General features: G+C 62.6%; 52 protein-coding genes (2 of these 52 cut by a window edge). 34 read left to right on the forward strand and 18 right to left on the reverse strand.

Annotation, left to right across the window (positions count from 1 at the left end):
- Positions 1-883, forward strand: partial view of a SurA N-terminal domain-containing protein gene (locus NCT04_RS07860; RefSeq protein ID WP_250464826.1) — the 3' end only. The gene continues 1,043 nt to the left of window position 1, outside the view; 883 of the gene's 1,926 nt are visible here — the last part of the coding sequence; its start codon lies off the left edge, out of view; it ends in the stop codon at positions 881-883.
- A 94-nt stretch (positions 884-977) separates the two neighbouring features.
- Here the strand turns inward: NCT04_RS07860 and NCT04_RS07865 are convergent, their stop codons facing one another.
- Positions 978-1,319 (reverse strand): hypothetical protein, encoded by a 342-nt coding sequence (locus tag NCT04_RS07865; protein ID WP_244827921.1) that lies wholly within the window; start codon positions 1,317-1,319, stop codon positions 978-980.
- Positions 1,320-1,445: 126 nt separating this feature from the next.
- Positions 1,446-2,105, reverse strand: coding sequence for an arylesterase (locus tag NCT04_RS07870; RefSeq protein WP_250464828.1), 660 nt, complete (start codon positions 2,103-2,105; stop codon positions 1,446-1,448).
- On the opposite strand from NCT04_RS07870, the gene NCT04_RS07875 reads away from it, so the two are divergent.
- Positions 2,104-2,805 carry an ABC transporter ATP-binding protein gene (locus tag NCT04_RS07875; protein ID WP_244827920.1) on the forward strand — a complete coding sequence of 234 codons (702 nt, stop codon included), beginning with the start codon at positions 2,104-2,106 and terminating at the stop codon, positions 2,803-2,805. The two genes, NCT04_RS07870 and NCT04_RS07875, sit on opposite strands and share 2 nt — an antisense overlap.
- 56 nt (positions 2,806-2,861) lie before the next feature.
- Here NCT04_RS07875 and pgi read toward each other — a convergent pair whose 3' ends face one another.
- From pgi to NCT04_RS07890, 3 genes are all read right to left on the reverse strand, one after another.
- Complete coding sequence (gene pgi, locus NCT04_RS07880; RefSeq protein WP_244827919.1) at positions 2,862-4,484, reverse strand: glucose-6-phosphate isomerase; 1,623 nt, start codon at positions 4,482-4,484, stop codon at positions 2,862-2,864.
- 194 nt (positions 4,485-4,678) lie between these two features.
- Positions 4,679-6,247: an NAD(P)H-hydrate dehydratase gene (locus NCT04_RS07885; RefSeq protein ID WP_250464830.1), complete on the reverse strand. Its 1,569-nt coding sequence runs from the start codon at positions 6,245-6,247 to the stop codon at positions 4,679-4,681.
- Between the two features lie 191 nt (positions 6,248-6,438).
- Positions 6,439-7,728 (reverse strand): FAD-dependent oxidoreductase, encoded by a 1,290-nt coding sequence (locus tag NCT04_RS07890; protein ID WP_250464831.1) that lies wholly within the window; start codon positions 7,726-7,728, stop codon positions 6,439-6,441.
- Between NCT04_RS07890 and NCT04_RS07895 the strand changes: the two genes are divergently transcribed.
- Together NCT04_RS07895 and purL are read left to right on the forward strand one after the other, a co-directional pair.
- Positions 7,727-7,867: a hypothetical protein gene (locus tag NCT04_RS07895; protein WP_250464833.1), complete on the forward strand. Its 141-nt coding sequence runs from the start codon at positions 7,727-7,729 to the stop codon at positions 7,865-7,867. The two genes, NCT04_RS07890 and NCT04_RS07895, sit on opposite strands and share 2 nt — an antisense overlap.
- A gap of 287 nt (positions 7,868-8,154) precedes the next feature.
- Positions 8,155-12,192: a phosphoribosylformylglycinamidine synthase gene (purL, locus tag NCT04_RS07900; protein ID WP_250464835.1), complete on the forward strand. Its 4,038-nt coding sequence runs from the start codon at positions 8,155-8,157 to the stop codon at positions 12,190-12,192.
- Positions 12,193-12,333: 141 nt separating this feature from the next.
- On the opposite strand, the gene NCT04_RS07905 is transcribed toward purL, so the two are convergent.
- The 5 genes from NCT04_RS07905 to NCT04_RS07925 form a co-directional block, all read right to left on the reverse strand.
- Entirely contained in the window at positions 12,334-13,116 is a 783-nt protein-coding gene (locus NCT04_RS07905) for a peptidylprolyl isomerase (protein WP_244827914.1), read from the reverse strand.
- 138 nt (positions 13,117-13,254) lie between these two features.
- Positions 13,255-13,569: a BolA family protein gene (locus tag NCT04_RS07910; RefSeq protein WP_244827913.1), complete on the reverse strand. Its 315-nt coding sequence runs from the start codon at positions 13,567-13,569 to the stop codon at positions 13,255-13,257.
- Positions 13,566-14,102: a septation protein A gene (locus NCT04_RS07915; protein WP_244827912.1), complete on the reverse strand. Its 537-nt coding sequence runs from the start codon at positions 14,100-14,102 to the stop codon at positions 13,566-13,568. The genes NCT04_RS07910 and NCT04_RS07915 overlap by 4 nt, the downstream gene beginning before the upstream one ends.
- A 134-nt stretch (positions 14,103-14,236) precedes the next feature.
- Positions 14,237-14,668, reverse strand: a complete 432-nt coding sequence (gene msrB, locus NCT04_RS07920) for a peptide-methionine (R)-S-oxide reductase MsrB (RefSeq protein WP_250464837.1) — start codon at positions 14,666-14,668, stop codon at positions 14,237-14,239.
- Positions 14,669-14,730: 62 nt separating this feature from the next.
- Entirely contained in the window at positions 14,731-16,341 is a 1,611-nt protein-coding gene (locus NCT04_RS07925) for a protein adenylyltransferase SelO (RefSeq protein ID WP_502800657.1), read from the reverse strand.
- A 150-nt stretch (positions 16,342-16,491) separates the two neighbouring features.
- On the opposite strand from NCT04_RS07925, the gene NCT04_RS07930 reads away from it, so the two are divergent.
- The 8 genes from NCT04_RS07930 to NCT04_RS07965 all read left to right on the forward strand — a co-directional run bounded on the left by NCT04_RS07930 (position 16,492) and on the right by NCT04_RS07965 (position 24,768).
- On the forward strand, positions 16,492-18,150 hold the full coding sequence (locus NCT04_RS07930) for a 3-(methylthio)propionyl-CoA ligase (RefSeq protein WP_250464839.1): 1,659 nt from the start codon (positions 16,492-16,494) through the stop codon (positions 18,148-18,150).
- A gap of 153 nt (positions 18,151-18,303) precedes the next feature.
- Positions 18,304-20,388, forward strand: coding sequence for a 3-hydroxyacyl-CoA dehydrogenase NAD-binding domain-containing protein (locus NCT04_RS07935; RefSeq protein WP_250464841.1), 2,085 nt, complete (start codon positions 18,304-18,306; stop codon positions 20,386-20,388).
- 11 nt (positions 20,389-20,399) lie between these two features.
- The gene (gene pncA, locus NCT04_RS07940; RefSeq protein WP_250464894.1) at positions 20,400-21,026 is read left to right on the forward strand and encodes a bifunctional nicotinamidase/pyrazinamidase; all 627 of its coding nucleotides are present in this window, start codon (positions 20,400-20,402) and stop codon (positions 21,024-21,026) included.
- A gap of 68 nt (positions 21,027-21,094) precedes the next feature.
- Positions 21,095-21,397: a Dabb family protein gene (locus NCT04_RS07945; protein ID WP_244827908.1), complete on the forward strand. Its 303-nt coding sequence runs from the start codon at positions 21,095-21,097 to the stop codon at positions 21,395-21,397.
- Between the two features lie 5 nt (positions 21,398-21,402).
- Entirely contained in the window at positions 21,403-21,873 is a 471-nt protein-coding gene (locus NCT04_RS07950) for a PaaI family thioesterase (RefSeq protein ID WP_250464844.1), read from the forward strand.
- A gap of 25 nt (positions 21,874-21,898) precedes the next feature.
- Entirely contained in the window at positions 21,899-22,903 is a 1,005-nt protein-coding gene (locus tag NCT04_RS07955) for an NADP-dependent oxidoreductase (RefSeq protein WP_250464846.1), read from the forward strand.
- Between the two features lie 37 nt (positions 22,904-22,940).
- Positions 22,941-23,795: an SDR family oxidoreductase gene (locus tag NCT04_RS07960; RefSeq protein ID WP_250464848.1), complete on the forward strand. Its 855-nt coding sequence runs from the start codon at positions 22,941-22,943 to the stop codon at positions 23,793-23,795.
- A 19-nt stretch (positions 23,796-23,814) separates the two neighbouring features.
- Positions 23,815-24,768 carry an alpha/beta hydrolase gene (locus tag NCT04_RS07965; protein ID WP_250464850.1) on the forward strand — a complete coding sequence of 318 codons (954 nt, stop codon included), beginning with the start codon at positions 23,815-23,817 and terminating at the stop codon, positions 24,766-24,768.
- Between the two features lie 101 nt (positions 24,769-24,869).
- Here the strand turns inward: NCT04_RS07965 and NCT04_RS07970 are convergent, their stop codons facing one another.
- Both NCT04_RS07970 and ygfZ read right to left on the reverse strand, forming a co-directional pair.
- The gene (locus NCT04_RS07970) at positions 24,870-25,688 is read right to left on the reverse strand and encodes an NRDE family protein (protein WP_250464852.1); all 819 of its coding nucleotides are present in this window, start codon (positions 25,686-25,688) and stop codon (positions 24,870-24,872) included.
- A 5-nt stretch (positions 25,689-25,693) separates the two neighbouring features.
- Complete coding sequence (ygfZ, locus tag NCT04_RS07975) at positions 25,694-26,704, reverse strand: CAF17-like 4Fe-4S cluster assembly/insertion protein YgfZ (RefSeq protein ID WP_250464854.1); 1,011 nt, start codon at positions 26,702-26,704, stop codon at positions 25,694-25,696.
- A 103-nt stretch (positions 26,705-26,807) separates the two neighbouring features.
- On the opposite strand from ygfZ, the gene mltG reads away from it, so the two are divergent.
- The 10 genes from mltG (at position 26,808) to NCT04_RS08025 (ending at position 36,392) form a co-directional block, all read left to right on the forward strand.
- Positions 26,808-27,818, forward strand: a complete 1,011-nt coding sequence (gene mltG / locus NCT04_RS07980; RefSeq protein WP_250464856.1) for an endolytic transglycosylase MltG — start codon at positions 26,808-26,810, stop codon at positions 27,816-27,818.
- Entirely contained in the window at positions 27,819-28,439 is a 621-nt protein-coding gene (gene tmk / locus NCT04_RS07985) for a dTMP kinase (RefSeq protein WP_244827898.1), read from the forward strand. It abuts the gene before it with no gap.
- 37 nt (positions 28,440-28,476) lie between these two features.
- Positions 28,477-29,517 (forward strand): DNA polymerase III subunit delta', encoded by a 1,041-nt coding sequence (locus tag NCT04_RS07990; protein WP_250464858.1) that lies wholly within the window; start codon positions 28,477-28,479, stop codon positions 29,515-29,517.
- A gap of 19 nt (positions 29,518-29,536) precedes the next feature.
- Entirely contained in the window at positions 29,537-30,049 is a 513-nt protein-coding gene (locus tag NCT04_RS07995; RefSeq protein WP_244827896.1) for a GNAT family N-acetyltransferase, read from the forward strand.
- Between the two features lie 3 nt (positions 30,050-30,052).
- A complete protein-coding gene (locus NCT04_RS08000; RefSeq protein ID WP_250464860.1) occupies positions 30,053-30,847 on the forward strand; it encodes a TatD family hydrolase in 795 nt (264 codons plus the stop codon).
- A gap of 51 nt (positions 30,848-30,898) precedes the next feature.
- Positions 30,899-31,651: an ankyrin repeat domain-containing protein gene (locus NCT04_RS08005; RefSeq protein WP_502800658.1), complete on the forward strand. Its 753-nt coding sequence runs from the start codon at positions 30,899-30,901 to the stop codon at positions 31,649-31,651.
- A gap of 76 nt (positions 31,652-31,727) precedes the next feature.
- Positions 31,728-32,084: a Rap1a/Tai family immunity protein gene (locus NCT04_RS08010; protein WP_244827894.1), complete on the forward strand. Its 357-nt coding sequence runs from the start codon at positions 31,728-31,730 to the stop codon at positions 32,082-32,084.
- Positions 32,085-32,296: 212 nt separating this feature from the next.
- On the forward strand, positions 32,297-33,529 hold the full coding sequence (locus NCT04_RS08015; RefSeq protein ID WP_244827893.1) for a mechanosensitive ion channel family protein: 1,233 nt from the start codon (positions 32,297-32,299) through the stop codon (positions 33,527-33,529).
- 70 nt (positions 33,530-33,599) lie between these two features.
- Positions 33,600-35,015, forward strand: a complete 1,416-nt coding sequence (gene otsA / locus NCT04_RS08020) for an alpha,alpha-trehalose-phosphate synthase (UDP-forming) (RefSeq protein ID WP_250464862.1) — start codon at positions 33,600-33,602, stop codon at positions 35,013-35,015.
- Positions 35,016-35,324: 309 nt separating this feature from the next.
- Entirely contained in the window at positions 35,325-36,392 is a 1,068-nt protein-coding gene (locus NCT04_RS08025) for a glycosyltransferase family 4 protein (protein ID WP_244827891.1), read from the forward strand.
- Between the two features lie 125 nt (positions 36,393-36,517).
- On the opposite strand, the gene NCT04_RS08030 is transcribed toward NCT04_RS08025, so the two are convergent.
- The 3 genes from NCT04_RS08030 to NCT04_RS08040 all read right to left on the reverse strand — a co-directional run bounded on the left by NCT04_RS08030 (position 36,518) and on the right by NCT04_RS08040 (position 38,531).
- Positions 36,518-37,108: a BPSL1445 family SYLF domain-containing lipoprotein gene (locus NCT04_RS08030; RefSeq protein ID WP_244827890.1), complete on the reverse strand. Its 591-nt coding sequence runs from the start codon at positions 37,106-37,108 to the stop codon at positions 36,518-36,520.
- A 401-nt stretch (positions 37,109-37,509) separates the two neighbouring features.
- Complete coding sequence (locus tag NCT04_RS08035; protein ID WP_250464863.1) at positions 37,510-37,992, reverse strand: hypothetical protein; 483 nt, start codon at positions 37,990-37,992, stop codon at positions 37,510-37,512.
- Positions 37,993-38,228: 236 nt separating this feature from the next.
- Positions 38,229-38,531, reverse strand: coding sequence for a PsiF family protein (locus NCT04_RS08040; protein ID WP_244827888.1), 303 nt, complete (start codon positions 38,529-38,531; stop codon positions 38,229-38,231).
- A gap of 309 nt (positions 38,532-38,840) precedes the next feature.
- On the opposite strand from NCT04_RS08040, the gene NCT04_RS08045 reads away from it, so the two are divergent.
- The 11 genes from NCT04_RS08045 to NCT04_RS08095 all read left to right on the forward strand — a co-directional run bounded on the left by NCT04_RS08045 (position 38,841) and on the right by NCT04_RS08095 (position 53,803).
- The gene (locus NCT04_RS08045) at positions 38,841-39,122 is read left to right on the forward strand and encodes a hypothetical protein (RefSeq protein ID WP_244827887.1); all 282 of its coding nucleotides are present in this window, start codon (positions 38,841-38,843) and stop codon (positions 39,120-39,122) included.
- Between the two features lie 285 nt (positions 39,123-39,407).
- Positions 39,408-40,370, forward strand: a complete 963-nt coding sequence (locus NCT04_RS08050; RefSeq protein ID WP_244827886.1) for a sugar ABC transporter substrate-binding protein — start codon at positions 39,408-39,410, stop codon at positions 40,368-40,370.
- A 289-nt stretch (positions 40,371-40,659) separates the two neighbouring features.
- On the forward strand, positions 40,660-42,249 hold the full coding sequence (locus NCT04_RS08055) for a sugar ABC transporter ATP-binding protein (RefSeq protein WP_244827885.1): 1,590 nt from the start codon (positions 40,660-40,662) through the stop codon (positions 42,247-42,249).
- Entirely contained in the window at positions 42,250-43,248 is a 999-nt protein-coding gene (locus tag NCT04_RS08060) for an ABC transporter permease (RefSeq protein ID WP_244827884.1), read from the forward strand. It abuts the gene before it with no gap.
- 235 nt (positions 43,249-43,483) lie between these two features.
- A complete protein-coding gene (locus NCT04_RS08065; RefSeq protein WP_244827883.1) occupies positions 43,484-44,503 on the forward strand; it encodes a LacI family DNA-binding transcriptional regulator in 1,020 nt (339 codons plus the stop codon).
- A gap of 26 nt (positions 44,504-44,529) precedes the next feature.
- Positions 44,530-45,477 carry a ribokinase gene (rbsK, locus tag NCT04_RS08070; protein ID WP_250464865.1) on the forward strand — a complete coding sequence of 316 codons (948 nt, stop codon included), beginning with the start codon at positions 44,530-44,532 and terminating at the stop codon, positions 45,475-45,477.
- Between the two features lie 207 nt (positions 45,478-45,684).
- A complete protein-coding gene (locus tag NCT04_RS08075) occupies positions 45,685-47,409 on the forward strand; it encodes a methyl-accepting chemotaxis protein (protein ID WP_250464867.1) in 1,725 nt (574 codons plus the stop codon).
- 152 nt (positions 47,410-47,561) lie between these two features.
- Positions 47,562-48,323, forward strand: coding sequence for a hydratase (locus tag NCT04_RS08080; RefSeq protein WP_250464869.1), 762 nt, complete (start codon positions 47,562-47,564; stop codon positions 48,321-48,323).
- 428 nt (positions 48,324-48,751) lie between these two features.
- Complete coding sequence (locus NCT04_RS08085; RefSeq protein ID WP_244827879.1) at positions 48,752-50,674, forward strand: PrkA family serine protein kinase; 1,923 nt, start codon at positions 48,752-48,754, stop codon at positions 50,672-50,674.
- 184 nt (positions 50,675-50,858) lie between these two features.
- Positions 50,859-52,124 (forward strand): YeaH/YhbH family protein, encoded by a 1,266-nt coding sequence (locus tag NCT04_RS08090; RefSeq protein ID WP_250464872.1) that lies wholly within the window; start codon positions 50,859-50,861, stop codon positions 52,122-52,124.
- Positions 52,125-52,279: 155 nt separating this feature from the next.
- Complete coding sequence (locus NCT04_RS08095) at positions 52,280-53,803, forward strand: SpoVR family protein (protein WP_250492406.1); 1,524 nt, start codon at positions 52,280-52,282, stop codon at positions 53,801-53,803.
- Between the two features lie 62 nt (positions 53,804-53,865).
- Here the strand turns inward: NCT04_RS08095 and NCT04_RS08100 are convergent, their stop codons facing one another.
- Complete coding sequence (locus NCT04_RS08100; RefSeq protein ID WP_244827876.1) at positions 53,866-54,924, reverse strand: AI-2E family transporter; 1,059 nt, start codon at positions 54,922-54,924, stop codon at positions 53,866-53,868.
- 258 nt (positions 54,925-55,182) lie between these two features.
- On the opposite strand from NCT04_RS08100, the gene rarD reads away from it, so the two are divergent.
- Positions 55,183-56,058 carry an EamA family transporter RarD gene (rarD, locus tag NCT04_RS08105; RefSeq protein ID WP_250464898.1) on the forward strand — a complete coding sequence of 292 codons (876 nt, stop codon included), beginning with the start codon at positions 55,183-55,185 and terminating at the stop codon, positions 56,056-56,058.
- On the opposite strand, the gene NCT04_RS08110 is transcribed toward rarD, so the two are convergent.
- Together NCT04_RS08110 and NCT04_RS08115 are read right to left on the reverse strand one after the other, a co-directional pair.
- Entirely contained in the window at positions 56,059-57,054 is a 996-nt protein-coding gene (locus NCT04_RS08110; protein WP_250464876.1) for an aldo/keto reductase, read from the reverse strand.
- An 86-nt stretch (positions 57,055-57,140) separates the two neighbouring features.
- Positions 57,141-57,671, reverse strand: partial view of a DHA2 family efflux MFS transporter permease subunit gene (locus NCT04_RS08115; protein ID WP_350030005.1) — the 3' end only. The gene runs 900 nt beyond the window's last position; the window shows 531 of its 1,431 coding nt (coding positions 901-1,431); its start codon lies off the right edge, out of view; the stop codon is at positions 57,141-57,143.

Here is a 57,671-nt window from a genome sequence, read left to right on the forward strand (position 1 = left end):
CGCGTTCAACCTGAAAAAGGGCGAAGTGAGCGATATCGTCGAGTCGGACTTCGGTTACCACATCATTCAGGCAACGGACGTCAAGCCGTCGGTTACGCAGTCGTTCGACGAAGTGAAGGAAGCGCTCGCGAAGGACTACGCCGCGCAACAGGGCAGCAAGGGCTTTGCAGAAGCAGCGCAAGGCTTCACCGACACCGTCTACGAACAGGCGAAGTCGCTGCAGCCCGCGGCCGACAAATACAAGCTCACGGTTCAGACCGCTACGGTCGGTCCGAAGCCCAACACGCAATTGCCGCAGGACAATCCGCTCAACAATGCGAAGTTTCTGGCGGCCGTGTTCTCACCGGACTCGGTGAAAGATCACAACAACACCCAAGCCGTCGATGCAGGCAACAACACGCTGATCGCCGCGCGCGTGACCGACTACAAGGCTTCGACCGTTCCCGCGTTCGACGCCGTGAAGGACGCGGTACGCACGAAGGTCGTCGCGCAAGACGCAGCTGCGATGGCGCTCAAGGAAGGCCAGACGAAGCTTGCCGATCTGCAGAAATCGAAGTCGACCGATGGCTTCACGTCACCGATCATCGTCTCGCGCAACGACGCGCAGGGCTTGCCGCCTGCCGCGTTGAGCGCGATCTTCAAGGCGGATGCCTCGAAGTTGCCCGCGTACGTCGGCGTCGACCTCGGCACGGACGGCTATGCGATCTATCGCGTCAACGGTATCGAGAAAGCCAACGCGGTGGCCGCGGATCGTCTCGCCGGCGCGCAGCAGCAGATCGCGCAGGTCTATGCTCAAGCCGAGATGGAAGCGTATATCGACTCGTTGAAGGCGCGCTCGAAGGTCAAGCTAAGTCAGGCGCCGGTGCCTGCGGCCAATCAATAAGAAGCAGTAAAACGTCAGTCGCACAAAAAAGCCCCGCGTCCGAAAGGACGCGGGGCTTTTTCATTGCTGCCCGATGTAACCAGCAACAGTGTCCTTACAGGCAAGCCTGAATGTCGCCCGTCGCCTGGCTGCCAGCGGCACCCGATGCGCGGAAACCCACCCACGAGCCCGGACCCGACCACTTCGGGCGCACCACGGCGGCCGCGCCATTCGGCGGCTGCTGACCCGGCACATAGACATCGACGGCCTGATCGTTGGCAAGCGTATCTTGCGACACGACTTGCTGTTGCGTCTTGTCAGCCCATGCATGCGAGACGCATTCGGCGACCGCCTTGACCGGCTTGTCACTCATGCCGACTTGCTGCACGCCTGCGGGCGGTTGAGCGGCGCATGCCGAAATCGCGATGGTCAATGCAACCAGAGGGAAGTATTTCACGTGACCTCCTTGTAGAGCGCTCTCTTGCGAGCGGGGTTATAAGAGTTACGCGAAAGTCTCAGATAACTGAATCTTGGCCGTGTTCCGCGTTTGTTGGAAAAGCTGTCGCGGCTGGCGTCTTCGTTGTTACGACGCACTTGCGCCCAGCAAGGGTTTCAAGCTTGGCCAGACGTTTTCTAATAGCAATGGCTGGGCCTGCACCGTCGGATGAATCTGGTCCGACTGGAACATCGTCGGCTTGTTTTCGATCCCGGCAAGCAGGAAAGGGACGAGCGCCACGTTCTTGTCCTTGGCGATGCGTTCATAGATGGCGTGGAACTTTTGCGAATAGTCGGGGCCGTAATTGGGCGGAACGTACATGCCGATGAGTAAAACCTTCGCATGCGCCGCCTGCGATGCCTCGACTATTCCACGCAGATTCGTTTCGGTGGTGGCAAGCGGCACGCCGCGCAAGGCATCGTTCGCGCCGAGTTCCACGACTACCACCGCCGGCTTGATACGCGCGAGCACGGCGGTCAATCGCGCGCGTCCGCCGCTCGTGGTGTCGCCGCTGATGCTCGAATTGGCGACGCTATAATCGAGACGCTCTTTCGCAAGCCTTTGGCGCAGCAGATTGACCCAGCCGGTATCGCGAGGCAAGCCGTATTCGGCGGAGAGGCTATCGCCAAGCACGACGATTGCAGGCTTGTTCGTCGCTGCGTCTTGTGCATGCAGCGCGGAACTTGTCGCAAGCATTGTCAAGGCGACGCAAGCACGCGCGCTCCAGTTCTTTTTCAGGGTGTCCATGCAAAACAATATCGAGCCGGTCATCGAAGTTCGGGGTTTAAGCAAGCGGGTGAAGGACGCAACGGGCGAGCTCACGATACTCGATCAGATCGATCTGTCCATCGCGAAGGGCAGCAGCGTGGCGATCGTCGGGGCATCGGGCTCGGGCAAGTCGACACTGCTCGGCCTGCTCGCGGGTTTGGACAGCGCGAGCGCGGGCTCGGTTCGTTTATTGGGCAAGGAGCTTTCCACGCTCGATGAAGACCAGCGCGCCGCGCTCAGAAGCGGCGCGGTCGGTTTCGTGTTCCAGTCGTTCCAGTTGATGCCGCATCTCACCGCGCTCGAGAACGTCATGCTGCCGCTCGAACTGCGCGCGGAGTTGCCGCACGATCAGATTGCCGCGCGCGCGCGCTCGCTGCTCGATCAGGTCGGTCTCGCGCAACGCACGGCGCATTATCCCAAGCTGCTGTCCGGCGGCGAACAGCAACGCGTGGCGTTGGCGCGCGCCTTTGTCACGCATCCCGCGGTGCTGTTCGCCGATGAACCCACCGGCAGCCTCGACGCCGCCACAGGCTATGCCATCATCGATCTCATGTTCGCGATGAACGAACGCAACGGCGCGACGCTCGTGCTCGTCACGCACGACGTCGAACTCGCCGAACGTTGCGATGCCACCGTGACGATCGAAGCAGGGCGGCTCGTCAATGGCCTGAGCGTATAAAAAAGCCCGCATCGACCGATGCGGGCCGATGCGGGCTTTAACGACGCAACCAGCCGTCAATACTTCAAGGCCTTGCGTGCGCGCTCGATCAACGCGGAGGTCGAGGCATCGTGTTTCTTCGGATCGGCGCTCGCGGCGGTGATATCCGCCTCGACCACCTTGCCGAGAATCTTGCCGAGTTCCACGCCCCACTGATCGAACGAGTTCACGTCCCACACCGCGCCCTGCACGAGCACCTTGTGTTCGTACAGCGCGATAAGCGCGCCGAGCGCCTCGGGCGTGAGCGCATCGAGAATGATGGTCGTGGTCGGCCGATTCCCCGGAAAGCTCAAATGCGTGGCAAGTTCTTCCTTGCCCGGGCCCGCGACCTTCTTCGCCTCTTCGAGCGTGCGGCCGAGCATCAGCGCTTCGCTTTGCGCGAAGCAGTTGGCGAGCAGCTTCGCATGGTGATCGACGAGCGGATGCTCAGGCGTGAGCACGGCGATGAAATCGATCGGGATGATGGTCGGCCCTTGATGCAGCATCTGGAAAAACGCGTGCTGGCCGTTCGTGCCGGGCTCGCCCCAGATCACGGCAGCGGTCGGGTAATCGACCATGCCGCCTGCCAGCGTCGCCGACTTGCCGTTGCTTTCCATCTCCAGTTGCTGAAGATACGAAGGCAGATAGTGCAGCGCCTGCGAATAAGGCGCGATCAGATCGCTCTGCGAGCCGAAAAAGTTGCGATACCAGATGCCGATCATGCCCATCAGCACGGGCAGATTCTTGTCGAGCGGCGCTTCGCGGAAGTGTTGATCCATCGCGTACGCGCCTTCCAGCAGCGCGTCGAAATTCTTCGGTCCGACCGAGATCACGATGGACAGGCCCACCGCCGACCACAGCGAATAGCGCCCGCCGACCCAGTCCCACATCTCGAAGACGTTTTCTTTCGCGATGCCGAACTTGACCACTTCCGCCGGGTTCGCCGAGACGCCGACGAAGTGCTTCGAAAGCTCGCTTTCCGGGCAGCCCTGCTTCAAGAACCAATCGCGCATGGAGTGCGCGTTGGTCATGGTTTCGAGCGTCGTGAAGGTCTTGGAGACGATGATCGCGAGCGTCTCTTCGGCATCGACTTGCTGGAGCACGTTCCAGAGATCGGCGCCATCGACATTGGAGACGAAATGCGTGTCGAGTTCTTTCGATGCCAGATGATGCAGCGCGTGCACGACCATCTTCGGCCCGAGGTCCGAGCCGCCGATACCGATGTTTACCACATGGCGGATACGCTTGCCGGTATAGCCGGTCCACGAGCCGTCGCGGACCTTGTCGGCGAACGCGGCCATTTTCGCGCGCTCGGCGCGGACCTGTTCGGCGAAGGGCGCGTCGTCGGTTTGCGCGCGCAGCGCCGTATGCAGCACCGCGCGATGTTCCGTGATATTGACGATATCGCCCGCGAACATGGCATCGCGGCGCTCGGTTACCTTCGCCTCTTCGGCGAGTTGAATGAGCAGCTTGAGCGTGGCGTCGGTGATGCGGTTCTTGGAGAAGTCGATGCTGATACCGCCGCCGTCGAACGTGAAGCGCTCGGCGCGCGTGGGCGCGGTGTCGTTTTGCGGCGCGAACCAGTCGCGCAGGCGCTCGCCGGAGATGGCATCGTAGTGCGATTGGAGCGCCGACCAGGCGGGTAGCGATTTGAGCGTCATAACGGTTCGATAGTCCTGAGTGACAAAGGAAACGTTCGTGCAACGGCGGCTTGGCGGGAGGCGTCAGTCAGTTCGTGAACGCGACCAGCGGTGCCGCGGATGCTCGAATGTAAGAAGCAAGAGGCAGTATAGCGACGATGCATGAACGAATGCTTGCAAGGCGTCATCGCGGCGCCGTGCAAGCCTCGGACAAATCAGGCGCGCTGCTGCCGTTTATAGAAGCGCCGATTGATGAGACTGCGCACGGCAGGCGCAAGTTCGCCCGCCGTCAGTCCCGCAGGCCCGGTGCCTTCGCTCGCCAGATGCTCGGCGGCCTGGCCGTGGAAGTACACGCCTGCCAGCGCCGCCTCATACGCAGGCAACTTTTGGGCGAGCAATGCTCCGATCAATCCGCCGAGCACGTCGCCGGTGCCGCCGGTGGCGAGTCCTGCGTTTCCGGTCGGATTGATGGCGACGCGGCCATCCGGCGACGCGATGACCGTGCCCGAGCCTTTCAGCACGATGACCGCCGAATAACGCGCTGCCAACTGACGCGCGGCCGCGATGCGGTCGGCCTGCACCGCGTTTGCATCGCTTTGCAAGAGCCGCGCGGCTTCTAGCGGATGCGGCGTGAGCACGCACGGATTGCCCTTGGCGCCACGTCCCGCGACTTCTGCGGCGAGGGCGTCGTCCTTCGAGACGAGATTGAGCGCATCGGCGTCGAGCAGCTTGGCGGCGTCGAGCTTCAGGACATCGGCGAGCACTTTTCTCGCGCGGTCGCTCTTGCCCATGCCGCAGCCGATCGAAAGCGCGTCCATTTTTTCGAGCGCGAAGTCGTCGACGTGATGCAGCATCAGTTCGGGATGCGGCGGATCGTAGGACGGCGCACCTTCGCCTAGAAACGCCACGTTGACCTTGCCCGCGCCACCGTAGAGCGCCATGCGCGCGGCGAGGATGGGCGCGCCGCACATGCCGGTATCGCCGCCGATCACGGCAAGCGTGCCGAATGTGCCCTTGTTGGTCGCGTTGTCGCGCGGCGGCATGTGGGCTGCGAAAAGGGCCGGCACGTTGAGCACGATGGAAGGTGCGGCGGGCGGCTCGATGTCGAGCGTGGCGACATGCAGCGTGCCGCACAGATCGCGGCCTTCCGCCGTGAAGTGGCCCGGCTTCGCGCCGATGAACGTGATCGTCTCGTTTGCGCGCACACTTGCGCCACCCGCGACGGGTGCGCCGGTGTCGCTGTCGAGACCGCTCGGGACATCGAGCGCGAGCACTCGGCCATGGTCGCGGCTGTCGGCATCGCGCGCGCTTTGCGACAGACGTGTCGCGATGCCGGCGAACACGCCGTCCAGCACCCGTGTCAGGCCGATGCCGAACATGCCGTCGACCAGCCAGCCGAATTCATCGAACGATGCGGGGACTGCGGTGTCGATCGTCACGCCTGCGGCACGCGCCGCTTCGAGCGCCCAGCGGGCGTCGTCGGGCTTGACCTCGACCGGCATGCAAACGCGCACCGTCACGCCCGCGCGGTGAAGCCGCTCGGCCATCACGAGCGCATCGCCGCCGTTGTTGCCGGGGCCGGCGACGATCCAGACGGGCTTCTTCGTATGAAAGTCGCGCGTATGGAGCAGAAGCTGTGCGGCGGCGGCGCCTGCGCGGGCCATCAGCGTGTGAGGCGGCAGCGCGGCAGCGGCGCGCGCTTCGAGCGAACGCAGCTCCGTGAGCGTCAGGAGCGCAAGGGCATCGTCGCGGGGCGTGAAGTAGGGCGGTCGGGGATCGGTCATGTCGACGATGATAGGCGTGCAGCGAACATTGCGCCGATTCGCACCGTTCGTGCCTGAAGCGGGTGGCGATTCGGCTCGACCAGGATCGCAAGTTTCGTGAGTCGCTCAAAGACGCGCGCGGCTCGCACAAACCGAATGCCAAGCCGACGCAGCCACGAGCACCGCGCCACGCGAGCACGGACACTCACCCTTCAAAACCGCTCGATACTTAACGCCGCAAGCGTCTGTTCCGGAACCTCGGACGTCACATCGGACAGGAGGTCCGCCACCACCTTCGCCGACCCGCACGCGAGCCCCCAGCCCGCCGGACCATGCGCCGCGTTCACGAACACACGCGGATGCCGTGTCGCGCCGACTGCCGGCAGGCCATCGGCGGAGAAGAGGCGCAGGCCTTCCCACGGACGCGCGGCCGAGACGCGTCCCGCGCCCGGAATCCAGTCGTGCGTGCCCTGACCGAGCACGTCGAGGGCACGACGGGCGAGGCTCGCATCGAGCGGCTTGTCGGCCTTGGATGCGCTCTGGAATACGCCCGCGCCCGCCACGCGCAGACGCTGGTTCACACGTGTCATCGTGATGCGCTTCATCGAATCGACGACCGTCAGATGCGGCGCGCGCTCTTCGTAGGCAATCGGCGCGGTGAGCGTATGCATGCGCAGCGGATAGAGCCACGGCGTGGACTTCCTGACGAGCGCGGGCGTCTCGGCTCCCGCCGCGACCACGACGGCATCCGCCGTAATCAACTCGACATTCTCGTTGCGCTTGGTGCGGCTCGCTTCCGGATCGGCGAGTTCGACGGCCGCGCGCTTATCGTCCAGACGCAGCGCCGTCACCGTGCGATTCATGCGGAACTGCACGCCGCCGTCTTCGAGCACCTGCTTCAGTTGCTTGGTGAAGAGCGGGCAATTGGCCGTGCGCTCCTCGGGCAGCAAAACGCCGCCCGCGAATTCGGGATATTCGGGCACCGAATGCTCCGCCGCGACGCATTCCTCAGGCGTCAGCACGCGATGCGGCACCTTGAACTGCCGCAACAGATCGATGGCCGGTTGCGCTTCCTCCAGCTCGCGCGCGTGACGAAACACGTGCAACATGCCGCGCCGCTGTTCGAATTCGAGTTGCAGTGCGCTCTCGATTTCCGCGACGGTACGGCGCGACAACGCGACGAGCGGTTCCAGCAACGCATATTGCGCCGCGAACGCGTCCGGCTCGCGCAGCATGGCGAGTTGTTTCAGAAAATCGCGCACGGCGCTATGAAAGCCGGTCTTCACGACCATGCCGTTTTGCTTCGCGCGGTTCGACGACATGAAGGTCGGTCCGAACCAGACGTCGAGCGGAGAGGGGAGAAGCGCGCCGCCCTGGCCATAAGTGGCGCCTTGGGCGACGGTCGCGTAGCGCTCGACCACGCAGACGCGATGCCCGGCCGCATGCAACTGGTAAGCGGTGGCGATGCCGGCGATTCCTCCGCCGATAACGATGACATCCATGACTTTTTTGCCCGAAGGCGCGAACTTGCGCCGCATACCGCGCCGCAAGCTCGGGCGCGCCGCGCATGTCGACGATGAGACGGCGGGCGCGGCAGACTCGCCACACCCGAAGAAAGCGCGCCATGATAGCGCCAAATGAGCCGCGCCGGGACCATAGGTGCCAGATCGCAGCATGTCCGTCGCGAACGTTTCTGCACTGCGTACACTGCAGGATCGATTTCAGGATAAGCCATGCGTCACGTTTGCGGCGGGATGCGCACGCGCGACGGGCAATGGCGCCGGTCGGGCCGGCCGAATTTGAGACGCATCCGGGGTATAATCGCGGTCTTCCTTTCGCCTCACGTCGCTCATCCACGCTCGTGGCCGTTTCCGGCGTTTCGAGCGCGGCACCTAGCGGCACACAGACGTCATCGACGCACCGTCACAATGGCCCACTTCTCGTGTTTCCCCGGCGCTTCGGCCCTCTCCGATTTCCGTCAGACCCGCCTCCTCGAGACGCTCGCGCGCATCGACGCGAACATCGTCGGCGTGCGCGGCCAGTTTCTGCACTTCGTGAATTCGGCCGAACCGCTTTCCGATGAGGACAGCAACCGCATCCACGCGCTGATGCACTACGGTGCGCCGCTCGAAGAAGGCAAGGAACGCGGACACGCCGAAACGTTTCTGGTCGTGCCGCGTTTCGGCACGGTGTCGCCTTGGGCGAGCAAGGCAACCGACATCGCGCATCATTGCGGCCTCACGCAAGTGCGGCGTATCGAGCGCGGCGTCGAATACACGGTCGTCCTGAAGAGCGGTCTGCTCGGCGGCAAGAAAATCCTGTCGGACGAAGCGCGCGCCGCCGTTGCCGACGCGTTGCACGACCGCATGACCGAAAGCGTCGCGGCCTCGCGCGATCAGGCGCTGCATCTCTTCGACGAACTGCCCGCCAAGCCTTTGCAGACGGTCGATATCATCGGCGCCGGGCGTTCGGCGCTCGAAGCGGCCAACGCGGAACTGGGCCTCGCGCTCGCGGAAGACGAGATCGTCTATCTCGTCGATGCCTTCAAAAACCTCAACCGCAATCCGACCGACGTCGAACTGATGATGTTCGCGCAGGCCAACAGCGAACATTGCCGCCACAAGATTTTCAACGGCGAATGGACTATCGACGGCGAGAAGCAGGATCTGTCGCTCTTCGCCATGATCCGCAACACCGAGAAGCTGAATCACGAAGGCACGATCGTCGCGTACTCGGACAACTCGGCGATCATGGCGGGCGGCGTCGCGGAGCGCTGGTTTCCGCGCGGCGAGAGCGAGCAGTATCAGCGCAAGGTCGAGTTGACGCACACGCTGATGAAGGTCGAAACGCATAACCACCCGACCGCGATCTCGCCGTTCGCGGGCGCGGCAACGGGCTCGGGCGGCGAAATCCGCGACGAAGGCGCGACCGGTCGCGGCGCGCGTCCGAAAGCCGGTCTCGCGGGCTTCACGGTATCGAACCTCGACTTGCCCGATGCGCGTCAAAAGTGGGAAAACGCCCGCGATGCCGCCACGCCGCTCGTCTCGCGCAATCCGTCGGAAACGCATGAGGCGTATGGCCGGCCGGATCGCATTGCGTCGCCGTTGCAGATCATGATCGACGGCCCCATCGGCGCGGCGGCATTCAACAACGAATTCGGCCGTCCGAACCTGGGCGGCTATTTCCGCACCTTCGAGCAGAACGTCGCGGGCCGCGTGCGCGGCTATCACAAGCCGATCATGATCGCGGGCGGCATCGGCAATATCTCGGACCAGCACACGCACAAGAACGATCTGCCGGCGGGCACGCTGCTGATCCAGATCGGCGGACCGGGCATGCGCATCGGCATGGGCGGCGGCGCGGCGAGTTCGATGGCCACGGGCGCGAACACCGCCGAGCTGGACTTCGATTCCGTGCAGCGCGGCAATCCTGAAATTCAACGCCGCGCGCAGGAAGTCATCAACTCGTGCTGGCAACTGGGCGAGCACAACCCCATTCTGTCGATTCACGACGTCGGCGCGGGCGGCATTTCGAATGCGTTCCCCGAACTCGTCGATGGCGCGGGCAAGGGTGCGCGCTTCGAACTGCGTAAGGTACAACTCGAAGAAAGCGGACTGTCGCCGCGCGAAATTTGGTCGAACGAAGCGCAAGAGCGCTATGTGCTGGCCATCGCGCCCGCCGATCTGCCGGCCTTCCAGGCAATCTGCGAGCGTGAACGCTGCCCGGTGGCAGTGGTCGGCGTGGCGATGGACGAGCGCGACCTCGAACTCATCGACGATGAAAACGAAGGTCAGGAACCCGTCGACATGCCGATGGATGTGCTGCTCGGCAAGCCGCCGAAAATGCATCGCGACGTTGCGCGCGAACATCCGAGCTTCACGCCGGTCGATGTCACCGGCCTGCAGCTTTCGGAAGTCGCCGTCGATGTGCTCAAGCACCCGACCGTCGCGAGCAAGTCGTTTCTCATCACCATCGGCGACCGTTCGGTGGGCGGCACGACGGCGCGCGACCAGTTCGTGGGCCCGTGGCAAGTGCCGGTGGCCGATTGCGCCATCACGACCATGGACTACGCGGGCTATCGCGGCGAAGCCATGACGATGGCCGAGCGCACGCCGCTCGCCGTCATCGACGCACCCGCATCCGGCCGCATGGCAGTGGGCGAAGCAGTGACGAATATCGCTGCCGCGCCGATCGAATCGTTGAGCAAGCTCAAGCTCTCCGCCAACTGGATGGCCGCGTGCGGCAGCGCGGGCGAAGACGCGGCGCTCTACGACACGGTAAAGGCCATCGGCATGGAACTGTGCCCGGCGCTCGGCATCAGCATTCCGGTCGGCAAGGATTCGCTGTCGATGCGCACCAAGTGGCAGGACGCACGCGGCGGCTCACGGGAAGTGGTGTCGCCGGTGTCGCTCATCATCTCGGCGTTCGCGCCGGTCGAGGACGTGCGCCGTCAACTCACGCCGCAACTCGTCGCGGAGTCCGATACGGTGCTGATCGCCATCGATCTGGGGCGCGGGCGCAATCGCATGGGCGGCAGCATCCTCGCGCAAGTGACGCAGCAAGTGGGCGATGCCGTACCCGACGTCGACGATCCCGAAGACCTCAAGCGCTTCTTCGCGTCCATTCAGGCGCTCAACGCCGACGGCAAGCTGCTTGCCTATCACGACCGCTCGGACGGCGGCCTGTGGGCGACGGTCTGCGAGATGGCGTTCGCGGGGCACGTGGGCGTGTCGCTCAACGTCGACATGCTGACACTCGATGCCGACCACGAATCCGATTACGGCGACGCGAAAGACTGGACCAAGCAGACGAGCGGCCGGCGCGACGACCGTACGATCCGCGCGCTGTTCACGGAAGAACTCGGCGCGGTGGTGCAAGTGCGCGCGGCGGATCGCGATGCCGTGCTCGGCGCGTTGCGCGGGCATGGTTTGTCGGCGTGCGCGCATGTCATCGGCAAGCCGAACGAGCGCGACACGGTCGAGATCTATCGCGACGCGAAGAAGATTTTCGATGCGCCGCGTACCGAGTTGCAGCGCGCATGGAGCGAGGTGAGCTGGCGCATCGCGCGTCTGCGCGACAACCCCGCTTGTGCCGACGCCGAATACGACGCATTGCTCGATGCCGGCGATCCCGGCTTGTCGCCCGTGTTGACCTTCGATCCGGCGGAAGACGTCGCCGCGCCGTTCATCGCGACGAACACGCGTCCGCGCGTGGCGATCCTGCGCGAGCAGGGCGTGAACTCGCATCTCGAAACCGCGTATGCATTCGACCGCGCGGGCTTCGATGCGCATGACGTACATATGAGCGATCTGCTCGAAGGCCGCGCAACACTCGCCGACTTCGCGGGCGCGGTGGCGTGCGGCGGCTTCTCGTATGGCGACGTGCTGGGTGCGGGCGAAGGCTGGGCCAAGACCATTCGCTTCAACCCGCGTCTTTCCGATATGTTCGCCGCCTTCTTTAGCCGCGCCGATACCTTCGCGCTCGGCATCTGCAACGGCTGCCAGATGATGTCGAACCTGGCGTCGATCATCCCCGGCGCCGAGGCGTGGCCCAAGTTCACGCGCAACAAGTCTGAGCAGTTCGAAGCGCGCTTCTCGCTCGTGGAAGTGGAGAGTTCGCCGTCGATCTTCTTTAGCGGCATGGAAGGCTCGCGCATTCCGGTGGCGGTCGCGCACGGTGAAGGTTTCGCCGATTTCTCGCAACAGGGCGATGCCGCGAAGGCACTCGTCGCCATGCGTTTCGTCGATCATCACGGCCGCGCGACGGAGCAGTATCCGTTCAACCCGAACGGCTCGCCGCAAGGCATCACGTCGGTCACGACGCCCGACGGCCGCTTCACCGTTTTGATGCCGCATATGGAGCGCGTGCATCGCAATGTGCAGATGAGCTGGACACCGGATGACTGGACCACTGACGGCAGTCCGTGGCTGCGCGTGTTTCAGAACGCGCGGCGGTTCATGGGGTGAGGATGGATCGTATTGGTGGGATGAGAGCACCCCGAAGTGGTTTTTCGGGGTGTTTTTTTGTCGATTGCAGATAGGCACCGAAAACGACAAAGCCGCCCGAAGGCGGCTTTATCCGACAGCGACGAAGGGCGATCAGCGCGCTTATTTCACCACTGCCTTCTTCCGCAACCCTTCCTCGAACGCCTGCAGCTTCTCCTGCTGAATCTGCTGCGCGATCTGCGCTTTCACTTGTTCCAGCGGCGGCGGGGCGACGTCGCGGGTATCGTCCAGACGGATGATGTGCCAGCCGAATTGCGTCTTCACCGGCTGCGGCGTTACTTCACCCTTCTTGAGCTTCTCGGCGGCGGCGCCGAATTCCGGCACGTAGGCTTGCGGCGCGGACCAGTCCAGATCGCCGCCGTTCTTGCCCGATCCCGGGTCCTTCGAGTATTGCTTCGCCAGATCCTCGAAGCTCGCGCCGCCCTTGATCTTCGCGATCAAGTCCTTCGCCTGCGCTTCACTTTCTACGAGGATGTGATGCAGATGCAGTTCCTTGCCACCGCCCGTCTGCTTCACGAGTTGCTCGTAGCGCGCCTGGATCTCGGCGTCGGTCGGCGTGTTCTTCTTGACGAAGTCTTCGATCATCGCGCGCAGCACGACCGTCTGTTGCGCGACCGCGATCTGCGCCTTCACGTCGGGACGCATGGGCAGGCCTTCGCGCGATGCTTCCTGCATCAGGATTTCGCGGTTGATGAGTTCCTCGCGCACCGCCTGTTGCAATTGCGGCGAATCCTGCTGACCCTGCTGGACGAGTTGCTTCACGAGCGCATCGGCGCGCGACGTGGGAATCGGCGTGCCATTGACGACGGCGATGTTCTGCGCAAACGCGGGAGCCGCGGCGAACGCAGCCAGCAAGACCCAGACGCGGGTTTTTTTCAAAGTCATCGGAGGTTCCTAACTGAGCAACGAGCGACCTCGAAAGGCGCTTGATTGAGAGGTTGATCTGGAAGAAGCTGAGTGATTCGACACGCGGGAGAGGCGAGGCAAAAGCGCGGCAATCAGGCGCCAAAGCCCGCGCGGAGTCTATTCGAATTGTTCTGCGAACTCTTGCGGCGTATAAGCTCGGATGGCCAGTGCATGCACGCCATGCTGCATTTCCGCGGCCAGCGCATCATACACCAGTCGATGCCGCGCCACTCGCGCGCGGCCCGCGAAGCATTCGGCGATGACCGTGACCGTGTAATGACTGCCCGAAGCCGCGCCGGCATGCCCGGCATGCGCCGCGCTGTCGTCTTCGATATGCACGGTTTGCGGTTCGAGCGCCGCTTCGAGGCGCGCTTCGAGATGCGCGATCTTGTCGGCCGCGCTCGCGTTCGGAAAATCGAAGGAAGCGTTCATTGACCATCCTCCTTCATGTATTTGGCGAGCCAGAAACTTTGCGCGACGATAAACGCCACGAGACACCCCGTCGCGCCGAAGAGCTTGAAGTTGACCCATTGGTCCGTGGTGAAGTGAAACGCCACCACGAGATTGACGATACCGAGCAGCGCGAAAAACACCGCCCACGCCACGTTCAATTGTCCCCACACGCGATGCGGCAGGACGATCTGCTTGCCCATCATCGCTTCGATGAGGTTCTTTTTGAAGCCGAGTTGCGCGACGATCAGCGCCACGGCGAAGAGCCAGTAAAGCGCGGTGGGCTTCCATTTGATGAAGGTATCGTTGTGCAGCACGAGCGTCGCGCCGCCAAACACCACGACCACGCCGAGACTCACCCACAGCATTGGATCGACCTTGCGATGGCGGAACGCCACCCACGCAATCTGCACGAGCGTCGCCGCGATGGCTACGGCAGTTGCCGTATAGATGCCCCAGATCTTGAATGCGACAAAAAACAGGATGATCGGAAACAGATCGAACAGAAATTTCATTGGCGTGGCGATGAGGTGGGCAGCGAGCAGGCTGCGGCGCGCGAAACGAACGCCCGCTCTCGAGAAGCGGGCGTTCCATGCGGCAGAAAATTATGCACGGGCTTATTGATTAGCCCGCCACAACCCGCCCGCGCTTACTTGGATTCGAATTGTAGCGCAGCCGAGTTGATGCAATACCGCAAACCGGTGGGCGCCGGGCCGTCTTCGAAGACGTGACCGAGATGCGCGCCGCAGTTCTTGCACTGCACTTCGATGCGCAGCATGCCGTGCGAGCGGTCGGTCTTCTCTTCGATCACTTCGCCGTTGATCGGCTTGAAGTAGCTGGGCCAGCCGCAGCCCGCGTCGAACTTGGTCGCGGATTCGAAAAGCGGCGTGCCGCAACACACGCAGTCATACACGCCGCGCTCGAAGTGGTCCCAGTATTCGCCGGAGAACGGGCGCTCGGTCGCCGCGTGGCGCGTGACCTGATACTGCATGTCGTTGAGTTCGCTGCGATACGCCGCATCGTCCTTTTGCAGCGGATACGCCGTGGCGCCAGTGTTGTCGATGGTGTCGTCTCTGCTCATATCATTCCTTTTATCGGCCGAAAGTCGGAAAAACGGATCAGGCCAGCTATTTTGGGGCGATCCTAAGAAGAACAACTCACTTCCAGAGCGCTCGCCCAGTCGGGTGGCAGGCCGGCGTAGGCTTCGTATTCGGGTTGTTCGTCGTAGGGACGGCGCAGCACGTCGAGAAGCCGCGCCACTTCGGTGTAATCCTTTTCGCTCGCCTGGCGAATCGCCTGTTCGGCCAGGTGATTACGCAGCACGTACTTCGGATTCACACGATTCATCGCGGCCGCGCGATCCGTATCGTCGCGCGTTTCGTGCGCGAGACGTTCGCGATACTGCACCGCCCACGCGTCGAAAGCGGCGCGGTCGAGAAAGAGGTCGCGCACGGGCGAATCGTTCGAGGTATCGGATTTCGCGAGCTTCGACAAGTTCCGGAACGTGAGCGTGAAGTCCGCGCGGTTCGCGTGCATGATTTCGAGGAGACCGTTGGCGAGTTTGTCATCGCCTTCGCGCGCGATTTCGAGGCCGAGCTTGGCGCGCATCTTCGCTTCGAACACAGGGCCGAAGCGCGCCTTGTAGCGTTCGAGAACCTTTTGCGCTTCCTCGACCACGCGTTGCGCATGGCCTTCTTCCGGCAGGTTCGCGCCGACGAGCGGAACCAGCGCCTGCGCTAGACAAAACAGGTTCCAATAGCCGACCTGCGGCTGACGGCTGTACGAATAGCGCCCTTGCGTGTCCGTGTGGTTGCAAATGTGATGCGCGTTGAAGCCATCCATGAAACCGAACGGGCCGTAGTCGATCGTGAGACCGAGAATGGACATGTTGTCGGTGTTCATCACGCCGTGACAGAAGCCGACGGCTTGCCACTCCGCCATCAGATCGGCGGTGCTGCGCACGGCTTCGTCGAGGAGCGCGAGGTAGGGATCGTCGGCATCGCGGCAATGCGGATAGAAGCGCTCGATCACGTGATCGGCAAGCGCTTTCAGATCGTCGACGCGGTCGTTCGAATAGAAGTGTTCGAAATGCCCGAAGCGCACGAAGCTCGGCGCGACGCGCGTAACGATCGCCGCTGTTTCCATGCTCTCGCGCCGCACCGGCATATCGGAGCCGACGATGGCGAGCGCGCGCGTCGTGGGAATGCCCAGATGGTGCATGGCTTCCGAGCACAGGAATTCGCGGATCGACGAACGCAACACGGCGCGGCCATCGCCCATGCGGGAATACGGTGTGCGGCCCGCGCCCTTCAGCTGAAGTTCGAAGCGTGTGCCGTCATGGTCCCGATCGGCGTCTGGCTCGATCTCGCCGAGTGTAAGTGCGCGGCCATCGCCCAATTGACCTGCCCACACGCCGAACTGATGCCCCGAATAGACCGCTGCGTAAGGCAGTTCGCCGGCGGGCCATTCGCGCGTGGGATTGCCGGCGAAGTATTCGGCAAAGCGCTTTTGCTCGCTGCCTTCCGCGACATCCGGATCGATGCCGAGCATGTCCGCCGTTTCGCGCGAGATCGCGACGAGATAAGGATCGGGCACCGGCGTGGCGGGAAGGCGCGTCAGAAACGCGGCCCCGAGCGCCGCGAACGAGCCGGGCTGGCCAACCTTGATCGCGGCGGCGATGGCGTCCATGGAATCAGCGCCGGAAGCCTTCTCGCCGGACGCTGCACGCACGGCATTGCTTGGGGAAAACGACATATTGAGCGCCTTTTGGTTAAACGATATTGTAAATCCGCGCCCGCGGGCCTGCAGGGCCGCGCCCGGCCGGGCATCGGGCGGCGCAAAGCCAATGACCGATCCAATGACTCGAGCCCAGACTCGCCAACCGACTCACCGAGGAAATCACCCATGACGTCGCCGCTTTACGGCCAGATGATGGAAATACCGTTGCTCGCGTCGTCCCTGTTGTCCCATGCCTCGCGCCACTTCGGCGATACGGAAATCGTGTCGCGGCGTATCGAAGGCGATATCCATCGCTACACCTACCGCGATTGCGAGAAGCGCGCGAAGCAACTCGCGCAGGCCTTGATCGCGCTCGGCGTGGAGCAGGGCGAGCGCATCGGCACGCTGGCCTGGAACGGCTACCGGCATCTGGAGTGCTATTACGGCGTGGCGGGCATGGGCGCCGTGTGCCACACCATCAATCCGCGTCTCTTTCCGGATCAGGTCGCGTTCATCATCGATCATGCCGACGATTCGTACGTCTTGTTCGACATGACCTTCGCGCCGCTCGTCGAGATGATCGCGCCGCAGTGTCCGAACGTGAAAGGCTGGATCGCACTCGGCGATGCCGCCTGCATCGAGCAGCATCTTTCGAACCTGAGCGTGCCGGTGATGAGCTACGAAAGTCTCGTCGGCGAACAGGATGGCGTCTACGAATGGCCGATGCTCGATGAACGTCAGGCATCGTTTCTTTGCTATACGTCGGGAACGACAGGCAATCCGAAGGGCGCGCTGTATTCGCATCGCTCGACGGTGCTGCATGCTTATGGCGCGGCCTTGCCCGATGCGATGGGCGCGTCATCGAGCGATTCCATCCTGCCCGTCGTGCCGATGTTCCACGTCAACGCGTGGGGCATTCCGCATGCGGGGCCGCTCGTCGGCGCGAAGCTGGTGTTCCCCGGTAAGGACCTCGACGGCAAGTCGCTCTACGAGTTGATGGAAGCGGAAGGCGTCACCTATTCGGCGGGCGTGCCGACCGTATGGCTGGCGCTCCTCGCCTACATGAAGCAGAACGATTTGCGCTTTTCGACGTTGAAGCGCACGGTGATCGGCGGCTCGGCGTGTCCGCCCGCCATGCTGAAGACCTTCGAGGAAGACTACGGCGTGCAGGTGATTCATGCGTGGGGCATGACGGAGATGTCGCCGCTCGGCACGCTCGCGCGGCTGAGTTTCCGGCAGAAGCAGCGTTCGGCCGAGGAACAGCGCATCTCGCTCGAAAAGCAGGGGCGCGCGCTCTTTGGCGTCGATATGAAAGTGGTCGGCGACGACGGCCACGAACTGCCTTGGGACGGCCAGTCGTTCGGCGATCTGCACGTGCGCGGACCGTGGGTCATCGACCGCTATTTCCGGCGCGACGAGTCGCCGCTCATCGACGGCTGGTTCCCGACGGGCGATGTCGCGACCATCGACGCCGATGGCTTCATGAACATCACCGATCGCAGCAAGGACGTGATCAAGTCGGGCGGCGAGTGGATCAGTTCGATCGATCTGGAGAACATCGCGGTGTCGCATCCGCAGGTGGCGGAAGCGGCGTGCATTGCGTGCTCGCATCCGAAGTGGACGGAGCGGCCGATGATCGTCGCCGTGCTGCGTCCGGGCGCGACCATCACGCGTGAGGATTTGCTCGCGCATTTCGAGGGCAAGGTCGCGAAGTGGTGGATTCCGGACGATGTCGTGTTCGCCGACGAGTTGCCGCATACGGCGACGGGCAAGCTGCAGAAGGTGCGGCTGCGCGCGTTGTATCGGGAGCATGTGCTGCCGGAGAAGGGTGAGAAGACATCTTGATACCAGCGCTTCCGGCTGACCTCGCGCCCCGGTCGATCCGGGGCGTTTTCATTCGCCGGACGACGCGCATTTGAACGATCGTTCTCCTTTGTGTATTCTGCGTCGATCACTCACAATAACCTCGCCAAAGACGCGCGAACGGGAGACATCTTCATGGCTGTGCACTTCACGATCCACGACGGCGTCGCCGTCATCACACTCGACAACCCGCCGGTGAACGGCCTCGGGCACGCGACACGGCTTGGCATCGTGGAAGGCATCGAGCGCGCGCGTGACGAAGACAACGTGCGCGCCATCGTCGTGATCGGCGCCGGCAAGGCGTTTTCGGGCGGCGCGGACATCACCGAATTCAATACGCCGAAGGCGACGCAAGAACCGACGCTCAAGACGGTCATCGAAGCAATCGAGGGCAGCGCGAAGCCGGTGATCGCGGCGATTCACGCCGTGGCGATGGGCGGCGGCCTCGAACTCGCTCTCGGCGCGCATTACCGCGTGGCGTCGCCCGGCGCGCAGATCGCGCTGCCCGAAGTGAAGCTCGGCCTCCTGCCCGGCGCGGGCGGCACGCAACGGCTGCCGCGCGTGGTTGGCCTCGAAAGGGCACTCGGCATGATCGTGTCGGGGACGCCGGTATTAGCCGAACGACTCGCGAATACCGCGCTCTTCGACCAAATGATCGAAGGCGACTTGCTCGATGGCGCCGTGCGTTTCGCTCAGCACGTCGCCAAGCGTGACAGCAAGCACCCGCAAGTGCGCGAACGCCCCATCGAACACACGGATGCCGATCGAATCGTCCAGGCCGCGCGCGCGAACGCCATCGCGACGGCGAAGCATTTTCCGGCACCGCACAAGTGCATCGATGCCATCGAAAAAGGCCTGAAAGAAGGCTTCGAACGCGGGCTCGCCTTCGAGCGCGAATGCTTTCTCGCGCTCGTGCAGACACCGGAAAGCCGCGCGCTGCGGCACGCGTTCTTCGCCGAACGCGCGGCGTCCAAGATCGCGGATGTGCCGTCGAACACGCCCGTCAGAAAGATCGAGCGCATCGGCGTGATCGGCGCGGGCACGATGGGTGGCGGCATCGCCATGAACTTCATCAACGCGCGATTTTCCGTCGTGCTGCTCGAAACGAAACAGGACGCACTCGACCGGGGTTTGGCGAACGTGCGCCGCAATTACGAAGCGCAAGTGAAGAAGGGCAAGCTCACGCAAGACGAGGTCGATGAACGCATGGCCCTCATTCAACCGACGCTCGACTATGCGGACCTCGCGCACGCGGACTTGATCATCGAAGCGGTATTCGAAGACCTGGGCGTGAAGGAACAAGTCTTCCGCCGCCTCGATGAAGTCGCGAAGCCCGGCGCGATTCTCGCATCGAACACATCGACGCTCGATCTCGACAAAATCGCCGCGTTCACGAAACGTCCGGGCGATGTCATCGGCACGCACTTCTTCAGTCCCGCCAACGTGATGAAGCTGCTCGAAGTGGTGCGCGGCGCGAAAACGGACAAGGACGTGCTCGCCTCCGTCATGCAACTCGCGCGGAAGATCAGGAAGACGGCCGTGGTCTCGGGCGTATGCGATGGCTTCATCGGCAACCGCATGGTCGAACAGTACTTGCGGCAGGCGCTTTTCATGCTGGAGGAAGGCGCGCTGCCCGCGCAGATCGATCGCGCAATCGAAAATTTCGGCTTCGCCATGGGGCCGTTTCGCATGAGCGATCTTGCGGGCAACGACATCGGCTGGGCCATTCGCAAGCGCCGTTATGTCGAGCAGCCGGAGTTGCGCTATTCGAAAATCGCGGATCGGCTGTGCGAAGCGGGCCGCTTCGGACAAAAGACCGGCGCGGGATGGTACGACTACGAGCCAGGCAAGCGCGATGCGCTGCCATCACAAGCGGTCGACGACATGATCGTCGCGTATTCGAAGGAAGCAGGCATCGAAAGACGGCGTATCGCGGACGATGAAATCGTCGAGCGGCTCATGCTCGCGCTCGTCAACGAAGGCGCGCGTATTCTCGAAGAGGGCATCGCTTCGAAGGCCTCGGATATCGACATGGTCTATTTGACGGGTTACGGTTTCCCGCTCTGGCGCGGCGGCCCGATGTTCTACGCCGACACCATCGGCCTTGCCGCCGTGGAACGCGCCATGCGCCGCTACGCGCAACAGCCCAACGGCGACGCATGGCAGCCCGCCGCCCGCGTGACGCAACTCGCGGCGGTCAACGGCCGGTTCAACCCTTGAAGATGAGCATGATGAAACCCGTAGAAGACGTTTTACTCGTCGTGGACGTGCAGTACGATTTCATGCCCGGCGGCGCGCTCGCCGTGAAGGAAGGCGATGAGGTGGTGCCCGTCATCAACCGCCTGGCGCGCGCGTTCTCGCATGTCGTTCTGACGCAGGACTGGCATCCGCGCTCGCATGTCTCGTTCGCGGCGAATCACGAAGGACGGGCGCCCTTCGACATGATGACAATGCCTTACGGCGAACAGGTGCTGTGGCCGGTGCACTGCGTGCAGGACACCGAGGGCGCGGCGCTACATCGCGGCCTGCAATTACCGCACGCGCGGCTCGTGATCCGCAAGGGGCATCACGAACATGTCGACAGCTACTCCGCGTTTCTCGAAGCGGATCGCGTGACACCCACGGGTCTTGCAGGCTATCTGCGCGACGTCGGTGCGAAGCGCGTATGGGTCGCGGGACTGGCGACGGATTATTGCGTTGCGTGGTCCGCGTTGGATGCGCGTCGCGCGGGCTTCGAAGTGAGCGTGATAGAAGACGCGTGCCGCGCGATCGATCTCGACGGCTCGCTGGATCGAGCGTGGCGCGAAATGCGCGACGCGGGCATCGAACGCATACGCTCCGATTATTTGCTCGCGTGAGCCTCCGAAGCTACCGTCGAATCTTTGCTACGCTTCTGCTTTCATCGTTTTCTTGACCAGGAGTTGCCGTGTTACGTCACATCGTCATGTGGAAGCTGAAGGAGTCGGCGGAAGGCGCGAGCCGCGCGGAGAATGCGCAGAAGCTCAAGGAGAAGCTCGAAACCTGCCGCAGCATCGTTAAGGGGCAGGGACACTTCGAGGTCGGTACGGCGCAACCGGGTTTCGACTGCACTTACGATGTCGTGCTCGTCTCCGACTTCGACGACAAAGCGGCGCTCGTTGCCTATCAGGTGCATCCGAAGCACGTGGCGCTGAAAGACTTCATTGCCGCGGTGCGCGAAGACCGTCAATGCGTCGACTACGAAGTGTGACGACCATGACCGACAAGCCACATGACGTCGCCATCGAAAGCCCGTTCATCGACTCGCTGGGCGTGGAATTGGTCAAGGCCGCCGACGGCGAAGCAGAAGTGCGGCTCGCGCTCGAAAATGCGCATTTGAACACGTGGGGCATCGCGCACGGCGGCGTCACCATGACCTTGCTCGATTCCGCGCTGGCACTCGCCGCACGCAGTCTCGCGGGCAATGGCATCGGCGTCGTTACCGTCGAGATGAAGGTGAACTTCATGCAGCCAGGGCGCGGTGAATTGCGCGGCATCGGGCGCGTGCTGCATCGCTCCACCACCATGGCGTATTGCGAAGGCGAAGTGCGCGACAGCGAAGGGCATTTCGTCGCCAAGGCGCTAGGCACGTTCAAATACATGCGCAGGCTCGCAGTGGGCCGCGATATCGTGAAACAGAAAATGCGTTCCGATCCCAAGGCCACGCCGGGACCGAGCGACGCTTGATTCATTCCGAACAGGAGGATTCGCAATGGCAGACGCTCAGAAGAATCGCCAGGTATTGCTGGTATCGCGACCGGAAGGCGAGGCATCGACCGACAATTTCAGGCTCGTCGAAACACCGCTTTTGCCGCTGCGGGAAGGCGAGCTGCGCGTGCGCAATCACTATCTGTCGCTCGATCCGTACATGCGCGGGCGCATGAGCGATGCCAAGTCATACGCCGCGCCGCAGGCGTTGAACGAAGTGATGATCGGCGGCACGGTCGGTGAAGTGGTCGAGTCGCGCAATCCGAAGTTCAAGGTCGGCGACAACGTGGTCGGCATGTACGGCTGGCAGGAATACGGGACATCGGACGGCACGGGTCTTTATGCCGTCGATACCACGCACGTTCCGCTGTCCGCGTATCTCGGCCCGGTCGGCATGCCGGGCGTGACGGCCTGGTATGGCCTGAATCGCATCATCGAACCGAAGGCTGGCGATACGGTCGCCGTGAGCGCGGCAAGCGGCGCCGTCGGCAGCGTGGTCGGGCAACTGGCGAAGGCGGCGGGCTGCCGCGTGATCGGCATTGCGGGCGGCGCCGAGAAGTGCCGCTATGTCGTCGAGACGCTGGGCTTCGACGCGTGCATCGACTACAAGGCGGGCCATTTGTACGACGAGCTGAAAGCCGCGGCGCCGGATGACATCGACGGCTATTTCGAAAACGTCGGCGGCGAAGTGCTCGATGCCGTGCTGCCGCGCATGAACGCGCACGGGCGCATTGCGTTGTGCGGCATGATCTCGGGCTACGACGGCCAGCCATTGCCGCTGCAGGCGCCGCGCATTCTGCTCACGCAGCGTCTGAAGCTGCAGGGTTTCATCGTGAGCGAGCACATGGAATTGTGGCCGCAAGCGTTGAAGGAACTCGGCGAACGCGTCGCGACCAAGAAGCTGATCTACCGCGAGACCATTGCGCAGGGACTGAAAAATGCGCCCGAAGCGTTCCTCGGTCTTTTGCGCGGAAAGAACTTTGGCAAGCAGCTCGTCAAGCTCATCTGACGCGCCGAGTACCACACCACGCGAGAAAGGAGCCCGCTTGGACCGCTTCGAAGGAAAAGTCGCCGTGATCACTGGCGCGGCGAGCGGCTTCGGCCGCGAGTTTGCGCTAAAGGGCGCGGCGCTCGGCATGAAGCTCGTACTCGCCGATATCGACGCCGCCGCGCTCGATGCCACCGTAACATCGCTGCGCGAACGAGGCGCCGAGGTGCGCGGCGTGCGAACGGACGTCTCGAATGCCGCGGACGTCGATGCACTCGCTCGCGCCACGCTCGATGCCTTCGGCGGCGCGCATCTGCTCTTCAACAACGCGGGCGTGGGCGCCGGCGGCTTCATCTGGGAGAGCAGCGCGAACGACTGGCAATGGGTCTTCGGCGTCAACGTGATGGGCGTTGCCAACGGCATTCGCGCGTTCACGCCGATCATGCTGGCCCAGAACGAACCGGCGCATATCGTCAACACGGCTTCGGTCGCGGGGCTGCTCGCCGCGCCCGCAATGGGCGTCTATAACGCGTCGAAGCATGCGGTCGTGGCCATGACCGAGACGCTTTATCACGATCTGCGGCTCGCGCGCGCGTCGGTCGGCGTGTCCTTGTTGTGTCCGGCGTTCGTGCCGACCGGTATCGCCGATTCCGAACGCGCGCGGCCCGGCGCGCTCGTCAACGACGAAGAGATGACGGCGTCGCAGAAGCTCGCGGCGCGGCAACTGGCAAAGGCGGTGGAGCACGGCAAGCTATCGGCGCGAGATGTCGCCGAACTAACCTTCGACGCCATCCGCGCGAATCGCTTTTATGTGGTCACGCATCCGAACATCATGCCTTCGGTGCAGCTGCGGCTGGACGACATCGCGCAGCTGCGCGACCCGAGCGATCCCATGTCGCTCAAGTCGCGTTGACCTCGGCATCGGCATGACAATGCAGCTCGATCCCCAGGTCGCGCAAGTCTTGCAGATGATCGCACGCGCGAGGCGCACGCCTTATCACACGCTCACGCCGCAAGAAGCGCGCGCCGCCTATGCGATGAGCGCGCCCATTCTCGATGTCGCGCCGTTGCCCATGACGCGTGTCGAAGTTCTTCCCGTTCCTATGCGCGATGGCGGGTCCATTCGTGTGCGTGCGTATTATCCGATCGAGCCGAATTGGGCGGAGCCGCTTGGCGCGCTCATGTATCTGCATGGCGGCGGCTTTACGGTGGGAAGCATCGAGACGCACGACGCGCTGTGCCGCAAGTTCGCGCACGACGCGGGCTGCGCGGTGGTATCGGTCGATTACCGGCTTGCGCCCGAACACAAGTTTCCGGTCGCCGTGAACGATGCCTTCGACGCCTTGCAATGGCTCGCGCGCGAGGCGTCCACGTTGGGGATCGATCCGGCTCGCATCGCGATTGGTGGAGACAGCGCGGGTGGCACGCTCGCGACGGTGTGTTCGGTGCTGGCGCGCGATACAGGCATCGCCTTGCAATTGCAGATGCTGATTTATCCGGGGACGAGCGCGTGGCAGAAAAGCGAATCGCATGCGCGGCTTGCCGAAGGGTACTTGCTGAGCGCAGAGACGATTCAATGGTTCTTCGAGCAGTACGTGCGCGATGAACGCGACCGGGACGACTGGCGTTTTGCGCCGCTGGATGCGGCGGGCGGGCAGCCGGATTATCGTGGCGTGGCGCCGATGTGGATCGCGGCTGCGGATCATGATCCGCTTTACGATGAAGATGTCGCTTACGCGGAGAAACTTTCAGCGCAGGGCGTGTCGGTGGAACTCATGCGATATGAAGGGATGATTCACGAGTTCTTCAAGATGGGCGGGTTTGTTCGCGACGTGGCGCGGGCGCATGCGGATGCGGTGGCTGCGTTGAGGAAGGCGTTGGGTTGAGCGCTTGATTAGATTCTGAAAAGTACATGGCAAATTTGTCGCCATTGCGATTACCTTGATAGTGCTCTTTCTGTTGAAACGTGGGTCGCGGCGATCATGCGTCACGCCACCTCAAACCTGAACGCCCGCACAAAATCCCCCGGCCGCACGACCTTGTGCGAACCGTCATCGTCACTGCGTTCCTTGACATGCAGCTCTACACCATGCGTCAGCGGCAACACTTGCAACGCCGTCGTCCCGCGCGTGCCGTATTCATCGGTCTCGATAAACGCCGCCGACAACACGCGTTCACGCTCGATGGAAAGGCCAGTGGATGGCAAGACGTGATCGTCGGCGATACGCGGGTCACGCAAGGTTTCGATCAGCTCGTCGAGCGATGGCCGCTCATCGGCGTGAATCAAATCGCGTAAAGCATCGCGCTGGGCGACGAGCTTCGGCCACGGCGTATTCAGCAAGCTATTCGACAACCCATGCACGCCCGCTTCGAGCAAAACCGGCTCGGCATCGGCGCGATTGCCGTACCAGCCGAGCTCACGTCGTGTGAAATCCCCGCACAGCAAATTGAAGCCGTTGTACCGATGACCTTCCAGGGCAACGCGCTTCAAATACGTCAAAGGCTCGACGCGCTCGCCCGTCAAATATTCGCTGACCAACGCGCCACGCGTGGGCGCATCCGGCCGCATCTCGCTCGGCGCACGATAGTTCGTCAGCGCGGCAAAGCGCCCGTCGCGCGTTACGCCAAGCCACGTGCCGCCGCCCGTCAGATCCCGTCCAGCGAGCACGCCGGGCGCGTCGGTCCACCAATGCATCGGGTCGGTCTCGCGGCGGAAGAACTCGTCGCGATTCGCCGCCAGCGTCAGCAGCGCGCGGCCGTTGGCGGGCGCGGCCTCGGGTTGCCAGTCGAAGACGATCAGGCACATGGCGTTCAGGCGTCGGCAGGAAAGGCGTAGGGCAGCGGCACGAATTCGAGCGCGGGGCCATCGGCGGCGCCGACGTGCACCGAGCCGTTATCCAGCGACGCCAGCTTGATCTCGACGAGACAATCCACGCCGCCGCCTTCGGCCGGCGCCACGTTGACCACCATGCCGCAAGGCTGACCGGGATCGGCCGAATGAAACAGCTCGGCGCCCGGCGTGGCCGCCTCGCCGTGCGCGAGCGCCGTGCGTCGTTTGATCGTGCCGCGATATTGGCTGCGCGCGACGATCTCCTGTCCCGGATAGCAACCCTTCTTGAAGTTCACCGCGCCCAGCACGTCGAAGTTGACCATCTGCGGGACGAACTGCTCGGTCGTCGCCTGCGTGATGCGCGGCTCGCCCGCGTGGATGTCGAGCCAGTCCCACAGCGCCGGTCCCGCGCGCCGCAACTTCTCGCCGAGCTCAGGCAGTCGTGCTTCGATATCGGCCCTCGGGCCGACCCACAGGAAACGCGCCCGATGCGCCGCATCCGGCACACGAATCAGCGCGCCATGCGGACCTTCCACCTTGACATGCACGCCGTCGGGCAACGCATCGAAGATGCCGGAGAGCGCCGCGCGCACATCGCCCGCAAAGCCGACTGCCGCGAGTTCCGGCGTCGCGTCACTCAGTTTCGCCTTTGCGCGCAGCACGAACATGGACAGACGCTTTTGCACGGGCGTCTGGACGTCGTGCGAGATCAAGAGACGCACGGTATCGGCTGAACGCCACATGAGAAACGAACCCAGCAGGCGTCCCTTCGGCGAGCAATAGCCCGCGAGGCGCGCCGTGGATGCGTCGAGATGCTGGACGTCGTTGGTGACCTGGTTGTGCAGGAACGAAGCGGCATCCTCGCCCTTGATGTCGATCACGCCGAACTGCGTGAGCGGCACGAAAACGCCCGCTGTCTTCACGGCTTCGAAGTCGTCGGCGGGAATGGCGCTTGGAGCGGAACCGGGGGAAAGCTGGGTTTGGGAATTCATGGCGTCAAGTGCGGTCAATCCTGTCAGTCGGTCCGGCCGGTCAAACTGACCGGGGCGCAGGCGGGCAAGTTATTATATTGGTCTTATTCCTAGTGTGTCTGGCATGTCCCTTTTCAAGAAATGCGTCGTGGCGGTGGTGATCGTCGCGGTGCTCGCGGCGGCGCTCGCCGGTGGCGTTTATTACTGGGCCAATCGGCCGATGAACCTCACGCCCGCCGAACTCGACGTCACCATCAAGCCTCATAGCAGCCTGCGCAGCGTCAGCGCCCAATTGATTCGCGGCGGCGTGCCGGTCGAATCGGAGCTTTTCGTGTTGATGACGCGCGTGCTCGGGCTTTCGTCGCAGCTCAAATCCGGCAATTACGCGTTCAAAAGCGGCGTGACACCGTATGAAGTGCTGCAAAAGATCGCGCGCGGCGACGTCAACGAGTACGTGGCCACCGTCATCGAGGGCTGGACGTTGCAAAAAATGCGCGCCGAACTCGACGCCAACCCCGCGCTCGCGCACGACACCGCCGGCATGTCCGACACGGACCTCTTGCGTGCAATCGGCGCGCCCGAGGTGGACAAGGCATCGGCGGAAGGACTGTTTTTCCCGGATACCTATCTTTTCGACAAAGGCACGAGCGACCTCACGGTCTACAAGCGCGCGTACCGGATCATGCAGCAGCGGCTCACCGAAGCCTGGAACACGCGCTCGCCGAATTTGCCTTACAAGACGCCTTACGAGGCGCTCGTCATGGCGTCGATCGTCGAGAAGGAGACGGGGCGCGCAACCGACCGGCCGCTCGTGGCGGCGGTGTTCGCCAACCGGCTGCGGATCGGCATGCCGCTACAGACCGACCCGACCGTCATCTACGGCCTCGGTCCGGCTTACGGCGGGCATCTGAAGAAAAAGGATCTGCAGACCGACACTCCGTACAATACCTACACGCGCATGGGTCTGCCGCCCACGCCGATCGCGCTGCCCGGCGTGGCCGCGCTCACCGCGACGCTCAATCCCGCCGCGAGCAATGCGCTCTATTTCGTGTCGCGCGGCGACGGCAGCAGCATCTTTTCCGACAACCTGGGCGACCACAACAAGGCCGTCGACAAATACATCCGGGGTCAGTGAATGGCGCGGGGCAAGTTCATTACATTCGAGGGTATCGACGGAGCGGGCAAGACCACGCATCTGGAGTGGTTTCGCGAGCGGCTCGCCGAAAAACTCGCCGCGCACGCGCGCTCGGTCGTGATGACGCGCGAGCCGGGCGGCACACCGCTCGGCGAAACGTTGCGCGGCATTCTGCTGAATCAGCCAATGGACCTCGAAACCGAGGCGCTCCTCATGTTCGCCGCGCGCCGCGAGCATCTCGCGCAGGTCATCGAACCGGCGCTCGCGCATGGCGACTGGGTGCTGTCGGACCGTTTTTCGGATGCCACCTTTGCTTATCAGGGCGGTGGACGCGGTCTGCCGCGCGACAAGCTGGAAGCGCTGGAACGCTGGGTGCAGGGCGGTTTTCAGCCGGACCTTACCGTTCTGTTCGACATTCCGACGGAGACCGCGAGCGAACGCCGTTCGGCCGCGCGCGCGCCGGACAAGTTCGAGAGCGAATCGGAGGCATTTTTTAAGCGCACGCGCGCCGAATATCTGCGGCGCGCGGCCGAATCGCCGCAGCGTTTTTTCATCGTCGATTCGAGCCGGCCCATCGACGATATCCGCACGCAGCTCGAAGATGTCATCGCGAGCCTTTGATCCACGCTCAAGCAACGCCTAACCCACTGAACCGCCGATGATTTATCCCTGGCAAGCCAACGACTGGCAGCGTCTCCAGCAGCTACGCGCGAACTGGCCGCATGCGCTTTTGCTGCATGGCGAAGCGGGCATCGGCAAGCTGCAATTCGCGCAGCATCTGGCGAAGGGGCTGCTGTGCGAAACGCATCTGCCGAGCGGCGAGCCGTGCGGCACGTGTTCCGCTTGCCTGTGGTTCTCGCAGGGCAATCATCCCGACTACCGCGCGGTGTTGCCCGAGGCGCTTGCAGGGCTTGCGGCGGCAGGCGCGGATTCTTCCGCCGATGCATCCGCCGAGAAAGCCGATGGCGACGAAGGCAAGAAGAGCCGCGCGCCGAGCAAGGAAATCAAGATCGAACAGGTACGCGCGCTGCTCGAGTTCTGCAGTCTCGGATCGCATCGCGGCGGCTTGCGTGTCGTGCTGCTGTATCCCGCCGAAGCGCTCAATGTCGCGGCGGCCAACGCGCTCTTGAAAACGCTGGAAGAACCGCCTTCGGGCGTCGTGTTCCTGCTGGTGTCGGCGCGTATCGACCGCTTGTTGCCAACCATCATCAGCCGCTGCCGACAGTGGCCGATGAGCGTGCCGCCCTTCGACGAAGCGCGCGCGTGGCTTGCGTCACGAGGTATCGACGATGCCGCCGGGCTTCTCGCGCAAGCGGGCGGCGCGCCGCTCAACGCGCTTGCGCTCGCAAGCGACGAGAACCGCGCGCTGCGCGATTTCACGTTGGCGCAACTTGCGGCCGGCCCGAACTGCGACGCCTTCGCGTGCGGCGAAAACCTGCAGAAACTGCCGGTGCCGCTGGTGCTCGGCTGGCTGCAACGCTGGCTTTACGACGTGCTCGCCGAGCGCACGGCAGGCCGCCCGCGCTATTTTCCGGGCGCGGCCAAGGCGCTCGCGCGATGCGCCGCCAGCGCCGACCCGGCCGCGCTTTCGCGCTACATGAAAACCGTCACGCGGCAACGCGCCGTGGAGAATCATCCGTTGAACGCGCGTCTCGTGTTCGAGGAACTCTTCATGGGATATCGCGGCATCTTCGCCTGAACCTGAACGCAATCACGCCATGAGTCTTCAATACCGAGACGCCACGCTGGACGACCTGCCCGCCATCGTCGCCATCTACAATTCGACGGTCGCCTCGCGCCTCGTCACGGCCGACCTCGATCCGGTTCCGGTCGAAAGCCGCCTTGCCTGGTTTCACGCGCACGGACCGGACAAGCGTCCGCTGTGGGTCGTGGAAGAGGGCGGCGAAGTCATCGCGTGGCTGAGTTTCTCCGATTTCTACGGCCGTCCGGCCTACGCGCGCACGGTCGAAGTGAGCATTTATCTCGACGAACGCGCGCGCGGCAAGGGGCTCGGCAAGCAGTTGTTGCACGAGGCGCTGGAGCGCGCGCCGACGCTTGATGTGGATACCGTGCTCGGCTTCGTCTTCGGACATAACGAGCCGAGCATGAAGCTCTTCGGCAGCTTCGGTTTCGAGTCGTGGGGCACGCTGCCGCGCGTCGCGGTGCTGGACGGCGTCGAGCGCGATCTCGTCATTCTCGGCTTGCGGCTTGGCGCGAGAGCAAAGGAGTAGCGGATGTTCGTCGATTCCCACTGTCACATCAATTTCGAAGGCCTCGCCGACCGGCTGCCTGAAGTGCTCGACAAGATGCGCGAGCAGAAGGTCACCCACGCGCTTTGCGTGTCGGTGGATCTGGAGACGCTGCCATCGGTGCTCGATATCGCCGAACGGCACGAGCACATCTTCGCATCGGTTGGCGTGCATCCGGACCACGAAGACGCAACGGAACCGAGCGTCGCGCAGTTGGTGGAACTGGCGCGGCATCCCAAAGTCTGCGCAATCGGCGAGACCGGGCTCGACTATTACCGGCTGGAAGGCCGCAGCATCGCCGACATGGAATGGCAGCGCGAGCGCTTTCGCAACCACATTCGCGCGGCGCACGAGACCGGCAAGCCGCTCATCATCCATACGCGTTCGTCGGCGGAAGACACACTGCGTATCATGGAAGAAGAACGCGCGAGCGTGCCGGGCGGCGTGATGCATTGCTTCACCGAGACGTGGGAAGTGGCGCAAGCCGCGCTCGCGCAGAACTTTCATATTTCGCTTTCGGGCATCGTCACGTTCAAGAAGGCCGAGGACGTGCACGACGTGGCGCGGCGCGTGCCGCTCGAACGTCTGCTGATCGAAACCGACTCGCCATATCTCGCGCCGGTGCCGTATCGCGGCAAGCCGAATGAACCAGCTTACGTGAGCTATGTCGGACGTCACATCGCGCAGTTGCGCGAAGAGACGGACGAAGCGGTCGCGAAAGCCACCACCGACAACTTCTTCCGGCTGTTCAAGATCCCGCCGCGCGCGCAGGCCGTCTGACCGGCACGCTCGGCGAGAACCACTGTTTCAAGGGTAATCCAAAGGTTCACTATGAATAAATCCCCGATGTTTTCCTCGCGTGAAGCGGGACAAAGCAAGCGCACGAGCACACGTTCGAGCACGCGGCAAATGTTGGTCGGCGTGCTGCTCGCCGCGTGCGCGTTCGCGCAACCCGCGTTGGCCGAGTCCGTGGACGCGCTCATCAAGGACGTCAAGTTCGACGACATCTCCTCGGTCAAGAAGGCGCTTTCGCAGGGCGCGGACCCGAATACCGTCGACAACACGGGCGCACCGCTCATCGTGATCGCCGCGCGCGAGAAGTCGGACAAGGTAGGCCAGGCGCTTGCCGACAATCCCAAGATCGATCTGGAGAAGCAGGACCCGGCCGGTGAAAACGCGATGATGCTCGCCGCGCTCAACGGCGACGCGACTTTCGTGAATCTCCTGATCGCCAAGGATGCCGAAGTGAACAAGAAGGGCTGGTCGCCGCTGCACTACGCGGCAACCAACGGTCATGACGATATCGTGAAAATTCTGCTCGACCATTCGGCCTATATCGATGCCGGCGCGCCGAACGGCACGACGCCGCTCATGATGGCCGCGCGCGGCGGGCATCTGTCCACCTGCAAGCTTTTGCTCGACGAAGGCGCGGACTTGCGCGTGAAGAACCAACTCGGCATGACGGCTGTGGATTTCGCGAAGAAGTACAACGAGAAGGACGTCGCGGAAGGCCTGCAGGCACGCCTCGACGCCATGCCGGCGGCCTCGACGGGCGCCGCAAGCAGCACAAACAGTGCAAAATAACGTAACCACGGGGAGCGGGCGGCCAGGCGCGGCCGCCGCGCCCCTTCGAGCCGCCGCTCCACATAAAAGGAAGACCATGCTGCGGAAATTCGTCTTCGCCTGTGTTCTCGCCACGCCCGTCAGCGCGTTCGCATTCACTGGCAGCGATTTGAATCAACTTTGCACCAAGACCGACCCGAACTCCCGTACTGCCTGCGCGGCCTATATCGAAGGCGCCGCGGACGGCGTGTATAACACCATCGAGGCAATTGGCGGAACCTCCGGCCCGCAAGTCGGCCAATACTTTTGCCTGCCCGCCGAAGTCAAGCCGCAACAACTGACCGATGCAGTACGCAAGTACATCGCGGACAATCCCGACAAGTCCGGCTTCAATGCGACGACCATGGTGTCGCTCGGACTTGGCAAGGCGTTTCCCTGCAAGGCGGAACGTTGATCGCAAGGCTGCGAGGCGGGCAGCGAATTTGCTTGATGCTCGACGCCGCCCGCCGCTGCATTTGAAGACGTAGAAGCCGACCTGGACGCCGACTAAAGACGCACCCCGGCAGCACGAACCGCGCACGATGCGTCCGACATGGCGCATAGTGGCGAGGCTCGTGCACGCGGCCGCCGTATCCACCTTCCTGCGAGGCTGATCCCGCGACGCTCATGCTTTCTTTCGACCGCTTTCTCGATCTGGCCGAGCGCCCGCTCGGCACCTGGCCCGGCGCGCTGTGCGCCGCCGCCATCGCACTGATCGTCGCCATCGGGGTGCATCGGATCGGTGCGCGCGTCTTGACGCGCGTCGCGCGGCCGTATCCGCTGATGAGCACGGTGTTGCGCTACATCGACGCGCCCGCGCTCGTCCTCATCATCATGCTCGCGTTCGGCTTCGTGATTTTCGAGGCGCCGGACACGCTGCCGCTCATCGGCGTATTGCGCGATATCGAAACCGTCGCGTTGATCGGCGCGCTCACGTTCCTCGCCGCGCGTTCGGCGAGCGCGGTGGGCGAGGCGATCGTGCAGGCGCATCCGCTCGATACCGACGACAATCTCAACGCGCGCCGCATCCACACGCAGGCGCGCGTGCTGGCGCGCTCGGTCATGGTGGTGATCGTGATCATCGGTTTTGGCGGGGCGCTCATGGCGTTTCCGAGCGTGCGGCAGATCGGCGCGAGCTTGCTGGCTTCCGCCGGTGTGGCGGGTTTGGTCGCGGGTATCGCCGCACGGCCCGTGCTCGGCAATCTGATCGCCGGCTTGCAGATCGCGCTGTCCCAACCCATTCGTCTCGATGACGTCGTCGTGATTCAGGGCGAGTGGGGCCGCGTCGAAGAGATCACGGGTACCTATGTGTCGATCCGCATCTGGGACCAGCGGCGGCTGATCGTGCCGTTGCAATGGTTCATCGAGAATCCGTTCACCAACTGGACGCGCAATAGCTCGCAGATCATCGGCACGGTGTTTCTTTTCGTCGATTACCGCATGCCGATCGCGCCGCTGCGCGCGGAACTCGAACGCATTCTGGCGAGCGCGCCGGAGTGGGACGGCCGCGTGCAAGTGCTGCAAGTCACCGATGCCACCGAGCACGCCATGCAATTGCGCGCGCTCGTCAGTTCCTTCGACTCCGCGCTCAATTGGGATTTGCGCTGCCGGGTGCGCGAAGGCTTGCTGAATTTCGTGCAGGCGGCGTATCCGCAGTATCTGCCACGCGCACGGGCCGATCTCTCCACCGACAGCAAGCACGTAGACTTCGCGCCGCCGCTGGAACGCGCCAACACGGCATCGCCCACCACCGCGAATACCGCGGCGGACCCGGTCGCGAGCCGGGGCGAGCGCACGGGTCCCGATCCGCGCGCGAACTCGGCGGCATCGACCGCGCCGGTGGATGCGCTGAAGCGATAGAAGCGACAGAAATCTCAAGCGAAGCACCGCAACCGAATCATCGTAGTCAGCAAACGAAAAAGGAATACTCATGAGCCGTCTCGTCGTCGTATCCAACCGGGTCGCTACCCCGACCGAAACCAAGGGCTCTGCGGGCGGCCTCGCCGTCGGCGTGTTCGGCGCGCTGAAAGACAGCGGCGGCGTGTGGTTCGGCTGGAGCGGGGACGTGGTGAGCGAGACCGTCGCGAACCAGGGGCCGACGCTACAGCAGGACGGCGCGGTGACGTTCGCCACCGTCGGCCTGCCGAAGAAGGACTACGACCAGTACTACCGCGGCTTTTCCAACGCCATGCTGTGGCCGGTTTTCCACTATCGCAACGATCTCGCCGTCTACGATCGTGACGAATACGCAGGGTATCGGCGCGTGAATTCATGGCTCGCGCACAAACTCATCAAGCTGCTCGAACCGGAAGACGTGATCTGGGTGCACGACTATCACCTGATTCCGTTCGCCGAGGCGTTGCGCAGCGCGGGTGTGACGAATCGCATCGGCTTCTTTTTGCATATCCCGTTTCCGTCGCCGCAAATTCTCTTGAACATTCCGCCTCACGAGGAGCTCGTCAAGTCGCTGTGCTGCTATGACGTCGTGGGCTTTCAGACCGAGGGCGATCAGACCGCGTTCCACGATTACATCGTGCGGCACGCGCACGGCACGGCGACGCCCGACGGACATGTCGAAGCGTTCGGTCGCAAGCTCACGACGGGCGTCTACCGCATCGGCGTGTTTCCGGACGAGATCGCCGAACAGGCCGAGCGCGGCGAAGCGCGTCAGGATGTCATGGACCTCAAGCAGAGTCTGGAAGGGCGCAAGCTCATCATGAGCGTCGATCGGCTCGATTATTCGAAAGGGCTCGTCGAGCGCTTTCGCGCGTTTGAGCATTTTCTGGAGAAGTCGCCGGAATGGCGCGGCAATGTCACGCTCGTGCAGATTGCGCCGCCTACGCGTTCGGACGTGGAGACGTATCAACAGATCCGCCAGAATCTGGAATACGAAGCAGGACGCATCAACGGGCGCTATTCCGGTCTCGATTACACGCCTATCCGGTATCTGAATCAGCGTTACGACCGGTGGAAGCTGATGTCGCTGTTTCGCGAATCGCAAGTCGGGCTCGTCACGCCCTTGCGCGACGGTATGAATCTCGTCGCCAAGGAATATATCGCCGCGCAGAATCCCGACGATCCGGGCGTGCTCGTGCTGTCGCAATTCGCCGGCGCGGCCGCGGAAATGACGGGCGCGGTGATGGTGAATCCGCATGACATCGTCGGCACCAGCGACGCCATCTCGCGCGCACTCGCCATGCCGCTCGCGGAACGCCGCCAGCGCTACGAAACCAACATGACTTCGCTGCGCAAATACGATCTGGGCGTGTGGCGGGACAATTTCCTTGCCGATCTTCGTGGCAAACCGCGCAAGAAGCCCGCACCGGTCATGAAAAAGAACCCGTAACCGCCATCCGAAACGATTGTTTCGGACCTGTAACAGAGCGATGAAAGTGAAATAGGCGGCGGTGTTGACGCATGAGCCATCGATAATGACATCACGTGCCAAACCAGCGCGCAAAACGAGCGCGCCGTCGCCTAGGGCAAACCTCGTTATCCAGACCTTACGGCCTACTGTCATACTCGACACACGTTCAGGCGACTTGCGCGAACGTATAGGGAACCTGGCGCGACCTTTTCGCATGACGCGAAAACGAGCACTGCAGCGCTGACGCCGGCCGGCACGAAGTTCACGGCCGACAGGGAGACGAGAACGATGAGAATTGCCCAGATTGCCCCGTTGACGGAATCGGTGCCGCCCAAGCTGTATGGCGGAACGGAGCGCGTCGTCTCGTATCTGACCGAGGCGCTCGTCGAGCTCGGTCACGAAGTCACGCTTTTCGCCACTGGCGACTCGCAAACCAAAGCGAATCTCGAAGCCGTCTGGCCGCGCGCGTTGCGTCTGGACCCGGCCATTCGCGACCGCATCGCGCCGCACATGCTGCTGCTGGAAATGGTGCGCCGCCGCGCGGAAGACTTCGATGTCCTGCACTTCCACATGGACTACTACTCGTTCTCGCTGTTCAAGCGCCAGGACACGCCGTTTCTCACGACCATGCATGGCCGGCTCGATCTGCCCGAGCAGCAGCCGGTTTTCGATACTTTCAACACCGCGCCGGTGGTGTCCATCTCCGATGCGCAGCGTCATCCGCTGCCACAGGCGAAGTGGGTGACGACGGTCTATCACGCGCTGCCGGAAAAGCTCTACGAACCGCAACCGGTCAAGCAGGAATATCTCGCATTTCTCGGGCGCATTTCGCCGGAAAAACGCGTAGATACGGCCATTCGCATTGCCGGGCGTTGTGGCTTGAAGATCAAGATCGCCGCCAAGGTGGACGCGGCGGACCACGAATACTTCGAACGTGAGATCGCGCCGCTTTTCAAGTTACCGTACGTGGAATATATCGGCGAGATCAACGACAGTCAGAAGGCCGAGTTTTTATCGGGCGCGCATGCCTTGCTTTTTCCGATCGACTGGCCGGAGCCATTCGGTCTGGCGATGATCGAATCGATGGCGTGCGGCACGCCTGTCATCGCGTTCAATCGCGGCGCCGTGCCGGAAGTGGTGGACGAGGGCGTCTCGGGGTTCATCGTCGAAGACGAGATCGGCGCGGTCGCCGCCGTGAATCGGCTGCATACGCTGTCGCGCGAAGGCGTGCGCAAGCGTTTCGAGGAGCGCTTCACCGCGCACCGGATGGCGCGGCAGTATATCGACGCGTATCAGTCCGTCGTGCGCGCGCAGAAGCGCTCGCGCTTCAAGCTTATCGATCGCGCGACGACTTAAGTCCGCAACTCGAAAGCACAAAAAAACCGCCGTGTGCCGCGACCATCAGGTCGCGACACACGGCGGTCATGCTTTGTCGACGCCAAAAGCAGCAAAACGCGCGGCCAGGCCGCCCGAGCCGGCTTTTACATCTTCAGGCGCGTCACCTTCGTGCCTGCCAGCGATACGTCGGCCATCAAGCCGGCGTTGGTCAGCACGAACGCCTCGACCGGGCTGGTGGCCGTGTTCGTATCCACCGCGCCGTTTGCGCCCATCTTCACGAGTGCCACGGATGCATCCGCACCGGCAGACCAGCCGTCCGAATTGCGGAATTTGTCGAGCGCGTCTTGCGTCATGAACAGGAAGATCAGCGACTTCGACTGCGCGCCTGCCTGCAGGCCGAATGAGCCGGAGGTCGTGCTGTAGTAGCCGACCGTGCCGCCGCCCACGCGCAGTGAACCCTTGCCGTATTGCGCGCCGACGATGAAGCCAGCCTGAATGACGGACGGGAACACCAGAATGCCGCGCGACTTGGCGACCAGTTCGCGTGAACCGGCGACGGTCGAATAGAGGCGCTGGATTGCGCTGTCGACGTCCGCGTCGATGGAGCGGCGGTCGTCAGCGGTGCCTGCGGCCTTTTCCTGACCCGTGTTGGAATTGGTCGTACATCCCGCCAGCGTGAGGCCGCCAAGTGCCAGCACAGCCGTCGACTTGAGCATGAAGTTTCGTCTTTGCATCGTTGTTCTCCATCGTGGAATTTGGGAAACCCCATTAGATCGGGAGGGTGAGGTTCGCCAAGTTATAGCACAGCACCGTGCAACCACCAGACCCCGCCGGATGACCCGAAAAATTGCTTCGAACCAACCCGCGCGCAGTGCCGCCGCTCCCTTCGGTAACTTTGACTTGGCAAGCTTACTCCCAATCTGTCACTGATATCGTTGTTGCGTAGCTACACGACTAAAACCTTCGTCATGCGATACAGCGCAACGCTCACCCGGAAACCGCTCGATTGGAAAGACCTGACAGCGCGTTTTCGCCCGAACCGTTTCCGTATGGCTTGCATTTATTTCACCGCACGGCCGTCGATGTTACGCCGCGGCCGCTGTCACCAGTAGCAACGACCGTTCCCGACCCGGCTTCAAGGGTGACTCGTCGTTTTTACTTTGGACGCGGGCGCGGCTGCCGAAGCGTTTTGCTCGCCTGGCGTGCGCCGTAGCAGTCGTCGAATGATGCCGATTACCATGCCGAGCACGAACAAAAATGCAGCAGGAACGACCCAGTAGCCGACGAACGCGTGCCAGAGATAACCCGCGAGCGTGGATTTGCGATGATCGTATTCGTCGAGCGCTTCCTGATGCTTGCCCGCATTGGCGCTGAGGATGTCGGCGGGACAGCCGGCGGCCCGCGCTTCGTCGGGCGCGCCATGACAGCGGGCCGCGGCGCCCGATGCGCGTTGGGCATCGGTCAGTTCCCACGTGGATAGCGACTTTTGCAGATCGACCGTGTTGTAGGCCATTTCGTCGCGTACTTCGTTGACCGCGACGATCATCACCGGCACGAGCCAGAAGGTGATCGTGACGAGCCACCGCCTGAACCAGCGGTTCTTGTGTCTCCATGCCATCCATTGCCTCCGTGCGAGGCATGACGCCCCGCTAGACGAGCGGCGGCCGATGGCGTGTTTCTTCGAATATTGGGGGGCCGCCTTCGCGCCATCTTAGGAGAAAAAGACGACGGTGCGAATCATTTGCTTGGGTGCAGTGCAATATCCCCAAGCGGCAAGTGCAATATCCCCAAGCAGCAAGTGGCGAAGGATGGGCGCCGCGCGATGCCGCGCGGCGCATTACGCAATGCCGGCAATCAGCCTTTGTTGCTGAGGCAGCTCTTCATGAACGCCTTGCGGTCGTCGCCCTTCTTGCCGGATGCCTGACCATTGCACGCGGTCATCTTCTCTTGCTGGGTCATGGGCGCGGCGGCGGGCGCCGACGACGACAGACAACTCTTCATGAACGCCTTGCGCTCATCGCCTTTCTTGTCGGCTGCCTGCTTGTTGCAGTCGGTCATCTTCGATTGCTGGCTGTTGGCGGCGAACGCCGGGCTCGCGCTGATCGTGAGGCTGGAAACAGCGATGACTGCTGCAAGGGCGGTGGCTCGAATGATCATGTGACGCTCCCTGATTTGAATGAAGTTTGTTCTTTGGACGACGAATGCCGGATGCGCTCCTGACGAGCACGCGCCATCCGCCCGTGCATTATGGCAAACCGAATATCACTGATGTGTGGCATCGGGTGAAATCGGGAGGCGAGAAGGAATACGCCTTGCAAACGGCTTTCGCGATAAGGCGAAAGAGCTTGCGTATGCAGCTCGCCGTAAGACCGGCATGTTCATGGACGCCTCGAGAGTTTTTAGTGCAGCATTCAGAAAATGCGGCTGTCCTACCCACGGCCGCCACCAACGACAAGGAGCACGCGCATGTCCACTCCGCTATCCGATCACTACAAGGGTTTCGAAATCAAGGTGCAGGCTTTGCGGCGCGCGAAGGAGCGTGACGAACCCGACGACGGTCCGCGCCATTTCGATATCGTCACGACGATATCCCGCAGCGCGCACGGCGACAGCGGCCGCACCGCGATGTTCGGCGTGCCCGATCAGGAACCTTTCGAAAGCCCGATCGACGCGGTGCGCGCGGGCATCGACTACGCGCGCAAGATTATCGACAACGAGATCGAAGGCGAGTCGGTGGAAGACCTTTGAAACCCTTGACCGCAAGCACATTGCATCCGCCAACGGCCGCGGCTGGCGGCTTTCTTCTTGCGAATGCGGTCGAGCCATCATTTCGGCGCATGTTCAAAGCGCCCACTACACGTTAGCCCGATTGACCCGACGCCGCTTCGCAACGAGAATCGACGGCGGGCAAACGTTGAACAGCGTTGAAAGCAGCGACTGGACATGCGCGTTTGCCGACGCTCGTCAGGCTATGAGATTGACCAGAATCAGTTTCGCCCAGACAACTCAAAACGAAAGTACTGGAGGAGATCCATGAATCGAAACATCCGCCGCCGCGTGCTGTCGGCCGCCGTCGCGCTGATCGCGTGCTCCGCGCTGCCGTTCGCATCGTCGTCCGTCTTTGCGCAGACGCCGGCCAAGCCGAAGGTCGCGCTCGTCATGAAGTCGCTCGCCAACGAGTTCTTCCTGACCATGGAAAACGGCGCGAAGGATTATCAGCAACACAACTCCGGCCAGTTCGATCTCATCACCAACGGCATCAAGGACGAAACCGATACCGCTGCGCAGATTCGCATCGTCGAGCAGATGATCGTCTCCAAGGTCGACGCGCTCATCATCGCGCCGGCGGATTCGAAGGCGCTCGTGCCGGTGATCAAGAAGGCGGCGGATGCGGGCATCATCGTCGTCAATATCGACAACCGGCTGGACCCGGACGTGTTGAAGTCGAAGAATCTGAACGTGCCGTTCGTCGGTCCGGACAACCGCAAGGGCGCGAAGAAGGTCGGCGACTATCTGGCCAAGCATCTGAAGAAGGGCGATGAAGTGGCGATCGTCGAAGGCGTGACCACGACGACCAACTCGCAGGCGCGCAGCGCCGGCTTCAAGGACGCGATGGAAGGTGGCGGCATGAAGGTGGTCGCGCTGCAGTCGGGCGACTGGGAAATCGACAAGGGCAACGCGGTCGCCTCGCAGATCCTGAACGCGAACCCGAACGTGAAGGCGCTCCTGTGCGATAACGACAACATGGCGATCGGCGCGGTGTCGGCGGTGCGCGCGGCAGGCAAGGCGGGCAAGGTGCAGGTGGTCGGCTTCGACAACATCACGGCCATCAAGCCGATGTTGAAGGACGGCCGCGTGCTCGCCACCGCCGATCAATACGCCGCAAAACAGGCGGTGTTCGGGATCGACGTGGCGCTGAAGGCGATTTCCGGCAAGAAGAAACAGTCGGAGCTGTCGACGGTCGTGGAAACGCCGGTCGAACTGATCACGAAGTAGGCATGACATGACGAACTGCTGCCTGTCGTCGCACGCGGCGATGCAGCAGTCAGCTCCGCCCGCCGGAACACGGAGCGGGCACAAACCTTCACCTCGGCATGAATGCGCGAGCCTCGGTCCATTCAAGTTTCGCGGCTTTCATGCCGATAAAGCACGAACGAGCGCGTTTGAACGTCGACGTAGGCTCTTGCCTGCGCGACGCTTTGCGCCAAGCCGTCGGGCCCCAAGCGGAACACAAAGCGAGGATGCGTAGCCAATTTCATGGCGCCCCTTTCGAGGAGCGAACGACGTGAACGATGCCAGCGTGTTGACAGTCAGCGGCGTCGGCAAGACCTATGTCGAGCCGGTGCTCGCGGACGTCACGCTCGACCTCGTGCCGGGCGAAGCGCTCGCGCTGACGGGCGAGAACGGCGCGGGCAAGAGCACCTTGTCGAAGATCATCGGCGGCCTGGTGAACCCCACGGCCGGCACGATGACGCTCGCCGGCAAGCCGTACACGCCGCAAAGCCGCACCGAGGCCGAAGCGCTCGGCGTGCGCATGGTCATGCAGGAGCTGAATCTGCTTTCGACTTTGTCGATTGCGGAAAACCTGTTCCTCAACCGCCTGCCGAAAAAAGGCGGCTTCGGCTGGATCGACCGCAAGAAGCTCGCTGAAGATGCGCGCCACGCAATGGCGCAAGTCGGGCTCGACGCCATCGACCCGGACACGCTCGTGGGTGCGCTCGGCATCGGGCATCAGCAAATGGTGGAGATCGCGCGCAACCTGATCGGCGATTGCCGCGTGCTGATCCTCGATGAACCGACCGCCATGCTCACCGCGCGCGAAGTCGATTTGCTGTTCGAGCAGATCGACCGCCTGAAAGCGCGCGGCGTCGCGCTCGTGTACATCTCGCACCGGCTCGAGGAATTGCGCCGCGTTGCCGAGCGCGCGGCCGTGCTGCGCGACGGGCGTCTCGTGCATCTCGGACCAATGGCCGAACTGTCGAGCGATCGGCTCGTCACGCTGATGGTCGGACGCGAACTCGGCGAGCGTATCGACCTGGGCGAGAGAAGAATCGGCGGCGTGGCGCTGAAGGTCGCCGGCATGACGCGCGGCAGCGTGGTGCGCGACGTCTCCTTCGAAGTGAAGGCGGGCGAGATTTTTGGGGTGAGCGGGCTGATCGGCGCGGGCCGCACCGAGCTCATGCGCCTGATTTACGGCGCGGATCGCGCGGATTCCGGCACGGTCTCGATTGCGCACGGCGGGCAGGCGTTGCGGCCCGTTGCCGTGAATTCGCCATCGGATGCGGTGAAGCACGGCATCGCGCTCATCACGGAGGACCGCAAGGGCGAGGGCCTGCTGCTTGGCTTGCCTATCGCCGCGAACGTTTCACTGGGTAATCTCGACGCGGTGTCGCGTCACGGCGTGATCGACACGAAGCGCGAAGCCGCGCTCGCGCAGACGCAGATCGACGCCATGCGTATCCGCACATCCGGGCCGGCGCAGGCCGTCTCGGAACTGTCGGGCGGCAATCAGCAGAAAGTGGTGATCGGCCGCTGGCTCGCCCGCGACTGCACCGTGCTCCTGTTCGACGAACCGACGCGCGGCATCGACGTGGGCGCGAAGTTCGATATCTACGGGCTCATGGGCGCACTGGCGCGCGAAGGACGCGCGCTCGTGGTCGTGTCGAGCGATCTGCGCGAACTCATGCTGATTTGCGACCGTATCGGCGTGATGTCGGCGGGACGGATGACGGGCGTGTTCGAGCGCGCCAACTGGACGCAGGATGCGCTGCTTGCCGCAGCCTTCGCGGGCTATGCGAAACGCGAAGCCATGCTGCACGAGCCGCTCGCGCCGGACGCGAAGCCGCCCGAACAAGACCAAAAAGTGGAGCACTGAATGACCGGTCAGACTCAAGCCAATCTGCCAGCCGATGCGCCGAAGAGTCCGAAGGGCATCGGCACGCGGCTCGGCTTTTCGAATTACCTCGGTCTCGTCGGCGCGCTCGCCGCGATGATCGCGCTGTTTTCGGTGCTGAGTTCGCACTTCCTCACCTACGAGACGTTCAGCACCATCGCCAACCAGATTCCGGATCTGGTCGTGATGTCGGTGGGCATGACCTTCGTGTTGATCATCGCGGGAATCGACTTGTCGGTGGGGTCGGTCCTGGCGCTCGGCGCATCGGTCGTGAGCGTCGCCGCGTTGAAGTGGCATTGGCCCGCGTTGCCGTCCGCGCTGATGGGCATGGCCGCCGCCGCGCTGACGGGCACGCTGACCGGGCTCGTCACGGTGGCGTGGCGCATTCCGTCGTTCATCGTGTCGCTCGGCGTGCTGGAAGCGGCGCGCGGCGTCGCCTACCAGATGACCAATTCGCGGACCGCGTATATCGGCGACGCCTTCGATTTTCTGTCGAATCCGATCGCTTTCGGCATTTCGCCGTCGTTCGTGATTGCGGTCGCCGTGATGATAATTGCGCACCTGGTCTTGACTCGGACGGTTTTTGGCCGATATCTCGTAGGAATAGGCACGAACGAGGAAGCCGTGCGGCTTGCGGGCGTGAATCCGCGTCCTTACAAGGTAATCGTTTTCGCGTTGATGGGCGCTCTCTCCGGGCTCGCCGCGCTATTTCAGATTTCGCGCCTCGAAGCCGCCGACCCTAACGGCGGCGCGGGGCTGGAGTTGCAGGTGATCGCGGCGGTGGTGATCGGCGGAACGAGTCTGATGGGCGGGCGCGGCTCGGTCATCAGCACGTTCTTCGGGGTCTTGATCATTTCCGTGCTGGCGGCGGGGCTCGCGCAGATCGGCGCGAACGAACCGACCAAGCGCATCATCACCGGGGCGGTGATCGTGGTGGCGGTCGTGCTCGACACGTATCGCAGCAGGCGTAAGCGGGCTTGACGGGGAGCGCCAGGCGAATTCGACCAAGGAGCAAAGGGTAAGGCAGTACGGCGCGCACGGGGCGCGCCGGGATGACAGGCAGCATGCAGCAAAGACCAGGGCGATCGGGGAAGCGGCAGCATTACGCCGTAGCTGACGGGAACAGCGAAACCAAAAAGCGCACGCGAGGCCAGTGCGCACCGAACGCCTATTTCAAATAAGAGAGCAGCAGCACAAAGATAGCGAAGGACGATGTATGGCGACGATAAAAGACGTGGCAGCCATTGCCGGGGTGTCGTTTACGACGGTGTCCCATGTGGTCAACAATTCGAGGCCGGTATCGGCCGATGTCAGGGCGAAGGTAGAACGGGCAATTCGTGAACTCGATTACGTGCCCTCGGCCGTCGCGCGTTCGCTGAAGGCGAAGTCCACCGCGACCATCGGCCTCTTGGTGCCGAACGCGACGAACCCTTATTTCGCGGAACTCGCGCGCGGCGTCGAGGACGGCTGCGCGAAGAACGGCTATTGCGTATTCTTCTGCAATTCGGACGACGATCCCGCGAAGCAGCGCCACTACCTGCGCGTGCTGCAGGAAAAGCGCATCGACGGGCTGGTCATTGCATCGGCGGGGGAGGATTCGGTGCTCGCGCACAGTCTTTCCGGATCGCGCGAACCGCTCGTGATCGTCGACCGGAATATCGAAGGCGTCACGGCCGATCTCGTGCAGATCGACCACGAGAAGGGCGCGTATCTCGCCACGCGGCATCTGCTGCAACTCGGGCATTCGGAGATCGGCTGCATTACCGGGCCGGTCGCGACGGCGGTGAGCGCTATGCGTCTGCATGGCTTCATTCGCGCGATGGCCGAACGCGGTATCGAGATCGAGCCGAACGCGATCGTGCAGAGCGATTTCTCGGCGACGGGCGGTTACGCGGCAGCATCGCAACTGTTCGACTCGATGAAGCCGACGGCCATTTTCGCGTGCAACGACATGATGGGCATCGGTGCATTGCGGGCGGCCGCGGAACGCCATATCAACGTGCCGACGGATTGCTCGATCATCGGTTTCGACGATGTCGAACTCTCGCGGTACACGTATCCCGCGCTCTCTACCGTCGGACAGTCGGTGCGCGCGCTCGGCGAAATGGCCGCGCAAACGCTGATCGAGCGGATCACCGGCAAGCTCGCGGGCAATACGCGGCGGCGCGTCGTGGCACCGCGTCTCGTGCGGCGCGAATCGACGGCGGTCGTGCACGAGGCGCGACGCGCCGGATAGAAGTTGGAAGCAACACAAGGAGCGTAATGAGCGACAAGTCAATAGCCAAGCAAGGCCGCGTCACCGTGGTCGGCAGTCTGAACATGGATCTGGTCGCACGCGCGCCGCGTCTGCCGAAACCCGGCGAGACGCTCGCAGGCCACGCGTTCGCGCAAGTGCCGGGCGGCAAGGGCGGTAATCAGGCGGTGGCGGCCGCGCGTCTGGGCGCGGAGGTCGCGATGATCGGCTGCGTCGGCGACGACAGCAACGGTGCGACGCTCAAGACGAGTCTCGAGGCGGAAGGCATCGACTGCGCCACGGTGGCTCTCAGCACCGACGCGCCAACAGGTGTCGCGCTCATCATCGTCGACGATGCGAGCCAGAACGCCATCGTGGTCGTGGCGGGCAGCAACGCGCAGGTGACGCCCGAGAGCATCGCGTCTCAAGAGGCGCTTCTTGCGCGCGCCGACGTAATCGTTTGCCAGCTGGAAACGCCGCCGGATACGGTGCGCGCGGCGCTTGCCGCCGGCCGGCGCCTGCAGCGCACGACCATCCTCAACCCCGCGCCCGCCGCGAACGAGTTGCCGGCCGATTGGTTCGGCCTCGTCGATTATCTGATTCCGAACGAACTCGAAGCCGCGACGCTGTCGGGCATTGCCATTTCCACACCCGACGATGCGCGCCGCGCCGCGCACGCGCTCCGGCAAAAAGGCGCGCGCAACGTGATCGTGACGCTCGGTGGGCAGGGCGTCTTCGCGCTGCTCGAATCAGACGGTAACGGCGACGACGGCGGCCAGCACTTGCCTTCGCCGAAAGTGCAGGCTGTCGATACCACCGCGGCGGGCGATACCTTCATCGGCGGATTTGCCGCGGAACTCGCGCGCGGCTCGGCGGTGCTCGACGCCATTGGTTTCGGCCAGCGCGCCGCCGCGCTTGCGGTCACGCGTGAGGGCGCGCAGCCTTCGATTCCGCATCGCAGCGAAATTTCCGCATAAGTGTTCAGTTTTCACTGAAAACCGGCGCGTAGCTTGCGCCGTTCTTTTCGTCTGATGAAATAAATATCCTCAAGCCAGTCCCTTTCGCGCCGTTTACTTAGTGAGCGAGCGCAGAAGCGCCGCTACGCGAATCGGTGGCGGCGACTCTCCGCGCGCGCCGGCCCTCACCTGGCTACGACCGCATTGACGAGCGGCATGGGACGACACATGAACAAGGCTTTGACCATCAAGGCGCGCATCGGCATCTCGATGGCGTTTCTCGGCGCGCTGCTGATCGCCATCGGGGCGCTCGGCCTCAGCGGCATGAATCACTCGAACACCGCGTTTCTCGATACCTACTCGAATCAGATGCCGAGCGCCATCGCCGTCGGCAACACCGAGATGTACGCCATGCGCGAACGGCTCGTGTTCGATCGCGGCGCGCTGCTCGCGGGCACGGCGGAAGTCGCGGCGACCATCGAGCGTTCACGCCTCATGCGCGAGCGCGCCGATGGCTTCTGGAAGCAATACACGGCGCTGCCGCAAGAGCCCGGCGAAGCGCGCCTCGCGGAAGCGGCGCAGGCCAAACGTCTCGAACTGCAGCGTGAGCTCGACAAGGGCCTCAAGGCCGTTGCCGCCAATGACCACGACGCGATCATCGCTTCCGCCAAGTCGATGCAGGCGATCTACAACGATTACGCCAACGCCAACGAAACGCTGCGCAAGTTTCTGTCCGAGTCCTCGCACAAGAGCTACGAAGACGCGCAGAGCCAGTTTCTGTGGTTCCGCGCGGTCGCGATGTCTGCCATCGCGCTCGGGCTGGCCGCGGCGGCGTTCGCGTGGGTTTCGCTCCGACGCGCCATCGCGCGCCCGCTCGAAGCCGCGCTCGGCCATTTCGAGGCGATTGCCGCGGGCGACCTGCGTCGTGAAGTCGTGGTCACTTCGCGCGACGAAATGGGGCAATTGCTCGAAGGACTCGCCAAGATGCGCGCAAGCCTTCTGACGACGGTTCGCACCGTGCGCTCGGGCAGCGAATCGATCGCGTCGGCCACGCAGCAGATCGCCGCTGGCAATACCGATTTGTCGTCGCGTACCGAGGAACAAGCATCCGCGTTGCAGGAAACCGCGTCGAGCATGGAAGAGCTGACCGGCACGGTCCGTCAGAACGCCGACAATGCGCGTCAGGCAAGCGCGCTCGCGGCCAACGCGTCGGAGATCGCGGGCAAGGGCAACACGGTCGTCATGCAGGTCGTCGATACCATGGGCGAGATCAACCGCAGTTCGTCGAAGATCGCGGACATCATCACGATCATCGAGGGCATTGCGTTCCAGACCAACATTCTCGCGCTCAACGCAGCCGTGGAAGCGGCCCGCGCGGGCGAGGAAGGGCGCGGCTTCGCGGTGGTCGCGGGCGAAGTGCGCTCGCTTGCACAGCGTTCGTCGGCGGCGGCAAAGGAAATCAAGGAGTTGATCGATACCTCGGTGGCGCGCGTGCAGTCGGGCACCACGCTCGTCGATGAAGCGGGCCGCACGATGAACGAGATCATCGGCGCGGTGCAGCGCGTGACCGACATCATGGGCGAGATCGCGGCGGCGTCGGAGGAGCAGTCGAGTGGTATCGACCAGGTGTCGCTCGCGGTCACGCAGATGGACGAAGTGACGCAGCAGAATGCCGCGCTCGTCGAGGAAGCGGCGGCAGCGGCGCAATCGCTGGAAGATCAGGCGGGACGCTTGCGTCAGGCGGTTGCGGTGTTTCAGGTGAATGAGGGTTTCAGCGCGGATGCGCCTTTGGCTTCGGCTTCGGTGAGCGCCGCCCGGCGCGTTGCGCGCAAGCCAGCGGCGGTGGCGGCAAGCAAGCGCCCCGTCCCCGTCAAGCCTTCGCAGGCAGCAAAGCCGGCTGCCACGCCGGCGGTTGCAGCGGCGGCTGCAAGCGGGGATTGGGAGACGTTTTGAGCCCGCTGCGGTAACGGAACTTCGCCGTCGCGCGCATGGCGGCGCCAAGTCTAAAGCCGGAGGTGCGAGCGCAAGACGCACCTGTCGCCATCATCGAGCGCGTCCCCGTACACTGATGCCACCGCATCATCTTGCATACGAGGACCATCGACATGACCGGATCGACACTCGCCGCACAGCTCGTGGAAGCGCGCCGGCAGCATCGGAGCATCGAGACGCTTGCGCCGCGCGACATTCCCGTAGACGCGCCCACGGCCTATGCCATTCAGCACGAGACGCTGCGTGCGGCAAACGCGCGCATCGGCGCATGGAAGATCGGCGCCCGCGCGCCCGATGCCCTCGCCGCAGGCGCACCCATCGATGCAGACCTCGTGCATGTATCGCCTGCGCGGCTCGCGTTCGACTCGTTTTTTCACGTACTGGTGGAACTCGAAATAGCGTTTCGCTTTGCCTACCCGCTGCCGCCGCGTAGCGACCCTTACAGCCACGCCGAAGTCCTCGACGCACTGGGCGGCATGGCCGTCGCACTCGAAATCGTCGATAGCCGCCTCGCGCAATGGCCCAACGTCGACCCACTCGCGCAACTTGCCGATTCGCAGAACAACGGCGCGCTCATCGTGAGCGGCATGGAGCCTTATGAGGTCGTATCGGCGGGCTTCGACTTCTTGTCGCCGCGTATCGAATTGACGCTCGATGGCCTGCCGATTGCTCCGGCCGCGCAAGGCAATCCAGCGGGCGATCCCCGCGTCTTGCTGCCGTGGCTCGTCAATCATTGTTCGCGCATGGGACTGACGGTCGAACCGTTCTGGACCATCACCACGGGTTCTTATACGGGCGCTTATCGCGTGGAAGGTCCCGCGATGGTGCATGGCGCGATCGACCGCATCGGCGAGCTCGAACTCGTTCTTACCTGACGCTTCATGTCACGTCGCACCACGCGTTCATAGAGTCCACACACCACGCGCGGTTATTGTCACGACAGCCGCGTAACCCGCGTTATTGCATCTGACATGCATGCGCGCACGTATGAGTCATGAGATGGAAACAACAGCGTGCGGCGCCCAACGATGCTGGCGGATGAAGGCAGGGTGAGAGTGACAGAAGCGCGGTCATGCGTACAGGCGGCGAGAACGCCGCGCAAGACCATGTGCAAAAGAGGAGATTGGGATGAGGATTGTAGGGCACCGAAAATAATTCGTGTAGCTAGCACTTCTTCTCAGATGGATAGCTTCGCAAGTGCGTGAAAAAAAATTCGAAAGGGTTTAGGATGAATTCAAGCGATGTCGTTTCGATTACGCGCGTTGCGCACGGCATAGCTTTCTGACTTCGGCGAGGAGGTAGCATGGATATCTACAGCAGTTTCGCGACCCGCTTCGAAAAAACCCGCGAGGAGGAATTCTCGCTCGAAGAGTATCTCGCGCTCTGCAAGGAAGATCCTGCCACATATGCAACAGCGGGCGAACGTATGTTGACGGCCATCGGGGAACCCGAGTTCGTCGACACGAGACTCGACCCGCGGCTTTCGCGTGTGTTTGCGAACAAGGTCATCAAGGTGTATCCGGCATTCCGTGAGTTCTACGGAATGGAGGAAGTGATCGAGAACGTCGTGTCGTATTTCCGGCACGCGGCGCAGGGTCTGGAAGAGAAGAAGCAGATCCTGTATCTGCTGGGTCCGGTGGGCGGCGGCAAGTCGTCGATCGCCGAACGTTTGAAGCAGCTTGCCGAGCGCGTCCCGTTCTATTCGATCAAGGGCTCGCCCGTCAACGAATCACCGCTTGGCCTCTTCGATTACGACGAAGATGGTCCCGTGCTTGAGGAGCAATACGGCATTCCGCGCCGCTATCTCAAGAGCATTTTGTCTCCGTGGGCCGTGAAGCGCCTGCACGAGTACAACGGCGACATCCGCAAGTTCCGCGTGGTGCGTCGCTATCCTTCCATTCTTCGTCAGATCGGCATTGCCAAGACCGAGCCTGGCGACGAGAACAATCAGGACATCTCCTCGCTCGTCGGCAAGGTGGATATCCGCAAGCTCGAAACCTATTCGCAAGACGACGCGGACGCATACAGCTATTCTGGTGGCCTGTGCCTCGCCAATCAGGGCATGCTCGAATTCGTCGAAATGTTCAAGGCGCCGATCAAGGTGTTGCACCCGTTGTTGACGGCTACGCAGGAAGGCAACTTCAAGGGCACGGAAGGCTTCGGCGCGATCCCTTTCGACGGCGTGATTCTCGCTCACTCGAACGAGTCGGAATGGAAGGCGTTCCGCAACAACAAGAACAACGAGGCACTGCTCGATCGTATTTTCGTCGTGAAGGTGCCGTATTGCCTGCGCTACGGCGAAGAGGTCAAGATCTACGAAAAGCTTCTGCGCAACTCGTCGCTGGCCGAGGCGGTATGCGCGCCAGGCACGCTCAAGATGATGGCGCAGATGGCCGTGCTCACGCGTTTGGCTGAACCTGAAAACTCCAGCCTCTTTTCGAAGATGCAGGTGTACGACGGCGAGAACCTCAAGGACACGGACCCGAAGGCGAAGTCGTATCAGGAGTACCGCGACTTTGCCGGTGTGGACGAAGGCATGACAGGCGTGTCCACGCGCTTCGCGTTCAAGATCTTGTCGCGCGTCTTCAACTTCGACTCGTCGGAAGTCGCGGCGAATCCGGTGCATCTCATGTACGTGCTTGAACAGCAGATCGAGCGCGAGCAGTTTCCGCCGGAGACGGAGCAGAAGTATCTGTCGTTCATCAAGGACGTGCTGGCTTCGCGCTACGCCGAATTCATCGGCAAGGAAATTCAGACTGCTTATCTGGAATCGTATTCGGAGTATGGACAGAACATCTTCGACCGTTACGTGACGTATGCCGACTTCTGGATTCAGGACCAGGAGTTCCGCGATCACGATACCGGTGAAAGTTTCGACCGTGCCTCGCTCAATGCGGAACTGGAAAAGATCGAAAAGCCGGCAGGCATCAGCAATCCGAAGGATTTCCGCAACGAGATCGTGAACTTCGTATTGCGTGCGCGGGCGGCCAATGGCGGCAAGAACCCGGCGTGGATCAGTTATGAGAAGCTGCGGGTGGTGATCGAGAAGAAAATGTTCTCGAACACCGAAGAACTTCTGCCGGTCATTTCGTTCAATGCGAAAGGTTCGGCCGAAGAGCAACGCAAGCATGAAGACTTCGTCAATCGCATGGTCGCGAAGGGCTATACGCCGAAGCAGGTCCGGCTGCTCTGCGACTGGTATCTGCGCGTGCGCAAGTCGTCGTAAGCAGGACGCGGCATGCTGTAATGTAGGTCCGCGCCGCTCGGGACCGAAGTTTGCGCCGCAAGGTGTGACTTCCTGAGCGGCAAAGCGGGCACTTTGCGAGAGAGAGACGCTGGCATGCCCTTCGCGGCAGGCCCAAGGCTCGCGCAGCGCCTCGCATCCTCGCCATCAACGCGGGAGACTGAATGTGCTGCACCAGATCATCGACCGCAGGTTAGCTGGTAAGAACAAGAGCATCGCCAATCGCGAGCGCTTTCTGCGACGCGTCAAGAACTACATTCGCCGCGCGGTTTCGGACGCGGTGCGCGATCGCAGCATCAAGGATATTCAGAGCACTCAGAGCATCACCATCCCCAAGAAGGATATCGCCGAGCCCTCGTTCCGTCATGGACCGGGCGGCAAGCGCGAGTATGTTCATCCGGGCAACGCCGACTATATTCGCGGCGACAAGATTCCGCGTCCGCAAGGCGGTTCGGGCGGCGGCGGCAAAAGCGCGAGCAACGAAGGCGAGGGCCAGGACGACTTCGTGTTCGAACTGTCGCGCGAAGAATTCATGCAGTACTTCTTCGACGATCTCGAACTGCCGCGTCTCGTGAAGACGCAACTGCTCGCGGTGCCCACGTGGAAGAACGTGCGTGCGGGCTGGGCGGCGGAAGGTACGCCAAACAACATCGACGTGGTGCGTTCGCTGAGGAGCGCGCTCGGGCGGCGTATCGCGCTCGGCATGCCGCTCACCGCGCAACTGCGCGAGATGGAACGTCAGCTCGAAGCACTCAAGAACGATAACGCCGATCCCGAAGACATCGCGCGGTTGGAAGTGGACATCGTGATCCTGCAGGGCCGGATCACGCGTATCCCGTTTATCGACCCATTCGATCTGCGATATGTGAATCGCGTCAAGCAGCCCACGCCGTCGAGCAAGGCGGTCATGTTCTGTCTGATGGACGTTTCCGGCTCCATGGACGAGCAGCGCAAGGACTTGTCCAAGCGCTTCTTCATTCTCCTTTACCTGTTCCTGCAGCGGAACTACGAGAAAATCGAAGTGGTGTTCATCCGCCATCACACGCGAGCCGAGGAAGTGGACGAAGACACTTTCTTCCATTCGACCGAAAGCGGCGGCACCGTGGTGTCGAGCGCGCTCGAACTCATGAAGAAGATCATGGACGAGCGTTATTCGCCGACTGAATGGAACATTTACGGCGCGCAAGCATCGGACGGCGACAACTGGACCGACGATTCCCCCAAGTGCCGCAAGCTCCTTTCGGACGACATCCTGCCGAAGGTACGTTATTTCGCCTATATTCAAGTTGCGCCAGAAGAGCAAAATCTGTGGGTGGAATATGCGCAACTTGCGCTCGGCGCGCCTGAACTGGCCATGAAGAAGGTGGACTCCGCCGCGGACATCTACCCCGTGTTCCGCGAACTCTTCGAAAAGCAACAGGCGGCTGCATGACGAAACAGAATGTGCAGAAGGAAGCGCGGAAGGCTCAACCGGATGGCACGGACGATCGTGCGGTTGCATCGACGTTGGAACTGGAAGAAGGGAAGGAAGCAGACAAGGAAGTAGTCGAAGACAAGGCGTCCGAGGAGACGCACAAGGAAGGCAGGATGAATGTTGCAGAAAAGCGGCCGCTGCCGTGCCCGTCCGACTGGACCGTCGAGATGATCGAGGAATATGACGCCGAGATATCGCGCGTCGCCAACCGATACGGGCTCGACGTCTATCCCATTCAGCTCGAAATCATCAGCGCCGAACAGATGATGGATGCTTATGCCTCCGTCGGCATGCCGGTGAATTATCGGCACTGGTCCTTCGGCAAGCACTTCTTGTCGACCGAGAAGAGCTATCGGCGCGGGCAGATGGGTCTCGCGTATGAGATCGTCATCAATTCGAACCCATGCATTGCGTACCTCATGGAAGAGAACACGATGACGATGCAGGCGCTCGTCATCGCGCACGCGGCCTATGGGCACAACTCCTTCTTCAAGGGCAATTACCTCTTTCGGCTGTGGACCGACGCGCACGCGATCATCGACTATCTCGTTTATGCGAAGAATTACATCGCCGAATGCGAGGAGCGCTTCGGGCTGGATCGCGTCGAGGAACTGCTCGATTCCTGCCATGCGCTGATGAATTACGGCGTCGATCGCTACAAGCGCCCGCAGAAACTTTCGCTTGCGAAGGAAGCCGCGATGCGGCGTGAACGCGAGCAATATCTGCAGTCGCAAGTCAACGAACTCTGGCGCACCTTGCCGAATCGCAAGGCACAGTCCGCCGAGGAAATCGAAAGCCGTTATCCGCCGGAGCCGCAGGAAAACTTGCTGTACTTCGCGGAAAAGAACGCGCCGCTGCTCGAACCGTGGGAGCGCGAAGTCATTCGTATCGTGCGCAAGGTCGGGCAGTATTTTTATCCGCAGCGGCAGACGCAGGTGATGAACGAAGGCTGGGCCACGTTCTGGCACTACACGCTGCTCAACACGCTCTATAACGAAGGCCGGCTCGAAGACGGCTTCATGATGGAGTTCCTGCATTCACACAGCAACGTGGTGTATCAGCCGCCTGTGACGAAGCCGTATTACAGCGGCATCAATCCGTACGCGCTCGGCTTTTCGATGATGAGCGACATTCGCCGCATTTGCGAAAACCCGACGGATGAAGATCGCGAGTGGTTCCCCGAACTCGCGGGCAGCGACTGGCTCGAATCGCTGCACTACGCCATGCGCAACTTCAAGGACGAGAGCTTTATCGCGCAGTATTTGTCGCCGCATCTGATCCGGGAAATGCGCCTGTTCTCGATTCTCGACGACGACATGCGCGATTCGCTCGAAGTCTCGGCCATTCACGACGGCAGCGGTTATCGCTATGTGCGGCAGGCGTTGTCGCGCCAATACGACATACATCATCGCGAGCCGAACATTCAGGTCTATTCGGTGAACACGCGCGGCGACCGCAGTCTCACGCTGCGCCACTTCATGACGGACAACCGGCATCTGTCGAACGACAGCGACGAAGTGCTCAAGCACATGGCGCGCTTGTGGCAGTTCGACGTTTATCTGGAGAGCGTCGATGAAAATGGCACGGTGAGAAAGCGCTTCGACTGTCGGTACACGCCGCCGAATCACGCGCGCTGATCGGTAGCTTTAAAGAAAAACGGCTCCTCGCGGAGCCGTTTTTTTCTTGTCCGAAGCAGGCTTCAGATTTCCTTGCCTTCCTCGTCTTGCGTGAAGATGTCCCAGCTTGCCATGAAGAGCGCCGCAACCAGCGGCCCGATCACGAAGCCGTTGATGCCGAAGAGCGCCATGCCGCCGAGCGTCGAAATGAGCACGACCCAGTCAGGCATCTTCGTGTCCTTGCCGACGAGAATCGGGCGCAGGACGTTATCCACGAGACCGATCACGACCACGCAAAATCCAACCAGCACGAGCCCTTGCCAGATCTGGCCGGTCGCGAAGAAGTAGATCGCCGCGGGCGCCCAGACCAGCGCCGCGCCGACCGCGGGCAGGAGCGAGAGAAACGCCATCAGCACGCCCCACAAGAGCGAGCCGTTGATGCCGAGAATCCAGAAGATGAGCCCGCCCAGCAAACCCTGCGCGGCGGCGACCGCGATGTTGCCCTTGACCGTCGCACGCACGACGGTCGTGAACTTCGCGATCAGATGCTGCTTCGGCGCCGGATCGAGCGGCAAGGCGCGACGGATGCGCCGGCCTATCTCGCCGCCATCGCGCAGCAGGAAAAACACCAGATACAGCATGACGCCGAAGCTCACGACGAACTGGAATGTGTTCTGGCCAATGGACAACGCCTGCGCCGCCGCGAACTGGCTGATCTGCGCCGCGCCTTCCATGAGTCGACGCTGGATGCCAGGGATATCGTCGAGACCGTAGCGCCCGAGCATCTGCTGCACCGAAGTCGGCAGCGCATGCAGCACGTGCTGAAAGTACACTCCGAAATTCAGGTCGCCGCTCTTGATGCGCGCGTAGACAAGCGCGATTTCCTGCACGAGCGTCACGGCCACCACGGCCAACGGGATGATGACGATGAGAATCGCCGCGGCCAACGTCGTCAGCGCCGCGAGGTTGCGCCGCTTGCCGAAGCGCACGGTGAGCCACCGCTGCATTGGCTGGAAGAGGATAGCGAGAATCGCGCCCCAGAAGATCGCGCCGAAGAAGGGCAGCAGCACCCAAGCAAGCGCGAGCGTGACGACGAACAACAGGATATGAAAGAAGCTTTGATGGACGGACTGATTATTCATTGGGACCGGTTAAGCGGAAGGGGAGCGGGCAGCGCCGCTCGAGTTCGCGCATGCTAGCACGCGGCTGCCGACGTCATTTATGCACTGCGTTGGAGCGCTGTTTCGACCGGCGGTTCGGTCAGCGTTCCACCATTGACACCGCACTCGACTAAAATCCGGCTTTCATTCCTTGCGGACCGCGTCCGGTCTCAATCGAGCCGGATGCAAAAGCAATGCGCGTTCCACGTGCGTGCCACGGTGCGCTTTATGTATCCAACAATGAATCCTGGTGTCGTCTACGCATTCGCGGCCTTCGCGCTTTGGGGCCTGTTTCCGATCTACTTCAAGGCGTTGCATTCGATTAGCGCGCTAGAGATGCTTGCGCACCGCATGGCCTGGTCGCTGATCTTCCTCTTCATCGTCCTGACGGTGCGGCGTCAGTGGCGCTGGCTCGGCCCGGTGCTGCGCGACAAACGTCTGCTTGCGCGCTTCGCGGCGAGCGCCGTGTTGCTATCGACGAACTGGGGCATTTACATCTGGGCGGTAAACGACGCGCGAATCGTCGAGGCAAGTCTTGGCTACTTCATCAATCCGCTCGTCAACGTGCTGTTCGGAATGGCCTTCCTGCACGAGCGGTTGCGGCCGATGCAGTGGTTCTCCGTTGTCATCGCCGCGCTCGGCGTGCTGTGGCTCACCTGGGTGAACGGCGCGCCGCCCTGGATCAGTCTCGCGCTCGCGTTGACTTTCGGCGGCTACGGGTTGTTGCGCAAGACGGCGAAGCTCGGCGCGCTCGAAGGGCTCACGCTCGAAACCATGTTGCTGTGTCCTGTCGCGCTGCTTTATTTATTCGTGCTCGGCGCGAACGGACATAGCGGTTTCCTGGATGCGTCCGTGGGCATCGAGGTGCTTCTCGCGGCGGCCGGGCCGATCACCGCCGTGCCGTTGCTGCTGTTCGCGGCCGGCGCGCGGCGCATTCCCTTGTCGATGCTCGGCCTGATTCAGTACATCACGCCGACGCTGCAGTTGCTCATCGGCGTGGTGATTTATCAGGAGACGTTCGGGCATGACCGTCTGATCGGCTATGGCGCGATCTGGGCGGCGTTGGCGATTTATTCGCTCGAAGGCTTGTATCGGGCGCGGCCGGGGCGAGGGTGATCAACGCAACGCGTCACCCCATCGGTACTCCACCGTCAGATCGTCAAGCTTCGCCTTGAGCTCGGCATCGATCGGCTGATCCACTGTCGCGAGCGTCTCGTCCAGCTGTTCGACGCGGCTTGCACCGATGATCGCCGAGGTCACCGCCGGATTCGCCAGCACCCATGCAAGCGATGTGCTCGCAAGCGACCGGCCGCTTTCCTGCGCCACATCTTTCAGCTTTTCGATGGTCTGGAACTCGCGCTCATGCCAGTAGCGCTGCTGATACATTTCTCCCGCTTTGCCGACCGTCGCGGTAAAGCGTCCGTCCGAAGGCGCGGCGTCGTGCTTGTGCTTGCCCGTCAGCAAGCCACCCGCAAGCGGGTTATACGGGATCACGGCGAGCCCTTCTTCCACCGTCAGCGGCAGCAGTTCACGCTCGATCTGGCGAAACAGCAGGTTATAACGCGGCTGAACGGAAACGAAGCGGGCGGTGCGCAGTACATCGGCGCGACCTAGCGCACGTGCGAGCCTGTACGCCAGAAAATTCGATACCCCGACATAGCGTGCCTTGCCGCTTTTCACGATGATATCGAGCGCTTCGAGCATCTCGTCGAGCGGCGTGTCGCGATCGTCGTTATGCAGTTGATAGAGATCGACGTAGTCGGTGCCAAGACGCTTCAACGACGCATCGATTGCATCGAGCAGATGCTTGCGCGATGCGCCCTGATCCCATGTAAGCGGCCCCATCGCGTGCACGGCCTTGGTGGCGAGAATGTATTGATGCCGCCGGCCCTTCAACCAGCGTCCGACGATTTCCTCGGTGCGGCCCGCGAGGTCGTTCGTCGCGCCAAGCGGATAAACGTTGGCGGTGTCGATGAAATTGACGCCCGCCTCGGCCGCGCGATCCATGATGGCGAACGACGCGTCTTCCTCCGTCTGCAAACCGAAGGTCATCGTGCCGAGGGTGAGACGCGAGACGGTGAGACCGATGCTGCCGAATTTGCGATATTGCACGATTGCGCTCCCGAGGTTGAATAGCGATCGACAGGATAGTCTTTATGCGTGCCGCGCGCTCGGGGCTACCCGGGCGCACGCCGCTATCAGCGCGCGGCAGACGCGGGCGCGGCGGCGCGCGGCGCGTTGTCGAGCCGTCTGAACACGAGACCCGATAGCAACGTCACCACGCCCATGCACAGGAAGCTCAGTCTGAAACCGATCGCGCCCGAGCCGAACTGATGCTCGAACACCTGCACGAGCGACCCGCCGATCGACACGCCAAGCCCGATCGCAAGCATCTGCACCATCGAGAAGAGGCTGTTGCCGCTGCCCGCATCCTTGATGGAAAGGCCCTTGAGCGTGACGCTGTTCATCGCCGCGAACTGCATCGAATTGCAGGCGCCGAAGAGCGCGAGAATGGCGATCTCCACGACGAGCGGCAGCGACGGCGAAAACAACGCAAAGCCGATGATCGACGCGCCCACCAGCGCCGTATTCACCAGCAGAAAATTGTCGTAGCCGTAGCGCTTGACGAGCCCCGCGATCCAGCGCTTCGACAAGGTGCCCGCGAACGCGATAGGCAGCATCATCAAGCCGGAATGCAGCGGGCTGTAACCGAGTTCGAGCTGCATGAG

Source organism: Caballeronia sp. GAFFF2 (assembly GCF_023631485.1).
Lineage (GTDB): Bacteria > Pseudomonadota > Gammaproteobacteria > Burkholderiales > Burkholderiaceae > Caballeronia.

Bases quoted from the DNA above. Each gene is read 5' to 3' on its own strand.
- NCT04_RS07875 (WP_244827920.1), top strand. From the start codon at position 2,104: ATGCAAAACAATATCGAGCCGGTCATCGAAGTTCGGGGTTTAAGCAAG.
- NCT04_RS07870 (WP_250464828.1), bottom strand. From the start codon at position 2,105: ATGGACACCCTGAAAAAGAACTGGAGCGCGCGTGCTTGCGTCGCCTTG.
- pgi (WP_244827919.1), bottom strand. From the start codon at position 4,484: ATGACGCTCAAATCGCTACCCGCCTGGTCGGCGCTCCAATCGCACTAC.
- NCT04_RS07885 (WP_250464830.1), bottom strand. From the start codon at position 6,247: ATGACCGATCCCCGACCGCCCTACTTCACGCCCCGCGACGATGCCCTT.
- NCT04_RS07895 (WP_250464833.1), top strand. From the start codon at position 7,727: ATGACTTTTTTGCCCGAAGGCGCGAACTTGCGCCGCATACCGCGCCGC.
- NCT04_RS07890 (WP_250464831.1), bottom strand. From the start codon at position 7,728: ATGGATGTCATCGTTATCGGCGGAGGAATCGCCGGCATCGCCACCGCT.
- purL (WP_250464835.1), top strand. From the start codon at position 8,155: ATGGCCCACTTCTCGTGTTTCCCCGGCGCTTCGGCCCTCTCCGATTTC.
- NCT04_RS07905 (WP_244827914.1), bottom strand. From the start codon at position 13,116: ATGACTTTGAAAAAAACCCGCGTCTGGGTCTTGCTGGCTGCGTTCGCC.
- NCT04_RS07910 (WP_244827913.1), bottom strand. From the start codon at position 13,569: ATGAACGCTTCCTTCGATTTTCCGAACGCGAGCGCGGCCGACAAGATC.
- NCT04_RS07915 (WP_244827912.1), bottom strand. From the start codon at position 14,102: ATGAAATTTCTGTTCGATCTGTTTCCGATCATCCTGTTTTTTGTCGCA.
- msrB (WP_250464837.1), bottom strand. From the start codon at position 14,668: ATGAGCAGAGACGACACCATCGACAACACTGGCGCCACGGCGTATCCG.
- NCT04_RS07925 (WP_502800657.1), bottom strand. From the start codon at position 16,341: ATGTCGTTTTCCCCAAGCAATGCCGTGCGTGCAGCGTCCGGCGAGAAG.
- NCT04_RS07930 (WP_250464839.1), top strand. From the start codon at position 16,492: ATGACGTCGCCGCTTTACGGCCAGATGATGGAAATACCGTTGCTCGCG.
- NCT04_RS07935 (WP_250464841.1), top strand. From the start codon at position 18,304: ATGGCTGTGCACTTCACGATCCACGACGGCGTCGCCGTCATCACACTC.
- pncA (WP_250464894.1), top strand. From the start codon at position 20,400: ATGAAACCCGTAGAAGACGTTTTACTCGTCGTGGACGTGCAGTACGAT.
- NCT04_RS07950 (WP_250464844.1), top strand. From the start codon at position 21,403: ATGACCGACAAGCCACATGACGTCGCCATCGAAAGCCCGTTCATCGAC.
- NCT04_RS07955 (WP_250464846.1), top strand. From the start codon at position 21,899: ATGGCAGACGCTCAGAAGAATCGCCAGGTATTGCTGGTATCGCGACCG.
- NCT04_RS07965 (WP_250464850.1), top strand. From the start codon at position 23,815: ATGCAGCTCGATCCCCAGGTCGCGCAAGTCTTGCAGATGATCGCACGC.
- NCT04_RS07970 (WP_250464852.1), bottom strand. From the start codon at position 25,688: ATGTGCCTGATCGTCTTCGACTGGCAACCCGAGGCCGCGCCCGCCAAC.
- ygfZ (WP_250464854.1), bottom strand. From the start codon at position 26,704: ATGAATTCCCAAACCCAGCTTTCCCCCGGTTCCGCTCCAAGCGCCATT.
- mltG (WP_250464856.1), top strand. From the start codon at position 26,808: ATGTCCCTTTTCAAGAAATGCGTCGTGGCGGTGGTGATCGTCGCGGTG.
- tmk (WP_244827898.1), top strand. From the start codon at position 27,819: ATGGCGCGGGGCAAGTTCATTACATTCGAGGGTATCGACGGAGCGGGC.
- NCT04_RS07990 (WP_250464858.1), top strand. From the start codon at position 28,477: ATGATTTATCCCTGGCAAGCCAACGACTGGCAGCGTCTCCAGCAGCTA.
- NCT04_RS07995 (WP_244827896.1), top strand. From the start codon at position 29,537: ATGAGTCTTCAATACCGAGACGCCACGCTGGACGACCTGCCCGCCATC.
- NCT04_RS08000 (WP_250464860.1), top strand. From the start codon at position 30,053: ATGTTCGTCGATTCCCACTGTCACATCAATTTCGAAGGCCTCGCCGAC.
- NCT04_RS08005 (WP_502800658.1), top strand. From the start codon at position 30,899: ATGAATAAATCCCCGATGTTTTCCTCGCGTGAAGCGGGACAAAGCAAG.
- NCT04_RS08010 (WP_244827894.1), top strand. From the start codon at position 31,728: ATGCTGCGGAAATTCGTCTTCGCCTGTGTTCTCGCCACGCCCGTCAGC.
- NCT04_RS08015 (WP_244827893.1), top strand. From the start codon at position 32,297: ATGCTTTCTTTCGACCGCTTTCTCGATCTGGCCGAGCGCCCGCTCGGC.
- otsA (WP_250464862.1), top strand. From the start codon at position 33,600: ATGAGCCGTCTCGTCGTCGTATCCAACCGGGTCGCTACCCCGACCGAA.
- NCT04_RS08025 (WP_244827891.1), top strand. From the start codon at position 35,325: ATGAGAATTGCCCAGATTGCCCCGTTGACGGAATCGGTGCCGCCCAAG.
- NCT04_RS08030 (WP_244827890.1), bottom strand. From the start codon at position 37,108: ATGCAAAGACGAAACTTCATGCTCAAGTCGACGGCTGTGCTGGCACTT.
- NCT04_RS08035 (WP_250464863.1), bottom strand. From the start codon at position 37,992: ATGGCATGGAGACACAAGAACCGCTGGTTCAGGCGGTGGCTCGTCACG.
- NCT04_RS08040 (WP_244827888.1), bottom strand. From the start codon at position 38,531: ATGATCATTCGAGCCACCGCCCTTGCAGCAGTCATCGCTGTTTCCAGC.
- NCT04_RS08045 (WP_244827887.1), top strand. From the start codon at position 38,841: ATGTCCACTCCGCTATCCGATCACTACAAGGGTTTCGAAATCAAGGTG.
- NCT04_RS08050 (WP_244827886.1), top strand. From the start codon at position 39,408: ATGAATCGAAACATCCGCCGCCGCGTGCTGTCGGCCGCCGTCGCGCTG.
- NCT04_RS08060 (WP_244827884.1), top strand. From the start codon at position 42,250: ATGACCGGTCAGACTCAAGCCAATCTGCCAGCCGATGCGCCGAAGAGT.
- NCT04_RS08065 (WP_244827883.1), top strand. From the start codon at position 43,484: ATGGCGACGATAAAAGACGTGGCAGCCATTGCCGGGGTGTCGTTTACG.
- rbsK (WP_250464865.1), top strand. From the start codon at position 44,530: ATGAGCGACAAGTCAATAGCCAAGCAAGGCCGCGTCACCGTGGTCGGC.
- NCT04_RS08075 (WP_250464867.1), top strand. From the start codon at position 45,685: ATGAACAAGGCTTTGACCATCAAGGCGCGCATCGGCATCTCGATGGCG.
- NCT04_RS08080 (WP_250464869.1), top strand. From the start codon at position 47,562: ATGACCGGATCGACACTCGCCGCACAGCTCGTGGAAGCGCGCCGGCAG.
- NCT04_RS08085 (WP_244827879.1), top strand. From the start codon at position 48,752: ATGGATATCTACAGCAGTTTCGCGACCCGCTTCGAAAAAACCCGCGAG.
- NCT04_RS08095 (WP_250492406.1), top strand. From the start codon at position 52,280: ATGAATGTTGCAGAAAAGCGGCCGCTGCCGTGCCCGTCCGACTGGACC.
- NCT04_RS08100 (WP_244827876.1), bottom strand. From the start codon at position 54,924: ATGAATAATCAGTCCGTCCATCAAAGCTTCTTTCATATCCTGTTGTTC.
- rarD (WP_250464898.1), top strand. From the start codon at position 55,183: ATGAATCCTGGTGTCGTCTACGCATTCGCGGCCTTCGCGCTTTGGGGC.